This window comes from Nonomuraea sp. NPDC005501 (genome assembly GCF_040605905.1).
Classification (GTDB): Bacteria; Actinomycetota; Actinomycetes; order Streptosporangiales; family Streptosporangiaceae; genus Nonomuraea.
Genome location: NZ_JBEXDT010000064.1, coordinates 12,386 through 57,346, shown reverse-complemented (window position 1 = coordinate 57,346; position 44,961 = coordinate 12,386). Strand labels below are relative to the sequence as shown.

Genomic DNA, 44,961 nt, shown 5'->3' with positions numbered 1-44,961 from the left:
CGGCGGAGGCGTTGCGCGAGGCTGCCAACAGATGTCCTTCCGAGGGCTCGCGGCGGACTGACTACACGCACGCCAGACAACCTCGCAACGTGAGCGAGCGGAGCGGGTCGCCAAAAAGGGAGCGTGGAGGCATGAGCGTACCCGCTCAAATTGAATTTGTCCACGCTCACGCAGACCCATCATTCCGGTCGCATTTCCAGGATGCCGTACGCCGCCGCCTTTGTCAATCGCCAAGCTCGCTCGTCAGAAGTCCCAGGGAGCACCGCCGGGGCCTGGGCCAGCACGAACGCCCACATCGGCCAGGTGAGGAAAACTCCGGAAGAAGGAAAGGGGAATGCCCGCGCCTTTCCACTCTCAACGTATAGCGCACCGAGGGGCTTGCGGCAAGACCCCGGTCATGCCGCACAATCGCTGACCGAGGCCACAGCCTGCGGAAATGGGGGACGCGGAATGCGGGTGTTGTTGTCGACGTACGGATCGCGCGGAGACGTCGAACCGGTGGTGGGACTCGCGGTGCGGTTGCGCGAACTCGGCGCGGAGGTGCGGGTGTGCGCGCCGCCGGACGAGGAGTTCGCGCAGCGGTTGGCCGGCGTCGACGTGCCCTTGGTGCCGGTCGGCCGGTCGGCGCGCACGCTGACGACCGCGGCGACACCCCCGTCGGCGGCGAGCCTGCCCGCGCGCGCGGCCGAGTTGATCGCCGACCTGTTCCCCGCGGTCACCGCGGCGGCCGAGGGATGCGACGCGGTGGTGGCGACCGGCCTGATGCCGGCCGCGGCCGGCGCGCTGTCGGTGGCCGAGAAACTGGGCATCCGCTCCGTGTCCGTGACCTTCCAGCAGCTCACCCTGCCGTCACCGCACCACCCGCCGCTGGCGTATCCGGGCCGGCCGTTCCCGCCGGGCGTGACCGACAACCGGGTGCTGTGGGAGATGGACGCCCAGAGCATCAACACGCTGTTCGGGGCGGCGCTCAACACGAACCGGGCCTCGATCGGCCTGCCACCGGTGGACGACGTCCGCGACTACGTGATCGGCGACCGGCCGTGGCTGGCGACGGACCCGGTCCTGGACCCGTGGCTGGAGACGCCGGACCTCGACGTCGTCCAGACCGGCGCGTGGATCCTGCCCGACGCCAACCCGCTCCCGGACGAGCTGCTGGCGTTCCTGGAGGCCGGCGCACCACCGGTGTACGTGGGCTTCGGCAGCATGCCCATGCGCGCGTCGACGGACGTCGCCCGGGTGGCGATCGAGGCGGTCCGCGCGCAGGGCCGCCGCGCGGTCGTGGCCCGCGGCTGGGCCGACCTGTCCCTGATCGACGACCGGGACGACTGCTTCGTCGTCGGCGAGGTCAACCAGCAGGCGCTGTTCGGCCGGGTGGCCGCCGTCGTGCATCATGGCGGCGCGGGCACGACGACGACGGCCGCGAGATCCGGCGCGCCGCAGGTGGTGGTGCCCCAGGCGGCGGACCAGCCGTACTGGGCCGGCCGGGTGGCCGCGCTGGGCATCGGCGCGGCACACGACGGCCCGACGCCGACCACCGAGTCCCTGTCAGCCGCGCTCAGAACGGCCCTGTCCCCCGAGACCCACGCACGAGCGAGCGCCGTGGCCGGCACGATCCGCACCGACGGAACGACGATGGCCGCCAAGCTGCTGCATCAGAGCTGAAGAAAGTGAATTCCGTGACCACCAGCGCGTTCGACCTTCCCGACCACCTCTCCCCCAAGGCCGACCCGGCCTTGATCGCCGGCGATGAGCAGCACTTCGCTGCCATCGCCGAGAGCCTCGAACAGTCGATCGCCGACCTGTCCGGCCGCCTCGACGCCGAGCGCAGGGCACCCGGCGGCCTGGGCCGGCAGGCGTTGGACCGGGACCTGGAGATCCACCGGCTGACCGCTCGCCTGCGCGCCCTGCGTCGCTTCGGTCTGGACCTGTGCCTCGGACACATGGTCGGCGCGGACGACCCCGAGCCCGTCTACATCGGACGGCTCGGCCTCACGGACAGCGCGGGTCGCCGGCTGCTGCTCGACTGGCGCTCCCCCGCGGCTGAGCCGTTCTTCGGAGCCACCCACGCCAACCCGATGGGTCTGACCAGCCGCCGCAGGTATCGCTGGACCCGCGGCCGGATCAGCGACTACTGGGACGAGGTGTTCACCGCGGACGGGTTCGAGGGCCACGCCGCGCTCGACGACCAGTCCGCCTTCATCGCCAGCCTGGGCGGCAACCGGTCCGCCCGGATGCGGGACGTGCTCGGCACCATCCAGGCCGACCAGGACGCCATCATCCGCGCGGGCTCCCGCGGCGCCCTCGTCGTCGACGGCGGCCCGGGTACGGGCAAGACGGTCGTCGCCCTGCACCGGTCCGCCTACCTCCTCTACTCCGACCCTCGCCTCGGTCACCACCGGGGCGGCGTGCTCTTCGTCGGCCCGCACCAGCCCTACCTGAACTACGTCTCCGACGTCCTGCCCAGCCTCGGCGAGGAGGGCGTGCAGACCTGCACCCTGCGGGATCTCGTCGCCGAGGGCGCGGCGGCGGGGATCGAGAGCGACCCGGACGTGGCCCGGCTGAAGTCGTCCGCGGACCTGGTGAAGGCGATCGAGCCGGCCGTCAGGTTCTACGAGAACCCGCCCACCAAGGGGATGACGGTTACGACCCCCTGGTCCGACATCTGGCTGAGCGTCGACGACTGGGCCGAGGCGTTCGAGGCGCCGGACCCCGGTACGCCGCACAACGACGCGCGCGACCAGATCTGGGAGGAACTGCTCACGATCCTGATGGACAAGCACGATAGTGACGAGGAAGTCCCGGCCGCTCTGCTCCGCAAGTCGCTGCTGCGGAACAGGGAGCTGCTCACGATCTTCAACCGCGCGTGGCCGCTGATCGACGCGGCCGACCTCGTCGGAGACCTCTGGTCGGTGCCCGCCTACCTGCGGATGTGCGCTCCCTGGCTCAGCCCCGACGAGGTCCGGGCGCTGCAGCGCGAGGACGCCCAGGCCTGGACGGTGTCCGACCTGCCGATCCTGGACGCGGCGCGGCAGCGGCTCGGCGACCCGGAGGCGTCGCGACGCAAGCGCCGGCATGCCGCCTCCGTCGCCGCCGAGCGCGAGGAGAGAGCCAAGGTCATCGACAACCTGCTCGCGGCCGATGACGACGGTGAAGGCGCGGTGACGATGCTGCGCGTACAAGACATGCAGGACGCCCTGGTCGACGAGGCCGCGCCGCTCCGCACCGAACCGGACCTGCTCGCCGGTCCGTTCGCGCACATCGTCGTGGACGAGGCTCAGGAACTGACGGACGCGGAGTGGCAGATGTTGCTGCTCCGCTGCCCGTCCCGGAGCTTCACCATCGTCGGGGACCGCGCCCAGGCGAGGCACGGGTTCACGGAATCGTGGCAGGAACGGCTCAAGCGGATCGGGCTGGACCGGATCGACCTGGCCTCCCTGACGATCAACTACCGGACCCCGGAAGAGATCATGACGGAGGCGGAGCCGGTCATCCGGGCCGTGCTCCCGGACGCCAACGTGCCCACCTCCATCCGCGTCAGCGGCGTCCCCGTCGTACACGGATCCGCCTCGGAGCTGAGCTCGATCCTCGACACCTGGCTCGCCGCCCATGCCGAAGGGATCGCCTGCGTCATCGGCGATCCCACGTTCCGGTCGACGTCCCGCGTCCGGTCGCTGACCCCGGAGCTGTCGAAGGGGCTGGAGTTCGACCTGGTCGTCCTCGTCGACCCGGAGGCGTTCGGCGAAGGCATCGAGGGGGCGGTCGACCGTTATGTCGCGATGACCCGGGCCACCCAGCGACTCGTCATCCTCACGACCTCCTGACGCCCGGACACTCGTTCGTCAGTGGGCTGTCCCCGTGCTGTCAGCGCTCCCGACGAGGCTGAGGCCCGTCAACGACACCCACTCACGTATCGGAAGACCATCATGAACAGCAAGACCTTGGGTGGCGCGCTGGTCCTCGGCCTCGCCCTCACCGCCGCCGTCGGCCCCGCCGCGATCGCCGACGCCGACAACCCGGCTGCCATCGTGGCGGCCCTCGACGCCTCGGCCAAGCCGCTCGCCTCCACCTCTCCCCGAGGCGGACTGCGGGACCTGGACGCGTTCGGTGCGATGGTGGCGGGCGCGAAGGTGGTCGGGGTCGGCGAGGCCACGCACAGCACCGCGGAGTTCTACACCCTCAACCACCGGCTGTTCCGCTACCTGGTGACCGAGAAGGGGTTCACCACCTTCGCCCGGGAGCTGAGCTGGAGCACCGGGGTGCGGCTGAACGACTACGTCCTGCACGGCAAGGGCGACCCGCGGCAGATCCTGCACGACGAGGTCACCGGCCCCTACGCGCTGTTCGACAACCGCGAGTTCCTCGCCCTCATCACCTGGATGCGCTCCTACAACGCCGCCCACCAGGCCAAGGTCCAGTTCATGGGCGCCGACCTGCTCTACCCCGGCGACGTCCTGTTCGACAAGGTCCTGGACTACGTCAAGCAGTACCACCCCGGCCTGCTGGGCGAGTTCACCCAGCTGTACGACGGGCTGCGGCCGACGACCCCGAACGCCGGAGAGTACATGGGCCTGGCGCTGACCCAGCCGCTGCGGACCCGCCAGGACCACGCCCGGCGCGCCACCCAGGCGCTGAAGCTCCTCCAGCAGCAGGGCTCCGGCGGGAACGCCGAGGAGTACCGGTGGGCGGTGCAGCACGCCCGCGCCCTGTCACAGACCTTCACCGACTTCGCCTTCGACCAGGCCACCGCCGACGGACGCCGGCAGGCCCAGGAGTACCGCGACACCGTGCTGGCCGACAACGTCGTCTGGTGGAACACCACGACAGGCGACAAGATCCAGATGTCCGGGCTGAACTCGCACATCAGCTACACCCCGATCGACACCATGTTCGTGCCCGCCCCCATGGGCGGCGTCCTGCGCAGGCGCCTGGGCGACCGCTTCGTCACCGTCGGCACCAGCTTCGACCAGGGCGGCTACAACTTCACCGTCGACAAGGGCGAGTGCCCGGACGGCTCCACCCCCGCCGAGCGGCCCCTGGCCTGCAAGGGCTCGGTGGCGGCCGCCGGCTCGGACTACAACGAGTACGTCCTGGACCAGGTCCGCCACCGGGACTTCATCCTCGACACCCGCACCGCCTCCCCTGCCGCCCGCGCCTGGCTCGCCCGGCCCCGCCTCACCCGCATCATCGGCGGCGGCTTCTGGTCACCCGAGCAGGCGACCAAGGTCGCGCTCGGCGAGTCCTTCGACGTCGTGATCCACCTGCACACGGTCAAGGCAGCCACGCTGCTGCCGTGACCGGCGCGGCTACGTCACCGGGCGCCATGCCGTGTCTCAGCCGCCCTTGACCGGGAGCCGGAGGGGGCGATGGATCAGTCCGTCGTCGGTCCACCGGAGCGTCGGCAGATCCTCCTGGGCGCGGAGGGTGGGCAGCCGCGTCACCAGGGCGCGGAAGGCTTCCTGCAGCTCCATCCTGGCCAGGTTCGCCCCCAGGCAGTAATGGGGACCATGGCCGAACGCCAGGTGCGGGTAGGGCGCCGTCCCGGCGAACCTCTGGATGTCGAAACGCAGCGAGTCCTCGAAGGCCGACGGGTCGTGGTTCGCGCCCGTGGGGTTGGGCAGGACGACGGAGCCCTTCGGGATCACGCCGCTGGGCAGCTCGACATCCTCGGTGAGCACCCGGAGCAGGCCGTTCCCCCCGGGACCCTCGCAGCGCAGGATCTCCTCCACCGCCGGCTCCACGAGCTCGGGCCGGGCCGCCAGGCGCGCGTACTGCTCGGGATGGCACAGCAGCCGGAACGTGCCCCGGATGATGATCGACGCGGTGGTCTCGTGACCGGCCATGATCAGCGTGAAGACCGTGTGGGTCAGCTCCGCCTCGCTCAGCCTGTCGCCCGCGTCGCGGGCCTCGATGAGCAGGTCGATGAGATCGTCGCCCGGCCTGGCCCGGTGCTCCGCGATCAGCTCGCCGGCGTACGCCATGAACGCGGCGAACCCCTCTCCCCGGGCCTCGGCGCTCGCCTCTGAGGTGGACAGGAACGTCTCCGTCCAGCCGCGGAACTGCTCGAACCGGTCCATCGGGACGCCGAGCATCTCGCAGATCACCCGCGCGGGCAGCGGCAGGGCGAAATCGGTGACCACGTCGAACTCCTGGCCGGCCGCGTCGAGCAGCTCCTCGGCGATCGCCGCCGCGCGAGGCCGCCAGCGCTCGATGTGCCGGGGCGTGAAGGTGCCCTGCAGGATGCGGCGGTAGCGGGTGTGCTCCGGCGGGTCCTGGTTGATCAGCGCCGAGGAGTCGTCCTCCAGGGCGGTGCCGCTGACCATCCGGGGAAGGCCGGGTGCCCGCAGGTTGCGGCTGCCGGCCGGCGAGGCGAGAAGGGCACGGACGTCTTCGTACCTGACGATCATGGGCACCCGGTCCCCGCTCGGCATGGTGATGAGCTCCATCGGAGCCTCGGCGAGCCTGCGGGCCAGTTCGGGCGAGGGGGCGCCGAGCGGGCCGGGCGGAAGCTCCGGCCAGGGCGACGTGGTGCTGGACCGTGCAGTCATGACCGCCTCCTGGCGATGCCGGCCGACGAGCCCCCTGAACGTACGTAACGGCGCGTAGCCGGTCAATGTCTCAACGGCCACATTCCCCTCGAACGCCGCGACGCTTCACTGTCGCCGGCGTCGCCGGGATCGGGATGTGGATGGCGCGGTGTCGGCCTGGCCACACGGAAGGGTGGGGCCGGACCCACTTCGGAGCCGGTCTGGCGGGGGCCAGGCCCCGCGCGGTGCACAGTGGACACATCACGCATACCGGACGACAAGGGAAGATCATGAGACAGCTGGTGTCGTGGGTGGCGAGTGCCTGCGTGGGGTTCGTGCGCGCGTGCGCCGTCGTGGGCGTCGCCATGCTGGTCCCGGCCGTGTGGGCCGTCGCCGTGGCGCTGTGGATGTGGTGGTGGGGCGGAGACCCGTGGTCGTCGATCGTGCCGCTCCTGTGGGCGTGCATCGGCACGCTCGCCCTGTCCCGCCCGGTGTGCCGGATGGTCCGCCTCCTCCAGGCGTACGGACATGAGGTGGTGGCGACGGCCACCACCGGGCCCGAGACGCTCGACGCCCTGCGGAGGTGGCGGCCGGACGTGTCCATCATCGACGTCCGCATGACGTCTTGCGGAGGTGGCGGCCGGACGTGTCCATCATCGACGTCCGCATGCCCCCGACCCAGTCGGACGAGGGCCTGCGGGCGGCTCTCGCCGCCCGCGGCGAGCTGCCCGGGCTGCCGGTCCTGATCCGCTCCCAGCACGTCGAGCAGCTGTATGCCCGCGAACTCCTGGCCGACGGCGCCGGCGGCGTCGGCTATCTCCTCAAGGAGAGCGTGTTCGACGCCGACCAGTTCATCGACGCCCTGGAACGCGTCGCCGACGGCGGCACCGCCATGGACCCGGCCGTCATCGCCAAGCTCCTGTCCAGCGGGTCCTCGACCCGGCGACTCGACCGGCTCACCGAGCGCGAACACTCCGTGCTCGGCCTCATGGCCGAGGGACTGTCCAACCAGGCCATCGGGCGGCGGCTCTTCCTCAGCGAGAGCGCCATCAGCAAGTACACCACCTCGCTGTTCGGCAAGCTCGGCATCGTCGACGACGACAGCAGCAACCGCCGCGTTCTCGCCGTGCTCACCTACCTCAACGAGCCGTGACCTTCGGCCTCGAACATGCGGACGAGCTCGAACTCCTCGGCGGCGGTGAGGCCGGAACGACTCACGGTGTGGCCGGACGCGCGCTGCCACGCGAGCGTGTCGCGGGCCGTGTCGGCGACCGGACGGATCCGCAGGCCGGCGACCAGCGTGGCGGAGGTGTCACGGGTCATGAAGCCCGCGTACTCGGGCAACGGCAGCCACAACGGCAGCGACCGCGGCCCCGTCCACGGCTCCACCTTGTGAGCGAGGAGGAAGTCCTGGCCGGCCCAGATCAGCTCAGGCCGCACCTCCAGGCCCTCGGCGATCTCCGCCAGCAGGTCGCCCCTGCTGAAGGGCATGGAGATCGCATCGTACGGCCCGGCAAGCCCCTTCTCCGCCGCCTCGATCGTCCAGGCGGCCAGGTCGCGCACGTCGACGAGCTGGACGAGCTCGTCGGGCGACCCGGGCGCCAGCACCGGCCCGCCGCGCGCCAACCGGTCGACCCAGTAGGTGAACCGGTCGGACTGGTCCTCCGGGCCCACGATCAGCCCGGCCCGCACCAGCAGCGCCCCGTCGCCGGCGATCCGCTCGCACGCGACCTTGGCCGGCCCGTAGTTCTCCGGGTCGTTCTCGTCCGCATCGACGGGCAGCGGCTCGTGCAGAGCCTGGTTGGCCTCTCCGGTGTCGGAGTAGACGCTGCACGACGACACGAACGTCCAATGACCGGCACGGCCCGCGAGCTCCGCGACGGCCCGCCGTAGCACGCTCGGATGCCGGGCGACGTCTATGACGAGGTCGAACGTTCCCTCCAGCGGCGCCAGCCCGCCGTCCTCGCTCCGGTCGACCCGGACGAGCTCGACACCCGGCGGCGGCTCGCCCGAGAGTCCGCGCGCCGCGCAGACCACCTCGTGCCCGCGATCGCGCGCCTGCCGTGCGATCTGCCTCGACAGGAACCTCGTACCGCCCAGAACCAGTGTCCGCATCCCCTCATCCTCGCGGGCCGCGGGCTCGTTCGCGACCGTGCCCGGTCAGGACACAGGGTGTGGCGCGGTGCGGGCGTGAGCGGCCATCAGATGGTCGATGAGCGCCAGCAGCACGTCGCGGCCGGCCATCCGGTCGCGGGCGTCACAGAGCACCAGCGGCACCTGTGGATCGAGATCGAGCGCCTTGCGGATCTCCTCCTGTGTCCGGTCCCTGACACCGTGGAAGCAGTTGACCCCGACGACGAAGGGGATGCCGCGGCTCTCGAAGAAGTCGATCGACGCGAAGCTCACGTCCAGCCGGCGGGTGTCGACCAGGACGACCGCGCCCATGGCGCCGTTGACGAGGTCGTTCCACATGAACCAGAAGCGTTCCTGCCCGGGGGTGCCGAACAGGTAGAGGACGAGGTCCCGGTTGATCGTGATGCGCCCGAAGTCGAGCGCGACGGTGGTGGTGGTCTTGCCGCTCACCCCTTCGAGGTCGTCCACGCCGACGCTGGCGTGGGTCAGGTACTCCTCGGTACGCAGCGGGGCGACCTCGCTCACCGCGCCGACCAGGGTCGTCTTCCCGACGCCGAAACCACCGGCGATCAGGATCTTCACCGCCAGGGGAGCCGCGTGCCCGTGGTCAGAGGTTGCGTAACCCATCCCTCACCGCCTCAAGGATCGTCATACCGGGAAGGCCGCCCGCCTGCGCGAACGCCAGCGGTGGCCGGGACCGCAGCCGACCGGCCTCGATCAGGTCACCTATGAGGATCTTGGTCACCGACACCGGGAGGTTCAGCGCGGAGGCGACCTCGGCCACCGCCAGAGGCCGCCCGCACAGAGCGAGAATGGTGCGGTGCTCCGGCTGCATCCCCCGCAGCTCCTGCCCGGCCTCCGAGGACACCGCGGAGATCGCCGTCACCAGGGTGATCAGCGTGAGGTCGTCCCGCTCGGGCGTGGTTCGTCCGCCGGTGATCGTATAGGGACGGACAAGGGGCTCGTCGGCGTCTTCGTCGTCGAAGCCCTCAGTCCAGTGCCTCATCCGCGTCTCCTCGCGTCATCGGCCTGCGGGGCGCGCGCGTCGGCTCCCAGCTTCTGGCCGACCTGCTGGATCAGGGTGTGCATCGCGACGGACATCAGCTCGGCGTCGACCTCCTGGGACGCGACCACGGCCAGATGGGTGCCGCGGCCCGCGGCCGTGATGAACAGCCACAGGTCGGCCATCTCGATGATGACCTGGTGCACGGGTCCGCCGTTGAAGAGCTGCCCGACACCGCGAGCCAGGCTCTGCTGCCCGGTGGCGATCGCGGCGAGGCGTTCGGCGTCCGAGCGTTCGATGGTCCGGGACCGGCTGATCACCAGGCCGTCGTCGGACAGCACGATGGCGTGCCGGGTGCCCGCGACCTGATCGACCAGGCCGTCCAGGAGCCAGTCCAGGTCTGCGTCGGTGGCGGTGGTTCGCTGCGTCATCATCGATCTTCCGTCGTAGGGGAACTGGGCTCGGCGGACCCGTCCGGCCGGGGCTGGGAGGCGTCGTCGTCACCGGTCCGGCGCCTGCGGGACTGCCTCTGGAACGCACCGATCATGGCACTGGATCGGCCGGGCTGCTCGCGCGCGGGCCAGGTTCCCTGGTCGGCCTGTTCCTCCCTGTCAACCGGGACTTTCAGCTCGGTGACCAGGCTGGCCTGGCGTACCCGCTGGGGCAGCGGCCGGGGGTCGGGCGGCGGGGGCTCTTCGCCCCGATCCGGTCCTCCGGCGCCGGGCGCCGTCACGTACGCCATCGCGCGTCCCCTGGAGCGGGTCGGCAACTGCGCGCCCTCGCGGGGCGGGCGGGGACCGGGCGCGGCTTCCCGCGGGTGGGGCTGCGGTCCGGCGGGCTCCCGGGGAGCCTCCTCGCGCGGCGTGGCGGCCGGCTCGGGTACCGCGCGGGGGCGGTCCACGACCAGCGACTCCGGGAGCAGCACGATGACCCGGGTGCCGCCGAAGGCCGACGGCCGCAGTTCCACCTGGAGGCCCAGTCCCGCGGAGAGCCGGGCGACCACGTACAGGCCGAGACGCACATCGTCGGCGTGGGTCATCACATCGAGCTGCGGCGGCGACTGCATCAGGTCGTTGGCGGCGGCGTACTGCTCGGGCTCCATGCCGAGGCCGCGGTCCTCGATCTCCACGGCGAGGCCCCGGCTGACCAGCGCGGCCCGCACCTCGACGGGGGTCGGCGGCTTGGAGAAGGCGGTGGCGTTCTCCATGAGCTCGGCCAGGACGTGGACCAGCGGTCCCACCGCCCGCTCGGCCACCCAGGGCTCACCCGCGACGTCGATCGAGATCCGCCGGTAGTCCTGGACCTCGCCCTGCGCGGCGCGCAGGACGTCGAGCAGGCGTACCGGCTTGCGCCAGCGACGCTGCGGCTGACCGCCGCCGAGGATGACCAGGTTCTCCTCGTAGCGGCGCAGCCGCGCGGTGAGATAGTCGAGGTCGAACAGGCCCTCCAGCACCTCGGGGTCCTCGTGCCTGCGCTCCAGCTCGTCCAGCTTCTTCAGCTGAAGGCCGATGAGGATCTGGGTACGCCGGGCGATGCGCTGGAGCATGCGCTGGAAGCCGCGGTGCTGCTCGGCCTGCCGCACGGCGGTGAGGACAGCGCTGCGACTGGCCAGGTTGAGGGCCTGCCCGAGCTCGCCGAGCTCGTCCGGGGTGGGCTCGACCATGTGGACTTCCGCGTCCACGTCGACGTCCTCGCCGCGCTCCAGCCGGGCGACCACGTCGGGCAGGCGCTCCTGGAGCTCCTGGGCTTCCTCGCGCAGGTGGAGGATGCGCCGGCGAAGAACGGCGGTGAGGCGCCAGCTGGTGAAGACGACCAGGAAGAAGGCGAGCAGGCTCACGGCGCTGACACTGACGAAGATCACGAAGAGCGTACGGGCGTGGCTGTTGCCGATCGTGGCGACGTTGTCGAGCCGGAGGCTGAGGAGTTGCAGCAGTTGCGGGTTGATGATGTCCACCGAGGCGCGCCACGCGGGGCCGACGTCGCGGAGTATCACCTGATTGCTCTCGGCACCGGTCCCGGAGGTGACCAGCCGCTTCTCCAGACCGGTCATGGTGTCCCATGCCTTACTGGTCGTCAGCGTTCGGTACTGGCTCTCGTTGCCCAGGAGGCTGGGGAGCACCTGCGACTGCAGGATGTGCTTCCTGGTGCCGATGGCGTCGGTGACCAGGGCGTACTCGTCCTTCGTCAGGCGCCCGCTCTTCCAGCCACGGGCCAGAACGGCGTCCTCGCGGCCGATCATGTCGACGACCCAGAAGAGGTCGACCAGGGTCTGCGCCTTGCTGCCCACCTCACCGTGATGCGTGTGGCTGAGCGCGGTCAGGACGCTGAGGTCCGCCTCGATGACGCCGCTGTAGTAGTCGAACGCCAGCTGCTCACTGGCCCAACCGGCGTCCACCGCCCCGCGCTGCTGGTCGAGAAGGCCGAGGCCGCGCTGGAACCGGGTGATCGCGCCGGTGAGCCCCTCCTGCGCGTTGGTGGTGTCCAGGGCCGCTGGCGACGGGAAGGCTTTCACGGCCTGATCGGTCACCGCGCGCTGCTTGGCGAGCTTGTCACGGGCGGCGCCACGCGGCTCGGCCTGCGCCTCCGCGGTGAGCCGTCGCTCCTCCTGAAGGCTGAAGAACAGGTTGGCCGCGGGCCTGCCGACGGTCGTGGTGGCCAGCTCCATCTGGGCCTTCTCCGTCTGCCACTGACTGGACAGCTGGAACATGCCCGAGGCCAGCAGTGGAGCGAAAGTCACGCTCGGCACGAACACGACGATGAGCAGCACGGTACGCAAGGGCAGCCGCCGCGACCTGTCGCCGGTCGGCCCCGATAACCCGTTGCTGTCGCCCATGTTCGCCGTTCGTCGCCGCCCGACCCTGCCCCATCCAGCCACGTGCAGGACACTCTCCTCACCAGTCGGTGCGTCCATGACGAAAATCGCCAAAGTAGGCGATTGGTGCCTGATAGTAGCCATACGGCAGGTGACCCGAAAGCCCCCGCCTCGCCGACTCTCCCCAGGGGTGTCATGCGCTCTCTTGAAGCGGCATGCAGAACATCGAGCGGAACGTCCTCGCTCGTGAGCCGGACCTGGTCTCCCCCTTCCTCGGCGCCACAACAATTCGACCCGCGGCGGCCAGGCGCACTGCTGAGGCCACGTCCCGACGGGAGACCCGCGGTAGGAGATCACCTGCCCCAGCTACCGCCTGGAGGTGGCGCTCCAGGTATGCGATCATCGCGCTCATGACAGCGACCAGAAAGGGCCATGCCGCGTAGGCGCCCCTCCGAGGCCCGTACGCGAGGATCGGCGTGCGGCACCCACAGAGCCTTGATCCATCATGTCCCCGGGCTCAGCCGTCGTCCCATGGCCGCGGTCATCGCTCTCGAACACACCCGTATGTGGCCGGGTGCGGTGGCGACTGCCCTGGTGGCTTGGCAGGGCGCGGCCCTTGTCGGGACCGCTGACCGCCTCTTCAGGCGATGCGAGTGCGATGAGTGCAGCGGAGACGCGCCGCGCCGACGGCTGCACCAGGCCCTCATCGCCTTACCGCCATGGGCCCGGCCGTATCTGTACGGCCTGGTTCTGCCCGTCGACCAGTATTACCTCCGCCGGACTTCACCTGCTTCGCACAGGTCGCCGGATAGCAATTGGGCGTGGTGGCAAGGACGGTCCGCCCCGCGTGACCAGGGCGTCAAGCTCCCCGGTGCGAGGGAGCCGCGTCCCTCCCTCGGGGGAGCACATCTGGTCGCGGTCCGGAGAAGCTGGGAACCATGACCACCACCCCCGCGACCCACCAGCCCGTATTGTCCGCGCCCCCGAGTCGGCTCACCATCTGGGCCGGCCGGACCATGGTCCTGATCGCCGTGGCGCACACCGCCGTGTTCGCCCGTCTCGCCCCCTGGTCCAGTTGGCTCGCCGGGGACCTCCGTAACCGTGCCGCGGACAGCGACTCGGTGGCGACGTTCTGGGCGCTGCCCGGTGGATTCGTCGTGGTACTGGCACTGCTGGGACTGCTGGTGGCGCGGATGGGGCGGCAGGGCCACCATGTTCCCGGGTATGTCGGCTGGGTGACCCTCGCCTGGGGAGCGCTGGCCGTCACCCTGATCGGACCGAGCGGTTTCCTGCTCGCAGCCATCCCCGCCGGCCTGCTCATCGCGGCGAACATCACCACCAGGCGGCACTCCCGCGGTCGGTCCTGAGCACGGTCCGGCTTCCCCGCCGTCCGGGACGAGAAGGTTCCAAGCCGCCTTACGTGACCGGGAGGCAGTCGGGACCGCCGTGCGCCAATCGGCGGAAGAAGGTCAGAACGCCGGTCAGTCCTTGCGCCCACGAGAGCGAGCGGGCGGGAGGGTCGTCGGGCGCGAAGAACCGGGGGTGGGTGGGCGAGCCGGCGCTTCGGAGCAGAAGATGCGCAGCCAGGTCGAAGGCCGCGTCCCGGTAACGCTCGGACTGCTCCAGGTCGGCCAGGTTCAACAGGTGGTTGCCGACACCGGCGGCCCCGCAGCACTGGCCGAGCGCGCTCAGTCGCTGCATCCGGGCGACGCAGACGTCCGCTCCCCGGAGGGCGAGGTCGGTCAGGGACGGGTCGCCCAGCACCTTGCCGGCGTGCAGCAGGGTCTGGCCCATCCCGGTAAGGCCGCGGCACCACGACATGGTCATCGGCTCCGCCGCCGGGTCCTCCGCTTCGCGGACGAGGATTCGGGCGCGTTCCGCAAGGTCGCGCACCCGGTTCGCGGCTGCTTCGAGTGCCCACGAATCGCCGGTCTCCTCGGCGAGGCCGAGCAGCAGCTCGGCGGAGCCGGCCAGGCCGTGCGCGCGTCCGGCCGTCACATCGGCCTGGCCCGGCATGGAGGTACGAGGAAGCGGTTGTTCCGCGGCGACGGTCCGCGCGCAGCGCCGTGCCACCTCGAGGTCGGCCGCGTCACCGTGGACGCGGTAGAAGTACAGGTGCCCCAGGCCCACTCCCGCCTCTCCGTCGGTCAGGTCGGCGCTTTCGTGTCTCCACTCCGGCGGCGGCAGGCTCCGGCCCGGCCAGTTCTTCAGCTCGATGCCGCAGGCAACCGCTTCCTGAAGGAACATGTCCGTTCCGGTCATGCCGGTGAACAGCCCCGGCTGCGGCCTCAGCGGTGCCGTGACGCGTTCGGTGAAGGCCACCAGCTCGCGCAGCTTCCGATCCGCGGCCGGCCGGTGCCGGTGGTGGAGCAGTTCCAGGCCGATGCCCGCGCCGCCGCTGTAGACGCTCGCGTCGTTGGCGGCCTTCGTGTTGGCTGCGGCCTCCAGGACGTCGTCCACGAGACAGAGCAGGTCGCCGACGAGGTTGTCCATTACCTCGGCGGCCATGTCCGCGGTGACAACAGGCGACGACGGCAGGGACGCCGTCCGGCGGCCGCCCTCTCCTGACGCGAGCCGCCGTACGACGGCGCGCGCACGCTCCTCGTCGCCGAGCAGCTCCACGATGGCGGACATCGTTCCCGACGGCGTACGGCCGTGGTAGCGCGAGACCGTCTGCAGCGCCCGCGTCCTCGCCAGCTCCGGATCGTCGCCCAGGGTCACCGGGTGCAGGCCGGTGGCGGCGTACAGCAGGACCATGCCGAGCGTGTGAAGGTCGTCGGCCTCTCGCGGCGGCTCGCCGCGTACCTGCCGGGCGGCCGCGTAGCCCGGTGTCATCCCGGACAGGTGCAGCCCGTCGTAGGAGGCGAGGCCGAAGTCGATGATGCTGGCGCCGTCACCGATCACGACGTTGGCGGGGGACAGATCCCGGATCATGACGCCACGTTCGTGCACCGCGGTGAGGATGCGGGCAAGCTCGCCCGCCAGCCGGTCGAGGCTCCGCGCGCCACTGTCGGGCCCCGTCCGGTACGGACCGTTCTGCCGCACGTCTGCGGCCAGGGTCAGAGGGCCGCGGTCGCTCGTGACCAGGAACTCGTCGTCGCCGTACCGGAAGTGGTCGAGAAACCGCGGCACACCGGTGACTCCCTCGAGAGCTTCCAGGATGCGACGCTCGTTGCGCAGCCGCAGCCGGCCGTCGTTGCCGTCGCCGTGTTCGGCGACGAAGGCGCGCGCCTGCTTGACGACCACCCCGTGGCCGGTCCGCTCGTCGATCGCGCGGTAGACGTTGCCCTGGGCGGCCTCCCGGATCCCGACGACGACGCGGTAACGTCCGCTGAGCAGTAGGTCGTCGCGGGAGCGGCCGGGTTCGGGCTGAACGCCGGCGAACGGGTCCTCGACCCACGACGGTTGCCGGTAGCTGAGCCCGGCGGCCTCGTCGAACTCCTCGCCGGCGGGCCCGCGCAGCAGTGTGATCGACTGTCCGCGCACGTCGGTACTCCGCCGGGTGACGAACCCCCCGTACCGGTAGTACACCGGAGCGTCCGCGGACACTCTCCGGTCGCTGAGTACGCGCGGCCCTTGGTGGCCGCGCAGTGTCCTGGCGAGTCGTAGTCCGACTTCACGGACGAGATTTTGGTCCGGATAGACGGTGAATGCTTTACCGACGCTCTCCGGGACCGTCCGGCCGTCGTTCAACTCGTGAAGCACCTGTCGCGAACGAGCCAGCTTGAAAACACAGCCCTCGGCCACCAGGAAGGGGACGAGTTTTTCCACCAGTTCGGGAAAGTCCGAGGCGCGAGAAGATACGTGTAACTTCCATCCGTGGTCCGGCAGAACGGCTCTGTCCGGCCTCACAACCAGCCAGACAGAGCCGCCTGTCACCGTGTGGTCAGCACCGACGCATTGCCTGACGACTTGTTCCACCCAGTCCTGGGAACCCGTCTCGCACATCTTTTGCCAGCCCCCGTCTGGGTGAATTCCGGTACGTCCGGGCCGCGCCCGCCCCGGCGGTCAGCAGATTTTCGAAATACCAGGTCGCGTCACGGGGCAGCGATCCTGGTCGACCTGGCTCTCCCACCGCTGCTCGAACTCGACGACCGGCTCCATTACGTCGGTCCCGGCCACTCGGGGTTCCATCCTCAGAAGTGCAGACATTGCCTGTCCTTTCTACCGATTATAGCCCGTCCGATATCCAGCGTCATGGTAACAGTCGAGGGTGTTGTGTCAAGATTTCTTGCAAAGCGTGCGGTCTGACCTCGGCCGATTACCAAGCGTGCAAATGAAACGTTCCGGGCGGTCTTGGATTTCGAATGCACTGCTCAGCTTCCGGCCGACAGGTCACCGGCACACCCGGCCGGCCGGGTTGCGTCCGCGGGAGTGGTGCAAGAGTTCGACCTGGTGCCAGACGTGGCGTCGTGAGATGAAGACGGCCATCGCGTGATCCTTCGAGTGGCGAAGATCAAGTTCGAAGGAGAACCAGGCGATGGCCGTCCGTGGACGTGACCCGCCTCAGGAGAGGAAGCTTCCGTAGCTGCCGCGCAGGATGCTGTCCTTCTGCGCCTGGCTGAAGTGGCAGTTCGGGTAGTCGTAGAGGGATGCCGACATACACGTGCCGTCGGTGGACGTAGCGTCCGGCAGACCGAAGGCGTGCCCCAGCTCGTGCACCATGCCGCCGTACCAACGATTCATCGCGCCGTTGAGCCCGGCGGCGCCGTCAGCGTCGTGGCCGCTGAGGATCACCCAGCCGTTGCCGCCGCCACCGCCCGCGCCGTCGCCCTCGGCGCTGACCTCGCCGACGTTGAGCCAACGGCTGTCCGGTGCGCCGAGGCCGAACTTGCGGCGCAGCTCCGCCTGCATGTTGCACACCGCCCACCAGTACTTCTCACCGCAGTTCGGCGTGTTCTCGTACCAGCTTCGCGGCTTGTCGCCGTTGACCACCTCGACGACCGGGCTGTTCAGGGTGAACGTCTTACCCAGCTCCTGCTTGAAGAAGCGCTGCGCCTCCTGCATGACCTTGGTCATGCCGTCCGGGTACCGCTGGTCGTACGCCACGTCCGACGGCTTGAGCCAGAAGACCCGCACCGTCCGCGACGGCGGGGTGCTCGGCGCCGGTGACGGCGTCGTGGACGGGGTCACGCTGGGAGAAGGGGTCACGCTCGGCGAAGGAGTCGCGCTACCCGTGCAGGCGACGCCGTTGAGCGTGAAGCCGGCCGGCACGGGATTGCTGGAGTTGTTCCAGGTGCCGTTGAACCCGAAGGAGGCGTCGGCGCCCGTTGCCAGAGAGCCGTTCCAGCTCGTGTTGGAGGCGGTCACCGCACTGCCGCTCTGCGCCACGTCGGCGTTCCACGCCTGACTGATCGTCTGCCCGGCGCCGAACGTCCAGCGCAGGGCCCAGCTGGTGAGCGGATCACCGAGGTTCCTGACAGCGACGTTGGCGCTGAAGCCGCCGGCCCACTGCGAGCCGACGGTGTAGGTGACCTGACAGCCGGCCGAGGCGGCGTGCGCCGTGATCGTGTTCGCCACCGCGGCGCCGGCCAGACAGGCCACGGCTAAGACCCAGGCGACAAGACCCCGGCGTGGTCCTCGTTGGTTCATCTGACTCCTCCGTTGCGGCTCGAACCCGTCTTCAGGTCCGCGTCACCCACCATGGGCGGGCGTCGTGGGCGCCGGCGCTGCGGGTGGTCCCGCCGCCTTGATGACCCCCGATGACGGCGAACCCGAGGAATATGAACGCCAACGAGGGGCACGGTCCCGAACCCTCGCACCGGTGTCAACAAGCGTGGGCGAGAGCCACGGCCGGCCTGGGAAAACGCTGTCCAGAAGCGGAAAGTTTCAGAGAGGGCTGCCGAGGACGTTCAGCCCTGGTACGGCGGGGCGACGCCCCAGCCCCAGTGGGGCATGGGCGCTTCCAGGGGCGGCGTCGCGGCGGGCTGGGAGTTGGACAGCGCGATGCGGGTCCCCCACTCGATGTAGGACGCGAACGCGGAGCGGAACTCCGGATCGGCGGGCAGGCCGACCTCGTCGGCGGCGTCCATGAGCAGGCTCACCCAGCGGCGGCGCTGCGCCTCGGTGATCGCCTTGCCCAGGTGCTGCCGGACCATGTGGTGGTAGCCGCCGCGTTCCTGGCTGTAGCGCTCCGGGCCGCGGAACACCTCGCCCAGCCAGATGGCGACCCACTTGGGGTGGTCGGGGGACATGTGCTCGAACAGCGGGCGGAGCAGGTCGTCCTTCAGGACGTTGGTGTAGAAGACTTCCGTGAGGCGCTCCAGGGCCTCGGTGCCGCCCGCCCAGTCGTACATCGTCGGGACGGACGAGCCGACGCCGAGTATGGGCGTGCGCTCGTAGTGCCGCATCTCCTCGATCATGCCGACGTAGGGGCGGATCGCCGCCAGGAACCCGGGGAACAGTTCACTGTTCCGGAATCCCCGCGTGTGGTCCTCGGCCGAGGACCACGTGATCCGCAGTATGTAGCAGACAGGCTCATCCACGCAGCGGCTGAGCTCGTAGTCCACACACTGCGGGGCCTTCGCGAGGAAGACGGCGGCTTTGCCGTAGGCCTCCTCGAAGTCGACCGACCGCTCATCAGGGATGCGGTAACGGATGTACTCCACGATCATGACGGCGTTCCTCTCAGCGGGTCGCGCAAGCGAGCTAGAACGTAGCCGCAAGCCAGTCGTAGTGTAATCGTGTAATCAACGCAAAGGATCAAACTCCTCCTCTTCCACCCGCGGCCGGTCCGCCGACGCTGTTCACCTGGTACGTCATCCGCCGGACCGGCCCCCTCGCCGAGGAGTCGGCCGGCAGCGAAAGCGCAGGTCAGGCACAGCCTCGGCTTTGCGATCATTCGGCGGACGAAACTGATCTTGCGCCGGTAATCTTCCCTGCGTCGTTCGCCGGACGCCCGGGAGATACCACATTGCCCCGGGCGAGCCGGGGACGTCTTCATCAACACGATCAAGATGAGGAATGCTCGTGATCCGACGCTCCAGGGCGCTGTTACCCGCAGCGGCCATCCTGCTGGCCTGCGCCGTCGTGCAGCCCGCCGCCGCGGACGGCGCCTCCACCGGCGGACCCGTCATCATCCGGCCGGTCTCGGGCACCAGCCCGCTGCCCGCGGACTGCGGGCCTCCCCCGGCCGACGGCTACACCCTGAACCCCAACACCGAGGTCCTGCCCATGCTGGGGCGGGACCCGAACCGTCCGCAACACCTCGTCACGGTGTACCAGCAGGATCGCTGGAACCGGTACGGCAGCAACGGCGCGGTCACCGCCGTGTCGGACGACTACGGCCTGACCTGGCAGCAGTCCAAGAACCTGCCCGCCTTCTCCCGGTGCAACGGTGGCACGAGCGCCAACGGCGGGGACTACGACGTCACGACGGACAACTGGGTCACGGTCACGCCATCAGGTGCCGCGGTGGCCGCGTCCTTGTCGATGTCCCGCGCCGGGGACGTGACCGCCATCCTGGTGGCCCGCTCCGGCGACGGCGGCCGGACCTGGGACGCGCCGACCACCCTGCAGCGGGACGACAACCCGCGCTTCTTCAACGACCGCCCGTCGGTGACCGCGGACCCGTACCGCCCGGGCGTGGTCTACGCGGTGTGGGACCGCATCGACGACCAGTCGACCAGCACCACGCCGAACTGGGTACAGCCGGTCTACCTGGCCAAGTCGACCGACGACGGGCGCACCTGGACCACGAGCAAGGTCTACGACGTGCCCACCAACAGCGGCGTCATCGGCACCCAGCTGGTGCCGCTCCCGGACGGGACGCTGCTGATCGGCATGCACCACGAGACGATCGACGCCGGCTCCACCCAGGTCATCCGTTCGACCGACGGCGGCAAGACCTGGTCGGCGCCGACGCTGAACGTCCCGGCCCCGCTCGCGGTGGGCCCCCGCATCCCGGACCCGGACAACTCGGGTGACCCGGTACGCAACGCCGCCCTGCCTCAGCTGGCCGCCCAACCGGGCACCCAGGTGGTCAACGCCGTCTGGCAGAGCCAGGAGGCCGACGGCAGCTTCCACGTGGCCTACTCGCGCTCGGCGAACGGCGGGCGGACGTGGTCCACCCCGATCCGCCTGGACAGGACGCCCACCGGTTCCGCCGCCGTACCGGTCGTCGCCACGTCCAGGACGGGCACCGTGGCGGTCACGTACTACGACTTCCGCAACAACACGCCCGACCCGGCCACCCTGCCCACCGACCTGTGGGCCGTCACCTGCTCGACCGCCTGCACGAAGCCGGGGGCATGGCGCGAGCAGCACATCGAGGGGCCGTTCGACACGCGGAAGGTCCCGTTGACCAGCGTGGGGCGCCTGCTCGGTGACTACACCGGCCTCGTCCCGGCCGGCAACGCCTTCACGGCCGTGTACGGCGTCTCCACCGGTGACGCCGCCAACCCGGTGGACCTGCACAGCGCCCGCTTCTCCGGCTGAGCGGTCGTACGCCGCCGGCGGGGCCCGGCCGGGCCGGGCCCCGCCCGTCAAAAGGAGACCGTCTTCTTGGGGAAGGCGGCGCTCAGCGCGGACCCGCGGGTGATGAAGGCGACGCCGATCAGGGCCGGCGCGGACAGACCCTGGAGCACGGCGTACCACGCTGGGCAGAGGCCGGGGATCAGGTCGACGCCGATGATCACGACCGGCATGATGGTGGACAGCGTGCGCACGCGGTCGAAAGCCTTGTACGACCCCTCCGCCGCGCGGAAGAGCATGACGCACTTCTTCACCGTGGTGAAGGCTTCCTGGGCGCGGGCGTCGCCGATGCGCTCCGTCGCGGTCGTGATGTCGCCGGCGTTCGCCATGATCCTGCTCCTTCGTGTCGCTGTGCTAGCGATGCTATGGAGCGCCTGGCCAGGCCCATATGGGCCTGGCCGTACGGGTGGGTGGGGCCAGACCCACTCCTGGGCCGGTGACGACCGCTTCGGAGCGTCGGCGTCAGCCGGTCTTGCCGGCCAGCAGGAACACTCTCGGGAAGCCGCGCTTCGGGTCCTGATTCCCGGGGAAGATCAGGCGGCCGGTCTCGATGATGTCCCGCTCGCGGAGCATGGCGGAGATCATGTCGGTGGACCATCGGTAGGCCAGCGAGACGACGTGGTCGTACGGCTCGGCGGGTTGCGACGGGTCGTCGGTCGCCGAGAAGGAGAGCAGCAGGTGCCCGCCGGGTGCGAGGACGCGGGCGAACTCGTCGAACAGCTCGTGCACCCGTTCCGGTGGTGTGTGGATGATCGAGTAGTGGCTGAAGACGCCACCGACGACGGCGTCCGCCAGGTCCAGCGAGAACATGGACCCCACCTCGAACCGGAGGCCGGGATGCTCCTGACGGGCCTGTTCGATCATCCCCGGCGACAGGTCGATCCCGAACGCGGTGACTCCCCTTGTGTGGAGGTAGGCCGTGTAGTGTCCTGGCCCGCACCCCAGATCGGCGATCGGCCCGGCGCCCGTCGCCTTCACCAGGTCGGCGAAGGTGTCGATGAGGGCCCGGTCCAGCGGCTGTTCCGCGAGAGGATCGCGGAACAGCTCGCTGTACTCGGCCGCCCTCGCGGTGTAGGCGTCACGGGTCGTTTCGACGAAGCCGGCTTGGGTCATGGTGGATCAAAATAGCCCACCCCGGCTGGGACTCAGCCGATGTACGGCAGGCCGGTGCCGCGCGGGCGGAGCGCGAGGCCTGGAAGGCCCCACGGCCGCAGGCTAACCTGATGATCTATGACCTTGGAGGCGTTGCGCGACGGGGATCCACGCCTGGCCGGGCCGTACGTCCTGCTGGCCCGACTGGGCGAGGGCGGGATGGGCGCCGTCTACCTGGGTCAGGGACCGGACGGCACGCGGGTGGCCGTCAAGCTCATCCACCACAGGATGAGCGCGGATGCCGACTTCCGCCGCCGCTTCGCCCGCGAGGTCGCCGCCGCCCGGCGAGTCGCCCGCTTCTGCACGGCCCCGGTGTTGGACGCCGACGTCGAGGGCGAGACGGCCTACCTGGTCACCGAGTACGTCGAGGGGCCGAACCTCGAGGACGCCGTGCGCCGCTCGGGGCCGCTGAAGGGCTCGGCGCTGGACGGGCTGGCGGTGTCCATGGCGGTGGCGCTGCGGGCCATCCACGGGGCAGGGGTGGTGCACCGCGACCTCAAGCCGGCCAACGTGCTGCTGTCCCAGGTGGGGCCCAAGGTCATCGACTTCGGCATCGCGCGCCTCGCCGACGCGGAGATGAGCAGCGCGATCGTGGGGACGCCGGCGTACATGTCCCCCGAGCAGGTCTCCGGTTCGCAGGTGGGTCCCGCGTCGGACATCTTCTCGTGGGGCTCCACGCTGGCCTTCGCCGCGGCCGGGGCGTCGCCCTTCGGTTCCGGCTCGGTGCCCACGATCCTCCTCCGCATCGTCAACGAGCCCCCCGCCCTGGACGGGCTCTCCGGCCAGTTGCACGACCTGGTCGCGGCCGCCCTGGTCAAGAAGCCCGCCGACCGCCCCACCGCCCAGGACATCCTGGACCACCTCAGCACGTCCATCCCGTTGCCCGCCGCTCCCGCGAGCGAGGCGGAGGGGGGCGCCGAGCGGGTCCACCTGACACAGCCACCCCGGTTCTCCTCCCCCGGGACCGCGCCGGCGCAAGCGGCGGGCGTCGTGGACGCGGGGACGGACCCGGTGGCGGATGGACGCGGTCGGGGCGTCGGCCCGTCGCGCAAGTGGGTGGCCGGGGCGGCCGCCGTGGTCGTCGCGGCGGCCGGGGTGGTGGCGTTCGCGTCGCAGGGGAAGGGCTCTCCCACCGGCGTCCGGGACCCGGCGGCCAGTGGTACCTCTGGGACGGGGGACGCGGCATCGCCGGCGGCCTCTCGGCCCACCGCCGCACGCAACCCGCTGCGCGCCGGGCAGGACGTCCGGTTCTACGCCCCGCCCGAGCCGGCGGCCAGCCGCCAGGCGAGGCTCTGGGCCGAGGACCGACCGCGGGACGCCGAGCTCATGACGAAACTGGCCGCCATCCCCTACGCCATCCGCCTCGGCGATTCCGAGGTCCGGGCCAAGGTGGACAACGCCGTCACGGGCGCCGGACAGCAGGACGCGGTGCCCGTGTTCCTGATCAACCACCTGCCGGGCAGCGAGTGCCGCCCGGCCGCCTCCACGGAACTCACCGCCTACCACGACTGGATCAAGGGCATAGCCGCCCAGATCGGCGACGCGCGGGCAGCGGTCATCCTGGAGCCCGGCAGCCTGGCCAAGATGCCCGGCACGCCGGACTGCGACCCCCAGGGCTCCCCTGACCAGCGCTACAGGGACCTGCGCCAGGCCGTCCAGACCCTCAAGTCCCACCCCAACACCGCCGTCTACCTCGACGGCAGCCAGGACCTCTGGCCCGGCACCGAGCTCATGGCCGACCGCCTGATCGGCGCGAGCATCGACCGGGCGGACGGCTTCTTCGTCAACACGGCCGGCTACCAGAGCACCGAGAAGTCGGTCGCGTACGGCAAGAAGCTGTCGAGCTGCATCGCCGTCCGGCTCGCCACCGGCCGCAAGGGCTGTCCCATGGATGTGAAGGCGGACCCGGCCACCATGCCGCACTTCGTCGTCGACACCGGCAGGAACGGCCAGGGCTCCTGGGCTCCGACCAGGCACTACTCCGACCCGCAGACCTGGTGCAACCCGCCGGGCAGGGGCGTCGGCGACCGGCCGACCACGGCGACGGGCGAGGAACTGGTGGACGCCTACCTGTGGATCGCGCGGGCGGGCACGTCCGGAGGCCGATGCCGGCGTGGCACTGACGGCGAGAAGGACCCGGAGCGCGGCGTCGTGTCGCCGGAGGCGGGCGAGTGGTGGCCCGAGCTGGCCCTCGAACGGGCCAAACTGGCCAACCCGCCATTGCGGTGAGGTTTCGCCCATAAGGCACCACACCGGTGCTGTCGCCGGGCGCGGACGCCGGTACGTAGAATCCGCCGGCCAACTCCTTGATCACGAAGACGCGAGGTTCGCGGGCGGGCGGCCGGGCTTCCTGATAGGGAGGAGGCGTGGAGTTCCGCATCATGGGCCCGCTGGAGGTCCGCGACACCGACGGCAAGGACTGCACCCCGACCGTGCCCAAGCATCGCGATCTGTTGGCGATGTTCCTGCTCAACGCGGGCCGGCCGCTGACGGCCGAGCGGCTGCGCAGGCTGCTGTGGCCGCACGAGGACGGCGACCGGTCCGACTCCCTCGTCCGCGGGTATGTGGGACAGCTCCGGCGGCTGATCGGGCACGGGACGATCACGACCGTGTCCGGCGCGTACCTGCTGAACCTCGGCGACGGGCAGCTCGACGTCGACCGGTTCCGGCTGCTGGTGGACCGGGGCGCGTACGAGGAGGCGCTGACCCTGTGGCGCGGCGAGGCGCTCGACGACGTGGATCCCGAGGGCGAGCGGTGGGTGGAGACCCGGCGGCTGCGAGAGGAACTGGAGGAGCTGCGGCTGCTCGCGCTGGAGCGCCGGGTGCAGGCCGACCTGGACGCCGGGCGCCATCGCGAGCTGCTGGCCGAGCTGCGCCGGCTGACAAGGCAGCACCCGATGTGGCAGCGCTTTCGCGGCCAGTACATGCTGGCGCTCTACCGCAGCGGGCGCCGGGTGGACGCGCTGGCCGCGTACGCGGTGCTGCGCGACCAGCTCGACGGCGGCCACGCCATCGAGCCGGACCCGGAGCTGCAACTGCTCTACCACCGCATGTTGCACGACGACGCCTCGCTGCACGTGTCGGCCGGTCCGCCGGTGCTGCTGCCGCCCGACGTGGCCGACTTCACCGGCCGGGCCGAGCTGCTGAAGGAGGTGACCGGCGGCCTCGTCGTGGTGCACGGGCAAGCGGGGGCAGGCAAGTCGGCGCTGGCCGTGCACGCGGCATGGCGGCGGCGCCCCGACTTCCCCGACGGCATCCTGTACGCCGACCTGCGCGAGACCACGGCCCCGGCGGCCGTGCTGGAGGACTTCCTGCGCTGGCTCGGCTGCCCGGCCCAGGCGATCCCGGCTGCGCCGGAGCAGCGCGAGCGGCTGTTTCGCACCTACACCGCCAACCGCAAGCTCCTGGTGGTGCTGGACAACGCCGCCGCCGAGGCGCAGGTGCGGCCGCTGTTGACCTCGTGCCCGACCATCGTCACCAGCCGTTCCCCGCTGGGCGGCCTGCTCGGCGCGCGGCGGCTGCCGGTGGGCGTGCTGGACGACGGGGAGGCGCTGGAGCTGCTGGTCAAGAGCTCGGGCCAGGCGGCGGACGGCGCCCTGCGGCGGTTAGCGCGCTTCTGCGGCGGCCTGCCGATCGCCTTGCGCATCGCGGGTTCCCGGCTGGCGGCCCGCCCCGAGTGGACCGCCGACTATCTGGTGGGTCTGCTGGAGGACGAGCACCAGCGGCTCGACCGGCTGCACGCGGGCGACCTGACGGTGCGCAGCGTGTTCGCGATCGGCTTCGACGGGCTGCCGGAGGCGGCGAGGCTGACGTTGCGCGGGCTGGGCGCGCTGTCCGCGCCGGACTTCGCCGACTGGGTGACCGAGCTGTTCGGCGGGCAGGCGGAGGCGCTGGTGGACGCGGGACTGCTGGAGACGCACGGCGTGGACGTGGCCGGGCAGGTGCGCTACCGGCTGCACGACCTGACCCGGCTGTTCGCGCGCGAGCAGCCGGTGCCGGGGGCGTTGGCGAAGCTGGCGGACAAGGCGCTGTCGCGCGTGCAGGCGTCGCGGTTCTCACTGGTGTCGGGAGATCCGGCCACGGCCGTGGCGACCAGGGACATCAGGGAGTCGGTCGAGTGGCTGGCGGCCGAGCGGGCGTTCCTGGTGAGCCTGGTCGCCGACCTGAGCGCCGCCGGGCTGGACGGCGCCTGCTGGCGGCTGGCCCACCTGCTGGCCCCCTACCTGGAGCGGCACCGGTTCCTGGACGACTGGCGGGCCCTGGCGGGCCCCGCGATGGAGGCGGCGCGGCGGGCGGGCGACAGCCTGGGCGAGGCGCTCATCCTGCTGGACCAGGGCGACCTGCACCTGGCTCAGCGCGACTGGCAGGGGGCGGAGGAGCGGCTTCGGCTGGCGCTCGAGATGTTCGAGAGCCGGGGAAGCGCCCGCGAGGTCGCGCACGTCATGCGCCGGCTGGGCCGCGTACACCTGGAGCTGGGCCGCCTGGAGGAGGCGGAGCGGGCGCTGCTGGCCTGCCTGGAGAGGGCGGAGAACCAGCGTGACGCCGCCGACGCCGAGCAGGTGCTCGGCGTCATGTTGCGCCGCTCGGGCCGGCTGGACGAGGCCGCCGACCGGCTGCTGGCCGCCGTCGGTCGCCTGGCCGAGCTCGGCGACCGGCACCGGCAGGCCGACACGCTGCTGGAGCTGTCGGCGGTACACCTGGCGCAGGGCGCGAAGCCGGACGCGCGTGCCGCCGCCGAGCGGGCCCGAAGCATCGCCGTACGGCTCGGCGACCGGCTGCTCGACGCACATGCCCTGCTGGCCCTGGCGAAGGTCAACCGGGCGGAGGGCGCGGCCGTACGCTCGCGCGAGCTGGCCCGGGCGGCGCTGGAGGTCTTCGAGGAGACCGGCGACCGCCAGGGCAACGCGAACGCCCGGTCCCTGCTGGCGCTGCTCTGAACGGCTCAGGCAGGGGAGAGTTCGGAAGGTGCTCCGAACCACCGGGTCAGCGCGTTGTCCAGCGTCTTCGAGGTGTCCGGGGCGCCTGACGCCCAGGCGACGATCCCGTCGGGCCGGACCAGGAGGCCCGTGAGGTCGGGACGGTCAGGACAGGTCGTCGCGACGACGCGGATCCGGTCGCCGTAGCCTTCGGCGTGCCGGCCGAGTGCCGCGTCGCCGCCTGTCAGGTCGAGGAGCAGGGCCTGGCCGCCGTGGAGGAGGTCGGCCAGCTTGCCGACGCCGGTGAGCTCGAGGTCAGGCGCCGTGCGGCCGGCCAACGGGTGGTCGCCGTCGAGGTCGTAGTGCTGCCATACGCCGGAGAGCTTCTTGGCGAAGTAGGTGGTTCCGGTCAGCGTCCTGGCCAGGTCGGTCACGATGTCACGCAGGGCCTGTGCGTGCGGTTCGGGACGCATCAGCGCGATCTGGGCCCGGGTCCAGTCCAGGACCCACGCGCCGATGGGATGCCGCTCGGCGGTGTAGGAGTCGAGCAACCCCACGGGCGCCCAGCCGCGAATCGCGGCGGCGAGCTTCCAGCCGAGGTTCATCGCGTCCCCGATGCCAAGGTTGAGCCCTTGGCCACCGAAGGGCGAGTGGACGTGCGCCGCGTCGCCCGCCAGCAGCACCCGCCCCATTCGGTAGGTGGTGGCTTGGCGGGCGTTGTCGGTGAACCGGGTGGCCGTGTGGACGGCGGTGATCGTGACGTCGACCCCGGAAACCCGGCGCAGGGCCGCCTGGAGCTCCCCTGTGGTGATCGGCGCGTCCCGGTCGGCGGGTGGCCCGCCGAACTGCACGGTGAGGATACGGCCTGGTATCGGGCCGTGGACGTAGACGCCGGTGTCGGTGCGGTTCCAGCCCATGCCCAGGTCTTCGGCGCCCTCCATCTCGACCAGCGCCTGGTGGCCGGTGATCTCCGGGTCCGTGCCGGGGAACTGGAACCCGGCCAGTCTGCGGACCGTGCTGCGGCCGCCGTCGCAGCCCACGAGCCAGGCGGCGCGGATCGGACCCTTGCCGGTGTGGACGGTGATCCCCTCGGCGTCCTGGTCGAACCCGGTGAGCTCCACCCCGCGCCGCACCTCGACGCCGAGGGCCGACGCACGGTCGCCGAGCAGGCGCTCCAGCTCGGATTGGGGCACCAGCGAAACGTTCGCCGCGGGGCCGTGGCCGGCGAAGTCGGGATCGGACGTGTCGAGCATGTCGTCGTGCAGCATGATGCCGGCGAAGTGGCCGAGAACCTTCGGGCCGGATTTCCCGGGAGTTCCGCCCGCACCCGGCCGCATGAACCGCGCGAAGACCTCCCGCTGCGTCTCCGCCGCCGCGGGCAGCAGCCCGCGGCGGTAGAGCGCCTCGGCGGTCGGCAGGGTGATCGAACCCGCCTTGATCGTCGTGTCCACCTCGGTCAGCCGCTCGACGACGATCACCGACACTCCGGCCAGCCGAAGCTCGCAGGCGAGCATCAGTCCGACGGGACCTGCCCCTGCCACCACCACATCGAAGTCCATGACTTCACTATAGTCACTAAAATCTTTTACTCGCTAAACTGGAATCGTGAACCACGATCCCGCCCCCCTCACGCTGCGCGAGCGCAAGAAGCGCCAGACACGGCAGCGGATCTCCGACGTGGCGTCGATGCTCTTCTTCGAGCGCGGCTTCGACAACGTCACGGTCGCCGAGGTGGCGGAAGCCGCTGACGTCTCCGCTATGACGGTCTTCAACCACTTCCCCCGCAAGGAGGACCTCTTCCTCGACCGGCTTCCCGAGGCCGCGGAGCTGATCACGCAAGCCGTCCGGGGACGCCAGGAGGGCGAGTCCCCGCTCGTCCCGCTGCGCCGCATGCTGCTGGAGCTCATGGACCAGCGGCATCCGCTGTCGGGCCTGCACGACGACTTCCCGCACTTCTGGCGGGTCGTGCTGGCGGCGCCGTCGCTGCGGGCGCGGGCCAGGGAGGCCGTGGAGGAGATGGAGGACACCATGGCCTCTCTCCTCGCGGAGGCCGCCGGGGTCGAGCCCGGCGACTCCCGGGCCAGGCTGGCGGCGGCGCTGACCGTCGCGGCCTGTCGCACGATCTACGTCACCACAGCCGCGCGGCTGCTGGCGGGCGAACGCGCCGACGACATCGCCGACGAGCAGCGAGCACTGGCCGTGCGTGCCTTCGACGGCCTGGAACGGGCGCTTCCCGACGGCCTGTGACGGCACCCCGATCGGGGCCGGCCGGGAGAGGGCCGGTCAGGAGCCGCTGATCAGCGGACCGTGCCCGGCACGTCCCTGGGGCGGGCGCGCCATCGCCAGGACGCTACCTACGCCTAGGACGGCCCGCGAGTGACCGTGAGCGACCGGTGATTGGCCGCCCTCAATGGCACGCTAATGGCCGGGCGATCAAGCTCTGGACTGCGGCGGTTGCTGGCGGATCTTTGGACTTCGGCCCGTATTACGGCAACAACCTCGCCGCGCTCCGGGACCGACTGCGTACCGATGTGAAGCGACCCGTGAAGTTGGTATGGACTCGTTGGCAGAAAAGAAAGGGCAACCTGGGCGCCGATCTCTTCGACAAGGTCCGCCGACTCCTCGACGAACTCAGGCACAAGACGTGGCATGGGGCCTGCGCGATCACTGCACCTTCGAATTACGCACCGCCCACACCTGCCCAACTGAGCATCCCAGAGCCGGAGCGGCCCCGCCGGAGGCTGGTCTTGCGGTGCGGAGGGACCCCCGTCACAATTCTGGAATGCTGTCGAGAATGCCCGCTGCGCACAAGGTTCTCTTAGGCGTATGTGGACTGCTGGGAGTGCTCTATCTCGCAAGGTGGCTCAGCGGCGCCGAGGTGTACGTGCGTGGGCCGTTCTTCTGGCTCCTTCTGGCGGTCAAGGTGACCGCGGTTGCTCTGGCAGCAAAAGCCTCATTCGAGGGGATTCGGCGGTCTCGTCGGGGCGATTATTCTGAGCCACCCATCTCGGCAGAGCCGGTTGATGGTCCTCGGCGGCGGCAGCTTCAGAGCTCCGTGGGTATCGGCTTCTTGGCTTTTCCGCTCTTCTCCTCCATCGTCTACATGTTCGCAGCAACTGATGGCGGTGATCCCCACACCACCGGTCCGCTTGACCTGGCTGCGTATGCCTCCACCGGTGTCATGTTCGCCGCGCTTGTCGCGATGCTCGTCTGGATGCACTTCATGGGTATGCGGTAGGACAGACCTCCACCGGGATGGCTGGAGATATCCCGGCGACTGCCGCATCCCCGGCGCCCAACTGCGCTTCACCGACCGCGACGGACACCGCTTCACGTGTCTCGCCACCAACACCAAGCGCGGCCAACTCGCCGACCTGGAACTACGCCACAGCCGCCGCAACAGATGCGAGGACCGCATCCGCTCTGCCAAGGACACCGGCCTGGCCAACCTGCCCCCTGCACGACACCCACGCCCGCCGCTACGAACCCAAACGCCTACGGCGTCGTTGATCCTGCGGAAGAGTTGCTCGGCCCGTCTCACCCGTCCTGCGTCCAGACCTTCAGCGACAAAGCGCTCAACTAGCTCAATAAGCCGCTGCTGCTCCACGAGTGCGCCAGCGAGGTCACCGTCGCCAAGGCGTACCGACTCCTCAAGGCGATTCTGTCCACAGCTGTGGATGACCAGCTCATCAAACGCAACCACTGCCGGATCAAAGGCGCAGACCAGGAGAAGTCACCCGAACGACCGGTGCTCACAGTCGCCCAGGTCTACCGCCTCGTCGACGTCATCGAACACCGATACCGCACCCTCCTACTCCTCGGCACGTTCGCCGGCCTGCGATGGGACGAACTCACCGGACTCCGGCGCCGCGACCTCGACCTCGACGCAGGCACAGTCAAAGTTGAACACCAATTGATCCAGATCACCGGCAAGGGTCTGATCTTCACCGATCCCAGGTCCGCGGGCCGCAAGGTACGGGCGGCTTGGCTGCGAAAAGAGGAGGCGACAGAAGGAGGCCGATGTCAGGATGGTCGCCGTGTGCCCGATACGGAAGGAACTGAGGGCCATGCCTAGCGCCATCACTTTGATCCGCTCCGCTTCTCTGTCCGACGTCGCCGAGTACGCTTACGCAGCCACGGCGCCTGCCGAGTCACGACTCATCTTCCTCGCCGGAGCGTGTCCCCTGAACGAGGACGGCTCGACGGCAGCGATTGGGGACTACGCGGGCCAAGCAGCGAAAGCCATTGAGAACATGCAGGCGGCTCTCACTGCCGCTGGCGCATCATTGCACGACGTCATCAGCACAAGGGTTCTCGTCGCGTCCACCCGGCAGAAGGATTTGGGGGCTGTCTGGAAGGTAGTCCGGGACTCATTCGGTGACCACGACGTACCGAGCACCTTGATGGGCGTCACCGTGCTTGGTTACGACGACCAGCTCGTTGAGATCGAAGCCGTCGCCGCCGTACTTGATTCCTAAGCGGTAAGGCCGCGTCTGGACGGCGGCGTGACCATGGCCGGGCCTCATGGTCCAGGCGGCGCGGCTGGCGTACGGCAACGGCCAGAAGTCACCCGAACGGCCCGTCCTCACCGTGGCCCAGGCATACCGGCTCGTCAACGTCATCGAACACCGCTACCGCGCCCTGGTCCTCCTCGGCACGTTCGCCAGCCTGCGATAGGGCGAACTGGCTGGACTCCGGCGCCGAGACCTGGACCTCGACAGTGCATCGAGGGCGGACGGGTGTTGCTCGCCCATTACGTGGGACCGAAGGGCGAGCGGCACTGGCCTCTGCCGGGCGGAAAGGTCGAGCACGGTGAGGATCCATTCGACGCGGTCATCCCGGAGGTGGCTGAGGAGACCGGCTGTGACGGGGTGGTCGAACGCCTACTTGGTGTGGATTCGAAAGTGATTTCCGCGGCCGACCGCCTAACACCCGGCCTGCCCGGACACCAGAACGTCGGCATCTTCTACCGCGTTGGTATTACTGGTGGCCCGCTCCGGCCTGAGCCAAACGGCGAAACTGCCGACTCGGCCTGGACCCTGATTCCCGACGTTGCACGCCTCCGCCGATCATCGTTGGTCGATGTCCGCCTCGCTCTAACACAGACCCTTCCAGCAACCGGCCACGTCGATCCCGTCCTGGTCGGCGGTTTGATCCAGCTCTGAGCGTCTTCATCTAGAGCGGCGGCGGCCGTCTTGGACGGCTTGCAGGACGAGGATCGGCTGGACCATCCCCGTTGCGTGGCAAGGGCGGCACTCGAATCCACCGCGCCGTGGGTTTCTCGCAAGACGCCCATAGGGCGACAGCAACCCTGTGCGCCGGACGCGCATACCCCGCCTACCTGCTCATCCCGTTCGCCGTTGCCCCGCCCGAAGGGGAAGCGGCTTGTCCCGTATCGATGGTGGGCCGGGGTGATCAGGCTTCCACCTCAACCACTTACGGTCCTCCGTCCCGCGCGGTCATCATCCCGGAGCCGGAGCGCCCCGCCGGAGGCACTGATCTTTGATGGCGTCGGGCGCCGGTCATGTCCGTCGGTCCATTCGCTGTCGAGAATGCTGAAGAGGGCGGAGTCTCGCCAGCCGTCGCGCAATTTGGCGGTGTGGCGGAGGTGGCCTTCATGTGTCATCCCGAGTTTCCTCAGGATGGCTGCGGAGGCGGCGTTTCGCGGATCGCAGGTGGCGTAGATGCGGTGCATGCGGAGTTCGTGGAAGCCGATGTGCAGCAGTTGCCGGCCGATGGCGGTGCCCAGGCCGCGGCCCCAGAGGCTGGGGTGGGTGAGGTACTGGATCTCTCCTTGGGCATGCTGGAGGCTGCGGATGCGGAGCTCTCCCATTCCTACGACGTCATCGTCATGGAGGGCTGCGTAGGTGAAGCGTGTCTGTGGCTGCTCATGCCATGCGGCTACGGCCTCTGTCACGAACGCACGTGTCTCGGTGAGGGAGTTGGGTCCCCATGCCTGATACCGGCAGACTTCGGAAAGGCAGGCCCAGGAGTGGACGGCGTCGACATCGGTGGGTTGGAGTTGCCGGAGTCGGACTTCGGGATGGCTCATGATCTGAATGATGCCTGGCGACTGAGATGGACATGGTTCCGCGGTGTCTCGTCCTGGCGCGGCCCGAGCACGGCCGCGCGCCAGAACGGCCCCCACGCCGCACGCGCAGCGTGCGGCCGAGCGCAGGGCCGCGGGGTGGCGCACCTGCTGGACTCCATTTGAATCGTGATCAATGCGTATGCCTCGCGAGACAGCCGGATCAGATGCTCACGGTGTGGATACATGCGACGCGAGTGCCTCACCCGCCGCCGAGAGGCGGCTTGCCGAGCGAGTGGTCGCCGCCGGGCTCGCCGGCATCATCCTGCCCTTTATCCAGTTCGGCTGGCTGCTGCTTGTGGCCGCCTTGTCCGACGACTCACGTTGCGGCCACTTCGGCTGTATCGGTCAGCTGGCCGAGGCGTGGACGGTGGGGAACTGGGCGGCGGTCGTGCTCGCCTGGCCGCTGCTGCACCTCCTCCGGGTGCGCCCGGCATGGATCGTCGCCGTGCTCGCGCCCTTCTTCCTGGTGCCAATCTGGGAGCTCGCCGACGTGCCGGTCAGCGTGGTCGCCGGAGTGTTCGCCTACCCACTGGCTGCCCTGGTGAGCGCGCCGCACCTGTCGTGGCGGGGTCGTGGTCTGGTGCTTGCCCTCTTCCTTCTGCTCTGCGCTGTCCTTGCAACTTCTTCCGGATAGTCCAGGGCAGTCCCGGGTCGGCCTCGCCGTGGGTCAGGATCAGGGAGTCTGGCAGTTGATCCCCCGCCGGACCCGAACCACGGCCGCCCGACGAGCCGATCCGCGTGCAGCGGCTCGTCAGCAGCCGCAGCCAACTCTCCATCGCCGGACAGCGCATCCGCGTCGGCATCGGCCACGCCGGGACGACCGTGACCATCGAGGACACCGACGGCACCTTCCGCATCACCCACGCAGGCCAGATCATCGCCGAAGTCGCCCGCACCACCACCAAGCCGATCGCCCGGTTCAATGTCCGCAAGCCCCAGCACCAACGGAAGATCACCTCCGGCGGGTAGAACTGCGTTCATGGACGTGGTGAAGCTGCAGCAGGCGTTAGAGGGCCTCTTCGACCAAGCCCTGCTGCGGCACGGCTTCGTGGACTACCTGCGCGACTACCAGCTCGTGATCCTCCCGATGCCTGATCCCCGGACCGGGACCACGCCGGCGCCACTGCCCTATCTGTTCCGGTACTGCGTGCAGGCCACCTGCACCACCGCCCTGCCAGCCCACACCTGGGGGGTATCGCTCGATGAGCGGCTCACCACCGACGAAACCGACGTGGAGCTCGACGGATACGTCTGGGGCGTCAACTGGCAGTGCCTCTATCCCGGCGCCACGCTCATCACCGTCTCACCCACCGCCCGGAGCTGGGCCGCAGCCATCGGCATCGACTTTCATGAAGTCCGGATCGAGACCAATGTGCACGACCTCACCCTGGTCTTCTCCGACCTGACCATCGAAGAACTCCCGCGCCCGTCACCGGGACACGGCCACCAATCCCCGGTTCAATAGGACCAAGAGAACGACAGATCGCCCGGCCGAAGCACCACAGCAACCCCAAACGCCGTCGGCACTGCTGCGCCATCGGCAGGTGCTGCAAGTCGGCACCCTCCGAGTGGACCGTCCACGACGCCTACATGACGCTACGAGCTGCGATCAGCAACGCCGTCCGCGAGGAGACCTTGACCCGCAACGTCGCCGCCAACATCAAGATGCCGATCCCCCGCAAGCGCAAGGTCAAGCCCTGGACGGCAGACGAGGCCCGGACCTTCCTGGAGTCCGCACGCAACCGCCAAGACCCGATGTACCCGGCCTACGTCCCGGTCCTCGTCCTCGGCCTCCGCCTCGGCGAAGCACCCGGCCTCCGCTGGGAGGACGTCGACCTCGACCAGGCCAAGATGACCATCGGCTGGCAGCTCCAGCGAGTCGCCGGCAAGCTCCTGCACCGCCGCACCAAAACCGACGCCTCCGACGCCACACTCCCCTTCCCCGAGATCGTCACGACCGCGCTCCGTGCCCGTCAACGGGCACGCGACACCGCCCGCGAAACAGCAGGAGACAACTGGCACGAGACCGGCCTCGTCTTCACCACCGCCAGCGGCCGACCGGTCGAGCCGTCGAACTTCCGGCGCAGCTTCGCAGGCGCCTGCGACCCGGAGTACGCAAGGTCCACGTTCACGCAACCCGCAAGGCCTGCGCTTCCTTGCTCGTCGCCCTCGACGTCCATCCGCGCGTGGCTATGCAGATCCTCAGGCACTCGCAGATTTCCGTGACCATGAACGTCTACAGCGAAGTCTCGTCCGAAGAGTCGCGCCGAGCGCTCAAGAAGCTCGGTGATCATCTGGACTCGTAGCGGCATCCAGCGCCGACGAAGGTAAACGAGGCCATTCCCCGATCATGGGGAATGGTCTTTGACATGGGCCGACGACTTACGCCTGCTCCGTCGCGCCCTACGTGAGGACGTCTGACGCGCCGAAGCCACCTGCGACTCCCAGCCAGACCACCGAATAAGGGCGATGGAGACGCCGACGAGGATCGTGAACGCGCCCGCGAGAACGTTCAGCGCCCCGAGGCCGACCTCTCCGTCTGGATCGCCGATCCCCGAAGGTCGGCCCTCTGCCCAGCTCGTCATGGCCCACGCCTGCGTCGCTACAACCACACCGAACACGATCGTGGCCGCAGCCAGGACGTAGCCGGGAGGGCGCGTCCACAACCGTCTGGCGACAAGCACAAAGCCGATCAGTAAACCGAGCGGGACGGTCACGAGCTGAGCCAGGTTCGTAATGATCAAGACATCGAGACGGACATGCTCCAAGTCACCGCCAGGCTGAGCCCATATGAACGGGATCGCCATGACGCCGCCGCCGAGGAGGCCGAGTGCCAATAACCGGAGTACCGCCACGCGCACCATGATTATGGACTTGCTCGTCCGTGCGCCACCTCGGATGAACGTGTAGCTGTATTTCGCTGCTGTACAAGATCGAAAATGCCCCTTCCCGATCATGGGTAGTGGCCTTTGACCTGCGGTGGAGCCTAGGAGATTCGAACTCCTGACATCCTGCTTGCAAAGACGCACGCCGACTCTCGTCTACCAGCCCCAACCCAGCTCAGCGCCCCGATCGGTTCCCCGCGATTCCCCGCTGTTCCCTCTGGTTCCCCACCCCATCGGGCACGCAACGGGCACGCCAGCCACGACATCCGGTGGGCCGCGGCTGAGGAACGAAGCCCTGCACCTTCGATCGCCCCTAGCCAGCTACGGTGGGCACCCACAGGCGATCGTGAGTGCTGTATCAACTGCCGACGGATTTACAGCGGGCTGACATTCCTGACAGCATCAGGTCCCTGACCTCCAGGTACGGCTCTGGCCTTCCCTTACCAGGGAAGATCATCCCGCGTATATCCCGCGAGGCGAAGCCAGCCACGATCATCCGCGGAGTCTGTGGATCAGCCACGTTCCCCGGTGAGCCAGGGTGAGGAACGAACCCTGGATCGTCGATCGCCCCCAAGCAGGTATGGCGGCCAGCCATGCAGCGGCGATCGTGAGGGCTGCATCTGTGGGGCAGCGCGGCAACCCTGGCCCGAGCGTTCGGTCAGTGCGGCGCGGCGGGCGCGCGGTACCCCGAGGTCCCAGGCCAATAGCACTACTGGTGAAGTGGCGGTATTGAGAGCATGCGGTGTCTCGTCTCCCGAGACGGTCGATACAGCCGGAAACCGGCGGAGGCGAGTTCTCGCCAGTCTTTGCGTTCGTTGATCTTGGAGTCGACGTACCCGTACAGTGCGGTGAAGCTTCCGCGACGAAAACGAGGTAGGCATCCGAATGCAGGCGATGGCCGACGGCGCGGGGATGCTGTCCGATGAGCGGCTGACTGCGTACAGCGCCGTTTCCACGTCCCTGGCCCTGCACAGTGATCGAGGATTGGGCGAGCTTGTGGACACCGCTGCACCGCTCGGTTCCGGTATCGGTGGGAGGTCGGCGCTATTGGAGGTTGCAGGTACGCCGGTTTTCGTGAAGCGGGTCCCCCTGACAGAGGTGGAGCTTCGCCCTGACCATGTTCGGTCTACGGCCAACGTGTTCGGGTTACCTGTCTTCTGTCAGTACAACATCGGCGGGCCAGGTGGCGGGGCGTGGCGGGAGGCTGCCGCCCACACAATGACCACCAACTGGGTGCTCTCAGGGCAGTATCAGGGGTTTCCGCTGATGTATCACTGGCGGGTACTGCCGGACACGGCACCGGCTCTTCCGAAGGAGCTTGCCGACGTGGATCGGGTCGTGTCCTATTGGGGAGGCGGGCCGGAGGTACGTCGCCGTATCGAGGCCCTTGCGGAGTCTCCGGCGAGCCTCGTGCTGTTCCTGGAGTACATCCCACAGACGCTGCACGAGTGGCTCACCGAGCAGGTGCGAGTCGGCGACGAGGCGGTCGGCTGGGCCTGTGCTCTGGTCGAGAGGGAACTGGAGGCCGGCACTTCCTTCATGAACGACCGCGGTCTCTTGCACCTTGATGCCCACTTCCGGAACATCCTGACCGACGGCCGGCGCCTCTATTTCGCCGACTATGGCCTGGCTCTGTCGTCCCGCTTCGACTTGAGCCCCGCTGAGGCCGACTTCTTCGAGAGGCACCGAACGTACGATCGCGCGTACACACTCAGTTACTTGGTGAACTGGCTGATCATGGGCCTGCATGGGTACGAGCGGGAGGAACGGGAGGCGCTGATTCGCGCGTGCGCCGAAGGGGCACCGCCTCCTGCGGGTCCGTCGGAGGTTATGGCGACCCTTAGCCGTCACGCACCACTTGCGGCAGTCGTGACGGACTTCATCGGGAGGTTGGAGCGCGAGAGTCGAGAGACTGCGTACCCGCTGACGGCAATCCACCAGATCTTCGAGTCGCGTTACAGCTGAGCCTCCTCGAATGCTGCCTGACGTGCCGCTGGTCATTGGTCGGCAAGCAGATCGATAGCGCGGCTTGGCGTCATGCGGCGGTGCGGCGCTTGGTCGGTGGGTTAGGGGTGTACGGCGGGGCCGCCGTACGGCGATGCCCCGCGCGGCGCTCGCGCGAGAACGGCCCCCAGGCCGCACGCGCAGCGCGGGACGGCGGCGCGGGGCGTCCCCTCATGGCCTGCCCATTTGGGAGCCAGCGTCCTCGATGGCCGTTTCGAGGCTGGGGAGCGTCTGGCCCAAGACGTTCTTGGCTGTCTCCGTCTGCATGATCACTTGGCTCGCACGGTCGGGGACCGGGCCGACGAACTCCATGCAACCTCTCCCCGTAGGTGTCCTTGCAGGGCACTTATGTGTCTAAAGCTCCAATATGGACGAGTGCCCCGACGAGCCAGGCCATCTCACCATGGAGTGCACGGCAAGGCGCTGAATCTGACGCGGCTGGCACATCGGATGCCCGGTGGCAAGGCCGACGAAGGAGGGCCGCGGCAGCCGATCGCCCCGACCACGTACTCCTGGGTACCGAAGTGAGCGATCGTCACGGCCTCTAGGGCGCGTATTGGGTCGTGATCAATCTGCTGATTCGTCCTCGTGGTGAGGCATGGGCCGGTAGATGTTGTTGCGTGACGCGAGTGCAACTGACGGACGCGGAGTGGGAGTTCATCGGGCCGTATCTGCCGATCGGCGAGTACGGCCCGTATCCCGAGCGGTTACGGCAGCAGTTCGAGGGCGTGATCTGGCGGTGCAGGACCGGCGGGCAGTGGCGGGAGATGCCGCAGGAGTTCGGTGCCTGGTCGACCGTCCACAACCGCTTCCGGCAATGGCGCGACGCCGGCGCCTTCGAGGCCCTGCTGGAGGGCCTGATCGCGGAAGCGGCGAAGCGGGGTGATGTGGACCTGTCCCTGGTCAGCATCGACTCCACCACCGCGCGTGCTCACCACGACGCGGCCGGGATGCACCTGGCCGCGGACGTCCTCGGCGCGCTGGAGAAGGCCGCTTCCGAGGCGGACAAGGCCAGGTCAAAAGGGGCAGTGTCGAAGAACAAGATGGACAGGACGCCGAGATCAATCCCGAGCGGGAGGAGCGACGACGCGTCCGGCGCCGGCGAAAACTCCGGCTGACGGCCGCCCTGCTGGGGCGATCCAGGGGCGGGCAGACCAGCAAAGTTCACCTGGCCGCCGATCGCCAGTGCCGCCCGCTGGCGTTCGTGCTGACCGCTGGCCAGGCCGCGGACAGCCCGCAGTTCATCCCCGTGCTGGGCAAGATACGGGTTCGCGTGCCCGTCGGCCGTCCTCGCACCCGGCCGGACGCGGTCGCCGCCGACAAGGCCTACTCCTCCCGTGGCAACCGTGTTCACCTGCGCAGACGCGGTATCAAGGCAGTGATTCCGGAGAAGAGAGACCAGTCCGCCAACCGGAAGAAGAAGGGCTCCGCGGGCGGTCGGCCGGTCAGCCACGACGCCGGCCTCTACAAGGAGAGGAACACCGTCGAGCGCCTGATCAACAAGCTCAAGGCCTGGCGAGGCGTCGCCACCCGATACGACAAGGTTCCGGACAGCTACCTCGCCGGCCTACACCTGCGAGCCTCAATGATCTGGGTCAAGGACCTCACCCGGACCACCAGTTGATCACGACCCAATACGCGCCCTAGGCCGCCAGGCGACGTCCATGTAGCTACGATCCCGTCGCTGCCCACGCTGTGTGTGATGTAAATCACACACGGCGCTGCTACCTGCTGACCTGCGAGAACTGAACAAACGTGCGACTCGAGTTGTTGCGCACCTCGAGATAACACTCGCAGTGCGCGTGCTAAGCCAGTTTGTGTGCCATGCTGAAGACATCAGAGCGGAAGCCCTGTGATCAAACCTCCTAGATCGCATAGCCCCACCCCGCACGTGTTTCTCAGGCCCGAACAGGGTGGGGCTGCGACAACCGCTCCGCCTCATGCGAGAGCAGAAGGGACGCCCCTTGAACAGAGACGCCTGTATCCATCATGCCCTGCCCGTCTCCCTCCAGGCGACGCGTGCGGTGGCTGTCTGCCTGGTAATCATCGTCTGCGCCTATGTGGTTGGTGCTCTGGTCGACCACGGCGACGTCATCGTCGTCACGGTCGCTACCGCCACGGTCGGTGTCGTTGCGGAGCGGCTCACGCACCTGATTCTCCGCCGTTGGGTTCACGTGGTCTGAACGACGGTGGGCTGGGCCGGCAATTGATCTGCCCAGCCCACCGATCTTGATGTGAGGGAAGGGGAATCATGAAAGAACATCCTCAGGTCCTTCTGGAGGATGCATACGAGGTGATCGCAGGGCCGTCAGGCCATTTGCTTGATGCACTGCATGATGGACCAGAGGGTGTTCCTGTCATCGGGCCACAGAATCTTGCTAATGATCACTCTGTTGACACACGGAACGTGCGCCGACTTCCTGATGACAAGGCGCGCAAACTTGCCCGATTTGCTGTTCGTCCCGGCGACCTACTTATCGTAAGGCAAGGCGCACTAGGCCGCCTAGCGATTGTGGGGCAGGCCCAAGAGTCATGGCTCTTTGGAGCTTCATGCCTACGATTGCGAGCCTATGACAGCCGCGTGCATCCACATTTTCTTGCGTGGTACCTCAGCAGCCCCTCCGCCCAGAATAGACTTCAGCAAATGGCCAGCGCCGGTACAATTCCGGCCTTCAATGTCGCGACTCTAAAGGAAATGGAAGTTCCGGTGCCCCCTATGGAGCACCAACGGACCATCATTACCGTTCTTCGAGCAGCCCAGGCTCAAGCAAAATTGCATCGGGAAGCCGCTCGACGTCTAGACGAACTTTGCCCTTCCCTTTTTGTAGAGCTGCTTGCTGGAACGAGGCATTAATGACGAAGGTAACCCGTTCGGAAATATCTGCCCGGCTATTCGCCGCGGCGGACGCACTTCGGGGAGCTATGCGGGAACCGGTTGGCCTGCTGGCTGGTCTCTTGGTCCTCAAGCGTGCCCATGATCAGCCTCTATTTCTGGGCTCTCCATCCCAAGATCTGTGGGATTGGCTCGTCTCAAGCGGTGGTACGGGCTGCAGTTCAAAAATGTATGAGGCCTTCCGCACCCTGGAGAGCGTTAACCAGGGAACCCTCTCGGACACACTGACCTTCTTTGCCCACGGTCGTATATCCGACTCCGCCCTATGGAGAGCGATTCAGGAACTGAACTCGATATCCCTTAGAGACGAAGATCTAGAGTTCACTGACACTCTCGGCAAGAGCTTCGACGCCTACCTCAGCAGATACGCTGAAAGCGTAGGAAAAGGCGGCGCAGAATTCTATACGCCACCCTCGGTAGTTGAACTCGTGGTTCGCTTGGTTGCACCGGACGAAGGGAACAGTGTGCACGACCCCTTCGCAGGAACCGGCAGTATGCTCATTCAAGCTCATGAGTTCGTCAAAGACAGATCGGGAAGCAAAGCTCATCTGAAATTGTCTGGCCAAGAAGTTGTCTACGGCGTCCTGGCGCAGCTCAATTTCCTTCTACATGGAATCACCGACGCCGAGGTTCGTCAAGGCAATGCACTGACCGACCCTGCATTTATTGTCGAGGGAGCACCGGAAAAATTCGATCGAGTAATTTGCAATCCACCTTTCTCTACTAAATATGACGAGAAATCCGTCTCCCATCCGGAGCGAATGAAATACGGCTGGGCCACGCCTGCACACGCCGACTTCATGAATATCCAGCACGTTATGGCTTCGCTAAAGCCAACTGGGAGGGGCGCTGTAATCGTCCCGCATGGCGTTCTATTTCGAGGCGGCGCAGATGCCGCAATCCGTCGTCGCGTCGTCGACAGTGGGCGTCTAGTAGCAATCATCGGCATCGGTGCCAACGTCTTCTACGGCACCGCAATACCCGCGTGCGTACTTGTCTTTGACGGTGAAGGAGTCAATGGACGGTCGACGCGCGATGATATCCTGTTTATCAACGCTGAACGGGAGATCGTATCGGGTCGAACCAAGAACCGGCTCGAACCACAAAACATCGAATTGATTATCAACGTCTTCCAAGAAAAAGCACAGGTTGCTGGCTTTTCTCGACTCGTCTCACATGATGAAATCGCAGCCAACGACTACAGTCTAAGTATTCGACGATATGTCGACTCACACATATCATCCCCACCGCTACTCGACGCGATGGCCCTGCTCTATGGTGGGGTTCCCAGGGGCGAGGTTCAGGCTAGTGCTGCGAGCTTCCATGCTCACGGAATCGGTATTGAAGACCTCTTCCGCGAGAGAGACGAGCGCTACTACGACTTCCTCGAAGAGGGGTGGGAGGCAACAGCAGCCAAAATTCCCGAACTTGGGTCCATGCAAAGGGAAGTCCTTTTGCGTGAATTCTCGATATGGTGGAAATCGATCAACCCGCGCCTTAAGTTGCTGAGCAACGTCGGGCAACTTTTGGGGGAAAGTCAGAGCCTGGCCGCTGACTTTGTTGCTGCTCTTGCGCCTGTCGGCCTAGTCGATCGATACCGTCTCGCGGGTGTTTTCGCACGCTGGTGGTCACTTCACAAGGACGATATAAGGCGACCGTCTGTGCAAGTGGATACTCTAGGCGAGGGCCTGCGCGCCGCGCTAGAAGCACAAATAGCTGTAGAGCTGCAACAGCTAATTACCCTGTACATGTCATGGGGCGAGCGTTACGGAACATCCCTAGCTGACATCGATCGGCAGCTTGAGGTGGGGAAGGGCGCACTCAATCATCATCTAAATAGCGCCGGGTTCGCTTGGCCATGAGCTGGAGACGTTGCCCCAGTTACACTTGTCGGTTGGCGGTGGCCTTGTGGGTGCGTTTCCTAGGCGCCGAGCTGGTATGTAAGCCGACCAGCTGTGGCGGTGCATCAGCTTGCCCCCACTCGATGGTGCAGCCGATGTGAGCCAGCCGCCAGTCGGTGCTGCAGGGGAAGGTGTGAAGCTGCCCCGGTTTTGTGGAGACCTGATCGCTTGGGACGATGTGTCCCGGGAGGAGTTCACAGGTGCCGATGTCACGACCGCCGTATCCGCCGGAGTTCCGCCGGCAGATGGTGGAGTTGGTGCGGGCCGGCCGGACGCCGGAAGAACTGGCCGCCGAGTTCGAGCCGACCGCGCAGTCGATCCGGAACTGGGTGGTCCAGGCCGACCGCGATGAAGGCCACCGCCAGGATGGGCTGACCAGTGCGGAGAAGGAGGAGTTGGCCCGGCTGCGGCGGGAGGTCCGTCAGTTGCGGGAAGAGCGGGAGATCCTGAAGAAGGCCGCGGTTTTCTTCGCGCGGGAGACGGATCGGCCGAGATGAAGTACCGGCTGATCGATGCGGAGAAGACACACCATGGCGTCTCCCTTCTGGCCCGGGTGCTGGGTGTGTCGCGCCAGGGCTACTACGCTTGGAAGAACCGCGGGCCATCACGGCGGCCCGCCAGGACGAGGCGCTGACCGAGACGATCACCCGGATCCACGCCCGGTCCCGGCGGACCTACGGTGCCCCGCGTGTTCACGCTGAGCTGCGGGATGACTTCGGGGTGCGCGTCGGGCGCAAGCGGGTCGCCCGGCTGATGCGCACCGCACGGCTTGAGGGCGTCCACCGGCGCCGCAGGCGCGGGCTGACCCGCCGCGACCCGGCGGTGGTGCCACCGCATGATCTGGTCAACCGTGACTTCACCGCGTCGGCGCCGAACCGCGTCTGGACCGCCGACATCACCTACGTGCCGACCGGCGAGGGGTGGCTGTATCTGGCGGTGGTGCTGGATGTGTTCTCCCGCCGCATCGTGGGCTGGGCGATGGCCGACCACATGCGCACCGAGCTGGTCATCGACGCCCTGGAAATGGCGATCTGGAACCGTCGGCCCGGGCCCGGCCTGGTCCATCACAGCGATCAGGGAACGCAATATACGTCGCTGTCGTTCAGTCGGCGGTGCAGGTCAGCGGGCATCCGCACCTCGACCGGCAGCGTCGCGGACTGTTTCGACAACGCGGTGACCGAGAGCTTCTTCGCGACGTTGGAGACCGAGCTGCTCGACCGGCACCACTTCACCACCCGCGCCCAGGCCAGGGCCGCCTGCTTCGACTTCATCGAAGGCTTCTACAACCCCCGCCGCCGTCATTCGACTCTGGGCATGCTCAGCCCCGCCGAGTACGAAAGAAGGAGCGCCCAATCACCGGGCTATGCTGCCGCGTAGCCACAAGCCCCGAAGTGTCTACGAAACCGGGGCAACTTCACCTAAGCTCTCGGACTATCTGGCCTACTGGCTCAAGAACGTCGTAGAACCCAACCTCGCCCCCAAGACCGCCGCGAACTACGAGATGTTTGCCCGCCTCTACATCACCCCCGCACTCGGCTCGAAGCGGCTCGACAAGCTGACCGTGCGGGACGTTCAGACGTGGGTGAACAAGGTTCGCCAGTCCTGCCAGTGCTGCGACCAGGGCAGGGACGCCGCCCGGCCGGAGCATCACAGCAACCCCAAGCGACGTCGGCACTGCTGCGCGATCGGCAAGTGCTGCAAGTCGGCGCCCTCCGAGTGGACCATCCACGACGCCTACATGACGCTGCGAGCCGCGCTCAGCAACGCCGTACGCGAGGAGATCCTGACCCGCAACGTCGCCGCCAACATCAAGATGCCGGTCCCCCGCAAGCGCAAGGTCAAGCCTTGGACGGCAGACGAGGCCAGGGACTTCCTAGAGTCCGCGCGTCACCGCGAAGATCCGATGTACCCGGTCTACGTCCTGGTGCTCGTCCTCGGCCTCCGCCTCGGCGAAGCACTCGGCCTCCGCTGGGAGGACGTCGACCTCGACCAGGCCGAGATGACGATCGGCTGGCAGCTCCAGCGGGTCGCCGGCAAGCTGTTGCATCGCCGCACCAAGACCGACGCCTCCGACGCCACGCTTCCCTTCCCTTCCCTTCCCTTCCCTTCCCTTCCCTTCCCTTCCCCGAGATCGTCACGACCGCGCTCCGTGCCCGTCAACGGGCACGCGACACC

37 protein-coding genes and 4 pseudogenes are annotated in these 44,961 nt (G+C 68.4%); 27 read left to right on the top strand and 14 right to left on the bottom strand.

The annotated features are described in order from the left end of the window. The first annotated feature begins 450 nt into the window (after window positions 1–450). From ABZS51_RS27640 to ABZS51_RS27630, 3 genes are all read left to right on the top strand, one after another. Complete coding sequence (locus ABZS51_RS27640; protein WP_355446734.1) at window positions 451–1,662, top strand: glycosyltransferase; 1,212 nt, start codon at window positions 451–453, stop codon at window positions 1,660–1,662. Between the two features lie 5 nt (window positions 1,663–1,667). Further along, window positions 1,668–3,821, top strand: a complete 2,154-nt coding sequence (gene helR, locus ABZS51_RS27635; protein ID WP_355446731.1) for an RNA polymerase recycling motor ATPase HelR — start codon at window positions 1,668–1,670, stop codon at window positions 3,819–3,821. Window positions 3,822–3,923: 102 nt separating this feature from the next. Beyond that, the gene (locus ABZS51_RS27630; RefSeq protein ID WP_355446728.1) at window positions 3,924–5,294 is read left to right on the top strand and encodes an erythromycin esterase family protein; all 1,371 of its coding nucleotides are present in this window, start codon (window positions 3,924–3,926) and stop codon (window positions 5,292–5,294) included. Window positions 5,295–5,330: 36 nt separating this feature from the next. Here the strand turns inward: ABZS51_RS27630 and ABZS51_RS27625 are convergent, their stop codons facing one another. After that, on the bottom strand, window positions 5,331–6,545 hold the full coding sequence (locus ABZS51_RS27625) for a cytochrome P450 (protein ID WP_355446725.1): 1,215 nt from the start codon (window positions 6,543–6,545) through the stop codon (window positions 5,331–5,333). Between the two features lie 479 nt (window positions 6,546–7,024). Between ABZS51_RS27625 and ABZS51_RS27620 the strand changes: the two are divergent. Then, window positions 7,025–7,677, top strand: a pseudogene (locus tag ABZS51_RS27620) (response regulator transcription factor). Here ABZS51_RS27620 and ABZS51_RS27615 read toward each other — a convergent pair. From ABZS51_RS27615 to ABZS51_RS27595, 5 genes are read right to left on the bottom strand one after another with little or no spacing between them, the layout of a single operon-like run. After that, a complete protein-coding gene (locus ABZS51_RS27615; RefSeq protein WP_355446722.1) occupies window positions 7,659–8,639 on the bottom strand; it encodes an NAD-dependent epimerase/dehydratase family protein in 981 nt (326 codons plus the stop codon). The pseudogene ABZS51_RS27620 and the gene ABZS51_RS27615 overlap by 19 nt on opposite strands. Window positions 8,640–8,684: 45 nt before the next feature. Next, window positions 8,685–9,284 carry an ATP/GTP-binding protein gene (locus ABZS51_RS27610; protein ID WP_355446719.1) on the bottom strand — a complete coding sequence of 200 codons (600 nt, stop codon included), beginning with the start codon at window positions 9,282–9,284 and terminating at the stop codon, window positions 8,685–8,687. Then, window positions 9,265–9,663 carry a DUF742 domain-containing protein gene (locus ABZS51_RS27605; RefSeq protein WP_355446716.1) on the bottom strand — a complete coding sequence of 133 codons (399 nt, stop codon included), beginning with the start codon at window positions 9,661–9,663 and terminating at the stop codon, window positions 9,265–9,267. The genes ABZS51_RS27610 and ABZS51_RS27605 overlap by 20 nt, the downstream gene beginning before the upstream one ends. After that, entirely contained in the window at window positions 9,660–10,091 is a 432-nt protein-coding gene (locus ABZS51_RS27600) for a roadblock/LC7 domain-containing protein (protein ID WP_310708155.1), read from the bottom strand. The genes ABZS51_RS27605 and ABZS51_RS27600 overlap by 4 nt, the downstream gene beginning before the upstream one ends. Next, the gene (locus ABZS51_RS27595) at window positions 10,091–12,493 is read right to left on the bottom strand and encodes a nitrate- and nitrite sensing domain-containing protein (protein ID WP_355446713.1); all 2,403 of its coding nucleotides are present in this window, start codon (window positions 12,491–12,493) and stop codon (window positions 10,091–10,093) included. Before ABZS51_RS27595 ends, ABZS51_RS27600 begins: the two co-directional genes overlap by 1 nt. Before the next feature lie 917 nt (window positions 12,494–13,410). Between ABZS51_RS27595 and ABZS51_RS27590 the strand changes: the two genes are divergently transcribed. Next, window positions 13,411–13,839: a DUF6463 family protein gene (locus ABZS51_RS27590; RefSeq protein WP_355446711.1), complete on the top strand. Its 429-nt coding sequence runs from the start codon at window positions 13,411–13,413 to the stop codon at window positions 13,837–13,839. Between the two features lie 49 nt (window positions 13,840–13,888). Here the strand turns inward: ABZS51_RS27590 and lanL are convergent, their stop codons facing one another. The 3 genes from lanL to ABZS51_RS27575 form a co-directional block, all read right to left on the bottom strand. Beyond that, entirely contained in the window at window positions 13,889–16,420 is a 2,532-nt protein-coding gene (lanL, locus tag ABZS51_RS27585) for a class IV lanthionine synthetase LanL (RefSeq protein WP_355446708.1), read from the bottom strand. 558 nt (window positions 16,421–16,978) lie between these two features. After that, a complete protein-coding gene (locus ABZS51_RS27580; protein ID WP_355446705.1) occupies window positions 16,979–18,016 on the bottom strand; it encodes a cellulose-binding domain-containing protein in 1,038 nt (345 codons plus the stop codon). A gap of 308 nt (window positions 18,017–18,324) precedes the next feature. Next, window positions 18,325–19,086: an antibiotic biosynthesis monooxygenase gene (locus ABZS51_RS27575; RefSeq protein ID WP_355446702.1), complete on the bottom strand. Its 762-nt coding sequence runs from the start codon at window positions 19,084–19,086 to the stop codon at window positions 18,325–18,327. A 355-nt stretch (window positions 19,087–19,441) separates the two neighbouring features. On the opposite strand from ABZS51_RS27575, the gene ABZS51_RS27570 reads away from it, so the two are divergent. Next, window positions 19,442–20,908, top strand: coding sequence for a sialidase family protein (locus ABZS51_RS27570; protein WP_355446699.1), 1,467 nt, complete (start codon window positions 19,442–19,444; stop codon window positions 20,906–20,908). A gap of 47 nt (window positions 20,909–20,955) precedes the next feature. Here the strand turns inward: ABZS51_RS27570 and ABZS51_RS27565 are convergent, their stop codons facing one another. Both ABZS51_RS27565 and ABZS51_RS27560 read right to left on the bottom strand, forming a co-directional pair. After that, the gene (locus tag ABZS51_RS27565) at window positions 20,956–21,273 is read right to left on the bottom strand and encodes a hypothetical protein (protein WP_355446696.1); all 318 of its coding nucleotides are present in this window, start codon (window positions 21,271–21,273) and stop codon (window positions 20,956–20,958) included. A gap of 133 nt (window positions 21,274–21,406) precedes the next feature. Further along, window positions 21,407–22,057, bottom strand: coding sequence for a class I SAM-dependent methyltransferase (locus ABZS51_RS27560; protein ID WP_355446693.1), 651 nt, complete (start codon window positions 22,055–22,057; stop codon window positions 21,407–21,409). A gap of 117 nt (window positions 22,058–22,174) precedes the next feature. Between ABZS51_RS27560 and ABZS51_RS27555 the strand changes: the two genes are divergently transcribed. Beyond that, window positions 22,175–24,325 carry a glycoside hydrolase family 6 protein gene (locus ABZS51_RS27555; protein ID WP_355446690.1) on the top strand — a complete coding sequence of 717 codons (2,151 nt, stop codon included), beginning with the start codon at window positions 22,175–22,177 and terminating at the stop codon, window positions 24,323–24,325. A 137-nt stretch (window positions 24,326–24,462) separates the two neighbouring features. Beyond that, entirely contained in the window at window positions 24,463–27,033 is a 2,571-nt protein-coding gene (locus tag ABZS51_RS27550) for a BTAD domain-containing putative transcriptional regulator (RefSeq protein WP_355446687.1), read from the top strand. 5 nt (window positions 27,034–27,038) lie between these two features. Here ABZS51_RS27550 and ABZS51_RS27545 read toward each other — a convergent pair whose 3' ends face one another. After that, window positions 27,039–28,571, bottom strand: a complete 1,533-nt coding sequence (locus tag ABZS51_RS27545; protein WP_355446684.1) for an FAD-dependent monooxygenase — start codon at window positions 28,569–28,571, stop codon at window positions 27,039–27,041. Between the two features lie 46 nt (window positions 28,572–28,617). Here ABZS51_RS27545 and ABZS51_RS27540 point away from each other — a divergent pair, with 46 nt between their 5' ends. The 8 genes and pseudogenes from ABZS51_RS27540 (at window position 28,618) to ABZS51_RS27505 (ending at window position 32,177) form a co-directional block, all read left to right on the top strand. Next, complete coding sequence (locus tag ABZS51_RS27540) at window positions 28,618–29,259, top strand: TetR/AcrR family transcriptional regulator (protein ID WP_355446681.1); 642 nt, start codon at window positions 28,618–28,620, stop codon at window positions 29,257–29,259. Between the two features lie 146 nt (window positions 29,260–29,405). Then, window positions 29,406–29,834, top strand: coding sequence for a barstar family protein (locus ABZS51_RS27535; RefSeq protein WP_355446678.1), 429 nt, complete (start codon window positions 29,406–29,408; stop codon window positions 29,832–29,834). Further along, the gene (locus ABZS51_RS27530; protein ID WP_355446739.1) at window positions 29,795–30,250 is read left to right on the top strand and encodes a hypothetical protein; all 456 of its coding nucleotides are present in this window, start codon (window positions 29,795–29,797) and stop codon (window positions 30,248–30,250) included. Before ABZS51_RS27535 ends, ABZS51_RS27530 begins: the two co-directional genes overlap by 40 nt. A gap of 49 nt (window positions 30,251–30,299) precedes the next feature. After that, a pseudogene (locus ABZS51_RS27525) lies at window positions 30,300–30,467 on the top strand (IS1380 family transposase); the annotation flags it as partial. Window positions 30,468–30,685: 218 nt separating this feature from the next. Further along, complete coding sequence (locus tag ABZS51_RS27520; protein ID WP_355446737.1) at window positions 30,686–31,087, top strand: hypothetical protein; 402 nt, start codon at window positions 30,686–30,688, stop codon at window positions 31,085–31,087. Beyond that, entirely contained in the window at window positions 31,080–31,490 is a 411-nt protein-coding gene (locus ABZS51_RS27515; protein ID WP_355446675.1) for a Rid family hydrolase, read from the top strand. Before ABZS51_RS27520 ends, ABZS51_RS27515 begins: the two co-directional genes overlap by 8 nt. Before the next feature lie 46 nt (window positions 31,491–31,536). Continuing rightward, a complete protein-coding gene (locus tag ABZS51_RS27510) occupies window positions 31,537–31,689 on the top strand; it encodes a hypothetical protein (RefSeq protein WP_355446672.1) in 153 nt (50 codons plus the stop codon). Window positions 31,690–31,751: 62 nt separating this feature from the next. After that, entirely contained in the window at window positions 31,752–32,177 is a 426-nt protein-coding gene (locus ABZS51_RS27505) for an NUDIX domain-containing protein (protein WP_355446669.1), read from the top strand. Window positions 32,178–32,440: 263 nt separating this feature from the next. Here the strand turns inward: ABZS51_RS27505 and ABZS51_RS27500 are convergent, their stop codons facing one another. Then, complete coding sequence (locus ABZS51_RS27500) at window positions 32,441–33,064, bottom strand: GNAT family protein (protein WP_355446666.1); 624 nt, start codon at window positions 33,062–33,064, stop codon at window positions 32,441–32,443. 214 nt (window positions 33,065–33,278) lie between these two features. Here ABZS51_RS27500 and ABZS51_RS27495 point away from each other — a divergent pair, with 214 nt between their 5' ends. The 4 genes from ABZS51_RS27495 to ABZS51_RS27480 all read left to right on the top strand — a co-directional run bounded on the left by ABZS51_RS27495 (window position 33,279) and on the right by ABZS51_RS27480 (window position 35,329). Further along, window positions 33,279–33,737 (top strand): hypothetical protein, encoded by a 459-nt coding sequence (locus ABZS51_RS27495; RefSeq protein WP_355446663.1) that lies wholly within the window; start codon window positions 33,279–33,281, stop codon window positions 33,735–33,737. Between the two features lie 104 nt (window positions 33,738–33,841). Then, window positions 33,842–34,072 (top strand): hypothetical protein, encoded by a 231-nt coding sequence (locus tag ABZS51_RS27490; protein WP_355446660.1) that lies wholly within the window; start codon window positions 33,842–33,844, stop codon window positions 34,070–34,072. A 10-nt stretch (window positions 34,073–34,082) separates the two neighbouring features. Continuing rightward, window positions 34,083–34,568, top strand: a complete 486-nt coding sequence (locus ABZS51_RS27485) for a hypothetical protein (RefSeq protein ID WP_355446657.1) — start codon at window positions 34,083–34,085, stop codon at window positions 34,566–34,568. A 125-nt stretch (window positions 34,569–34,693) separates the two neighbouring features. Continuing rightward, window positions 34,694–35,329 (top strand): hypothetical protein, encoded by a 636-nt coding sequence (locus ABZS51_RS27480; RefSeq protein ID WP_355446654.1) that lies wholly within the window; start codon window positions 34,694–34,696, stop codon window positions 35,327–35,329. 122 nt (window positions 35,330–35,451) lie between these two features. On the opposite strand, the gene ABZS51_RS27475 is transcribed toward ABZS51_RS27480, so the two are convergent. Then, entirely contained in the window at window positions 35,452–35,958 is a 507-nt protein-coding gene (locus ABZS51_RS27475; protein ID WP_355446651.1) for a hypothetical protein, read from the bottom strand. 924 nt (window positions 35,959–36,882) lie between these two features. On the opposite strand from ABZS51_RS27475, the gene ABZS51_RS27470 reads away from it, so the two are divergent. The 7 genes and pseudogenes from ABZS51_RS27470 to ABZS51_RS27440 form a co-directional block, all read left to right on the top strand. Beyond that, window positions 36,883–37,953: a protein kinase family protein gene (locus tag ABZS51_RS27470; protein WP_355446648.1), complete on the top strand. Its 1,071-nt coding sequence runs from the start codon at window positions 36,883–36,885 to the stop codon at window positions 37,951–37,953. 659 nt (window positions 37,954–38,612) lie between these two features. Next, window positions 38,613–39,616 (top strand): annotated as a pseudogene (locus ABZS51_RS27465) (IS5 family transposase). Window positions 39,617–39,956: 340 nt separating this feature from the next. Further along, window positions 39,957–40,175 carry a hypothetical protein gene (locus tag ABZS51_RS27460; RefSeq protein WP_355446645.1) on the top strand — a complete coding sequence of 73 codons (219 nt, stop codon included), beginning with the start codon at window positions 39,957–39,959 and terminating at the stop codon, window positions 40,173–40,175. 68 nt (window positions 40,176–40,243) lie between these two features. Next, window positions 40,244–40,846, top strand: coding sequence for a restriction endonuclease subunit S (locus ABZS51_RS27455; RefSeq protein ID WP_355446642.1), 603 nt, complete (start codon window positions 40,244–40,246; stop codon window positions 40,844–40,846). Beyond that, window positions 40,846–42,747, top strand: a complete 1,902-nt coding sequence (locus ABZS51_RS27450; RefSeq protein ID WP_355446639.1) for an N-6 DNA methylase — start codon at window positions 40,846–40,848, stop codon at window positions 42,745–42,747. Before ABZS51_RS27455 ends, ABZS51_RS27450 begins: the two co-directional genes overlap by 1 nt. Window positions 42,748–42,986: 239 nt before the next feature. Continuing rightward, window positions 42,987–44,163 (top strand): annotated as a pseudogene (locus tag ABZS51_RS27445) (IS3 family transposase). After that, the coding region (locus ABZS51_RS27440; RefSeq protein WP_355446636.1) for a site-specific integrase at window positions 44,150–44,961 on the top strand (812 nt) is incomplete at its 3' end. The pseudogene ABZS51_RS27445 and the gene ABZS51_RS27440, both read left to right, overlap by 14 nt.

Excerpts from the sequence above, each read along its gene's own strand:
- ABZS51_RS27500 (WP_355446666.1), bottom strand. The coding sequence starts at position 33,064 with ATGAGCCATCCCGAAGTCCGACTCCGGCAACTCCAACCCACCGATGTC.
- ABZS51_RS27470 (WP_355446648.1), top strand. The coding sequence starts at position 36,883 with ATGGCCGACGGCGCGGGGATGCTGTCCGATGAGCGGCTGACTGCGTAC.
- ABZS51_RS27630 (WP_355446728.1), top strand. The coding sequence starts at position 3,924 with ATGAACAGCAAGACCTTGGGTGGCGCGCTGGTCCTCGGCCTCGCCCTC.
- ABZS51_RS27480 (WP_355446654.1), top strand. The coding sequence starts at position 34,694 with ATGACGCTACGAGCTGCGATCAGCAACGCCGTCCGCGAGGAGACCTTG.
- ABZS51_RS27545 (WP_355446684.1), bottom strand. The coding sequence starts at position 28,571 with ATGGACTTCGATGTGGTGGTGGCAGGGGCAGGTCCCGTCGGACTGATG.
- ABZS51_RS27510 (WP_355446672.1), top strand. The coding sequence starts at position 31,537 with ATGGTCCAGGCGGCGCGGCTGGCGTACGGCAACGGCCAGAAGTCACCC.
- ABZS51_RS27575 (WP_355446702.1), bottom strand. The coding sequence starts at position 19,086 with ATGATCGTGGAGTACATCCGTTACCGCATCCCTGATGAGCGGTCGGTC.
- ABZS51_RS27640 (WP_355446734.1), top strand. The coding sequence starts at position 451 with ATGCGGGTGTTGTTGTCGACGTACGGATCGCGCGGAGACGTCGAACCG.
- ABZS51_RS27565 (WP_355446696.1), bottom strand. The coding sequence starts at position 21,273 with ATGGCGAACGCCGGCGACATCACGACCGCGACGGAGCGCATCGGCGAC.
- ABZS51_RS27530 (WP_355446739.1), top strand. The coding sequence starts at position 29,795 with ATGCTGTCGAGAATGCCCGCTGCGCACAAGGTTCTCTTAGGCGTATGT.
- ABZS51_RS27600 (WP_310708155.1), bottom strand. The coding sequence starts at position 10,091 with ATGACGCAGCGAACCACCGCCACCGACGCAGACCTGGACTGGCTCCTG.
- ABZS51_RS27515 (WP_355446675.1), top strand. The coding sequence starts at position 31,080 with ATGCCTAGCGCCATCACTTTGATCCGCTCCGCTTCTCTGTCCGACGTC.
- ABZS51_RS27555 (WP_355446690.1), top strand. The coding sequence starts at position 22,175 with ATGACCTTGGAGGCGTTGCGCGACGGGGATCCACGCCTGGCCGGGCCG.
- ABZS51_RS27485 (WP_355446657.1), top strand. The coding sequence starts at position 34,083 with ATGGACGTGGTGAAGCTGCAGCAGGCGTTAGAGGGCCTCTTCGACCAA.
- ABZS51_RS27610 (WP_355446719.1), bottom strand. The coding sequence starts at position 9,284 with ATGGGTTACGCAACCTCTGACCACGGGCACGCGGCTCCCCTGGCGGTG.
- ABZS51_RS27605 (WP_355446716.1), bottom strand. The coding sequence starts at position 9,663 with ATGAGGCACTGGACTGAGGGCTTCGACGACGAAGACGCCGACGAGCCC.
- ABZS51_RS27560 (WP_355446693.1), bottom strand. The coding sequence starts at position 22,057 with ATGACCCAAGCCGGCTTCGTCGAAACGACCCGTGACGCCTACACCGCG.
- ABZS51_RS27615 (WP_355446722.1), bottom strand. The coding sequence starts at position 8,639 with ATGCGGACACTGGTTCTGGGCGGTACGAGGTTCCTGTCGAGGCAGATC.
- ABZS51_RS27625 (WP_355446725.1), bottom strand. The coding sequence starts at position 6,545 with ATGACTGCACGGTCCAGCACCACGTCGCCCTGGCCGGAGCTTCCGCCC.
- ABZS51_RS27590 (WP_355446711.1), top strand. The coding sequence starts at position 13,411 with ATGACCACCACCCCCGCGACCCACCAGCCCGTATTGTCCGCGCCCCCG.
- ABZS51_RS27455 (WP_355446642.1), top strand. The coding sequence starts at position 40,244 with ATGAAAGAACATCCTCAGGTCCTTCTGGAGGATGCATACGAGGTGATC.
- ABZS51_RS27450 (WP_355446639.1), top strand. The coding sequence starts at position 40,846 with ATGACGAAGGTAACCCGTTCGGAAATATCTGCCCGGCTATTCGCCGCG.
- lanL (WP_355446708.1), bottom strand. The coding sequence starts at position 16,420 with ATGTGCGAGACGGGTTCCCAGGACTGGGTGGAACAAGTCGTCAGGCAA.
- ABZS51_RS27595 (WP_355446713.1), bottom strand. The coding sequence starts at position 12,493 with ATGGGCGACAGCAACGGGTTATCGGGGCCGACCGGCGACAGGTCGCGG.